Source organism: Parvimonas sp. oral taxon 393 str. F0440 (assembly GCA_000223315.2).
Lineage (GTDB): Bacteria > Bacillota > Clostridia > Tissierellales > Peptoniphilaceae > Parvimonas.
Genome location: AFUS01000004.1, coordinates 1 through 57,671, shown reverse-complemented (window position 1 = coordinate 57,671; position 57,671 = coordinate 1). Strand labels below are relative to the sequence as shown.

Sequence of the window (57,671 nt, the reverse complement as noted above, 5' to 3'; positions counted from 1 at the left end):
GCCATTATTATTCTCCCATTTTAAAATCCGAAGAAACTAATTTTTGTAAGTATTCCTTTATAGATTCTTGATTTGCTTCATCTTTCAAGCCATATTCAATACTTGCAATCAAAACTCCAAGTTTATTTCCAACGTCATAAGTTTTTCCGTCAAATTTATAACCTAATAATTCTCCCTTTAAAGTCAATTCATTTAAGGAGTCTGTAAATTGTATTTCTCCGTTTTTCCCCGCTTTTTGATTTTCAAGAATTTCAAATATTTCATTTTTAACAATATATCTTCCAACCATTGCTAAATTTGAATTCGTTTCATCAATATTCGGTTTTTCTATAAGTCTTGTAGAGTCAAAAACATTTTTTTCTATTTCTTCCCCTTCCAAAATGCCGTAATTATGTCTTTTTTCATCAGGTATAATCTCAACTCCTACCACTGTTTTTTCATATTTGTTATAAATATCAACCAGCTCTTTTGTGCAAGAACTATTTTTACAGTCAATTATAACATCACCCAAAACAACGCAGAAATCTTCGCCATTTACAGCTTCCTTTGCACAAAGAATCGCATGCCCCAATCCTTTTTGTTCTTTTTGGATAATAAAACTTATCTTACATTTTAATATTTTTTCCAAAATTTCAATGTCTTTTTTCAAAATATTATTAGAATTTTTAACTCTTGAGTCAATTTCAGAGTTAAAATGTTTATCAATTGTAAAATAATCCTCATTTACAATCAAAATTACCTCATCAATTCCAGCTTCTACAACCTCTTCAATAACATATTGCAAAGTCGGTTTATCAAAAATCGGCAACATCGCCTTTGGAACTCCCTTTGTTGCAGGGAACATCCTAGTTGCAAGTCCCGCAGTTGGAATAACTACTTTTTTTATCTTCATAATTACACCAATGCCCTTAAATTCTCGATTATATAATCAACTTGTTCATCTGTCAATAATGTATGAAGTGGCAAAGTAATTTGTGACTTATAATTATTATAAGCATTTGGATAATTTTTAATATCAAAGCCTAAATTTTTATAAGCTGTATGCATAGGTAATGGCTTGTAGTGAACATTTGTTGCAATTCCTTTTTCAGCCATTTTTACAATTATTTCATTTCTCTCTTCTTCACCGGCACCTTCAATATTTACAATATAAAGATGACAGCAAGATTTTCTATCTTCTTCAAAATGAATAAAAGGTTTAACTTTTGTTCCTTCAAATCCCCTATTATATCTTTCTACAATTTCAAAACGTCTTTTCAAAAGATTTGGATATCTCTTTAACTGAGCTAGACCAATTCCTGAAGCAATGTCAGTTAAATTGCATTTGTAATTAGGAGCAACAATATCATATTCCCACGCTCCAAGTTTCATCTTTGAAAGAGCGTCCTTTGACTGACCGTGCAAAGATAAAAGTTGAAATTCTCTATAAATTTCATCGTCATCTAAACCTAAAGCTCTATTCCAAGTAACAGAGCCACCTTCACCAACAGTAAAGTTTTTAACGGCGTGGAAAGAAAAACATGTAAAGTCCGCAACACTTCCACTTGGTTTACCCTTATATTCAGCTCCAAGTGAATGAGCACCGTCAGCCATAACTACCACTCTACCTATTTTTTCTTGTAATTTATTATTTGGTCTAAATAAAGCTTTTTTTCTCTCTACAATTTCAAAAATTTCATCATATTTACAAGGCTTTCCGGCTAAATCAACAGGAATAATCACCTTTGTCTTTTCTGTAATGGCATCTTCCAAAGCCTTTAAGTCCATAAATTTATCTTCTTTATTAGTATCAACCAAAACAATTTTTGCTCCTACATGATGAATAACACTTGCAGATGCAGTATAAGTATATGCACAAGTTATAACTTCATCTCCCTCTCCCACTCCAAGAACTCTTAAAGTAAGCTCCATAGCAGCAGTTGCAGAATTTAAACAAACAGTTTTATCTGTATTTGTAAACACTGAAAGCTCTTGTTCCAATCTTTTTGTCTTTGGACCGGTTGTTATCCAACCTGATTTTAAAGTATCGACAACTTCATCAATCTCTAATTGGGTAATATCCGGTGGAGAAAATTCTATTCTCATATAATCACTATCCTATCTATTATTGTTATTACTGTCATTGTTATTTTTATTAGCGTCGTTAGTTACATCGGCACTTTCTTCAGTTTTTTCCAAACTTGATTTTTTCTTTCTATCAACAACAGCACCTTTTCCTGATTTAATATTTCTAATCAAAGATTCCTTATCTTCTTCATCAACTACCAAATATTCAACATTTTGAACCTTTTCCCCTGATTTTTGGTTATCAATAACAACTTTTCCTGTATGGAAACTTTGACAACCCGCAAAAGAAAGACAAAGTAAACAAACTGGCAATAAATTTCTCTTTTTCATAACGAACTCCTATTCACTATCCTTTTCAACCATAGGCTTCATTGTAGGGAAAAGTAGTACATCTCTTATAGATTCTTGATTAGTTAAGTACATAATAAGTCTGTCAATACCTATTCCCATACCACCTGTTGGTGGAAGACCTACTTCAAGCGCATTGATGAAATCATAATCCATCATTTGTGCTTCTTCATCTCCATTTTCTCTAGCTTCAACTTGCTTTAAAAATCTTTGTTTTTGATCTATAGCATCATTTAACTCACTAAAAGCATTAGCGATTTCTCCACAATTTACAAAAGCCTCAAATCTTTGAGTATATCTCTTGTCCTTAGGATCTCTCTTTGCAAGTGGACTGATTTCAACCGGATGCTTTGTAACAAAAGTAGGTTGAACCATATATTCTTCACAGAATTCTTCAAAGAATAGAGAAATAATTTCTCCTCTTGTAGTATGTTCTGTTACTTCAATTCTCTTTTCAATAGCAATCTTTCTTGCTTCTTCATCAGTTAAAATAGTTTCAAAGTCAACTCCCGCATATTCTTTAACAGCGTCAACCATTGAAATTCTTCTCCAAGGCGGTTTAAAGTCGATAATCTTACCTTGTAACTCAACTTCAGACTTTCCGACAACTTCCATACAAATAGTATAAACCATTTCTTCACAAAGTGTCATCATTTCTTCATAGCCAACATAGGCTTGATACAATTCAATTGCAGTATATTCAGGATTATGAAGTTTATCCATACCTTCATTTCTGAACATTCTTCCCATTTCATAAACCTTATCGAAACCACCTACAATCAATCTCTTTAAATATAATTCATTCGCAATTCTTAAATACATATCAATATCTAAAGTATTGTGATGAGTTATAAAAGGTCTTGCATTTGCTCCACCTGCAATTGTATTTAAAATTGGAGTTTCAACTTCTAAAAATCCTCTACTGTCAAGATATTTTCTGATAGAAGAAATAATTTTACTTCTCATAATAAAAACATCTTTAATTTCAGGATTTACAATTAAATCTACATATCTTTGTCTATATCTTAAATCAACATCCTTTAAACCGTGGAATTTTTCCGGTAAAAGTTGTAAGGATTTTGTAAGTAAAACAACTTTAGAACTTCTTATTGAAATTTCTCCTGCATGAGTTGTAAAAACTTCTCCCTCAACCCCTACAATATCTCCAATATCCAAAGTCTTAACTTCTTCATAACTTTCGCCTAAAACATCAAGTTTATTGAAAAGTTGAATCTTTCCGCTAAAGTCTTGTAAGTCCATAAAACAAACTTTACCATGACCTCTTTTAGTTCTGATACGACCGGCAAGTCTTACAACTTTTCCTTCATAATTATCATAATTATCTTTAATTTCTTTTGAATAAATTATATCTTCAAACTTTTCGATTTCGTGTGGATCTTTTCCGGCTTCTACCAATTCTTTTAATTTTTCTCTTCTAACCAAGAGCATCTCATTCAAATTTTGTTCTTCCACAATATCACCCCTTAATTTCTCTTAATATTATCTATTTTATATTCTACAACATTTCCATTTGGTAATTGTACTTGAACTTTATTTCCCTTTTTCTTTCCTAAAATCGCTCTTCCTACAGGTGATTCATTTGAAATTTTTCCTTCAAGTGGATTACTTTCAGCAGAACCTACAATTGTATATTCAAGCTTTTTCTTAGTTGCAATTTGAAGCAAAGTAACAGTAGCTCCAACATTAACAGTATTTGTATCTATCTCAACTTCATCAATAATCTTTGCATTCGCAATCATATTATCAAGTTTTACAATTTTTTCTTCAATTTGAGCTTGTTCATTCTTAGCTTCATCATATTCAGAGTTTTCAGAAAGGTCTCCAAAATCTCTTGCTATCTTTATCTTCTCTGCTATTTCTTTTCTCTTAACAGTTTTTAATTCTTCTAATTCCAATTCTAATTTTTTTAAGCCTTCGGCAGTTAAAAATATTTCTTTTTCGTCCATAATATTTCTCCTTAAAAATTTTAACTCTATTCAAGTAATTATACTAAATTCATCAAAAAAAGTCAATCAAACAAAGGCAATTACATAAACAAGCCAATAAAAATATTCTTACTAATTATTTAAAAAAACGCTTGACTAAAGTGTAAAAAGGTGCTATGATGTATTTGAAATTATATTAAAGTTTCAATCTGTTTAGAAGCTAAAGTGTTATAATTTCAAAAAAATTATTTTGCTAGGGGGGATTTTATGGCTAAGCTAAAAAAACTGGTTAGTTTGTTGTTAGTTTCTTTGATGCTATGTTCTTGTGCATCTTCAAGTATGTTAAAAAATATTGAGAACAGAGTTTATGATGGAGAAAAAGGAGCTCAGTTAGTAGTAATGAAGGAGAATTTCAAATCTCCTAAACTTAGATTTCAAGGTCCAAGTCCTATTACACCAAATACAAATCCGGAAGACATTGAAAAGAATAGAGATAAATATGAAAAAAGTATAACAAAAGAATATTCCGGTGTAAAAATTGAAGAAAGAGATGGCAAAAAATACATTGTTGCTAAAGATTTAAAATACAAATTAGTTGTTATAGATGAAAATACTATCCTAGATGAAGAAGACAATGTAACTTATAGACGTCTACCGGATTTATATAAAAAAGATAAAAAGTAAAAGTTGATTAAACTCCACACAAGTGGAGTTTTTTGTTTTATATATCGTAGATACATATAGAAATTTTATTTTTAATTTCTTTCAGAAATACTATTGCTTACTGGCAAGCAATAGTTGAGATTTCCAGAGCAAAAAATATTTTGATATTTATTTACTTTTAACGTCTAGCTGTTAAACGAAGTTTTTTCCTTATACGTCATCTCGACCGAAACGAAGCATAGCTGAGTGAAGTGAATCTAGCCCTAACTTTGCTTGTTTACAAGCAATAGTAGGTCTGACGCAAAGATTGTTCAAATCTTTGATTTGAGTACAATCGACTGCGGAGATCTCATACTTATTCTTGTTTACAAGAATAAGTAAATGTATCGTAGATACATTATATGAAAATTTTATTTTTTATTTCTTTCAGAAATACTATTGCTTACTGGCAAGCAATAGTTGAGATCTTCAATACAATTGTATCTAAAGATACAATTGACTCGTCAGACCTACTTTTGTTTACAAGTAAACAAAGTTAGGGCTAGATTGACTTCGTTACACTACGCTCAAGATGACGTGTAAGGGGCTTTTCTTTGCAAAGACTTTGACGTGAATTATTTTGTTTTTTATTCTATATTTAAATAAAATTATATGCTTTTTTATTATATTTTCTATTATATTTTTTCTACTATATGTATAAAGATATTTTAAAGTTTATCTACCCTTAACGTCTAGCTGTTAAACGAAGATATTTACCTTATACGTCATCTCGACTGTAGCAGAGCGGAGTGGAGAGATCTCATACTTATTCTTGTTTACAAGAATAAGTAAATGTATCGCAGATACATTATATGAAAATTTTATTTTTATTTCTTTCAGAAATACTATTGCTTGCTGGCAAGCAATAGTTGAGATTTCCACAGTCGATTGTACCCAAATCAAAGATTTGAACAATCTTTGCGTCAGACCTACTTTTATTTACTAGCAAACAAAGTTAGGACTAGATTGACTATGCTCGAGATGCTGTTGTAGCTTTTATACATAAAGTAATATGTGGTGAACTTTTTCTTTCTATATTATACTTAAATAAAATCTTATAAATTTTAGTTTCATCCTATCTGTTATCAAAATTTATTGTTATATTATAATCTTTTGTTAAAAAATATCAAATTTATTATAGTTTGAAAAATAGTTACTAAATTATCTCACAAATAAATTTTTTAAACTACTTTTTTATGTTTTAAAATTGTATTTCTAGGTATATATATATTGTGTGGTAGTATTTAAAGATAATAAACTCCTCCCATAAGTTTTCCTTTTCTTTTCTACCACACTACATATTACCAGCAAGTTTTTGTTCTTTATAATCCTCCCATGATAAGTACAAATTCAACTGCTGTAATATTTTTTTCTAAACTAAAAAGATGGATGCGAAAGCAACCATCTTTTTTTATAAATTTATTTAATCTACATCTTAATCTAAATCAGTAAAATTCATAATAATTTGACTAAAAATTCTATGCTTTTTCTTTTATTAAATTTTAATAATGTCAGTCTAATATTTATAGGCTAACTTAGAAATATAACCTCCATATTTAGCAATCCCTTGTCTATTAGACAATCCCATATATTGTAAATATCCATGATATCCACCTTCACTATAATAAATATATCGTGGCGGAGTAGAATCACTATAACTTAATTTTAATATTATCCATCTTCTTCTATGTCGAGGAGTAATTGGTTTATGTGAATTTGCTTTAATTATATCTCTTAAGCAATCAGATAAAATAAATCCTAACATTCCTGCTATTACAAATTTACTTACTTTTTTCATAACTAATCCCCCTTGTAATTTTGTACAGTTTCTAAATAAACTATTAAAGTATATTCATTATATCATATAAAATAGTGTTTGTAAACATCTTTTTATACTTTTGTATAATAAATAATCAAGTGTCTTTTTCTTAGCAAATAGAAAATACAAATTTATTGCACAAAAAAGCGTAGATTTCTCTACGCTTAATTTTTATAAATATTAAATTATTTCTAACCTAATCTTTGTTTTGCATCTGATGCTCTTCTTACTGCTTGTCCTGCATAGTTTATTGAAAGCATTAGAACAAGTACTAACATTGATGCAGGGAACCAAATATACATTCTATCTCTTAAGATTGTAGGGTCTAACGCCTTGTTGATAAGAGTTCCAAGTGAAGGTACTCCCGGTGGTAAACCGAATCCAAGGAATGTAAGTCCGATTTCAATTCCCATATTTCCTGCTAAGTCCAAAATAGCACTTATTATAAGAATTGAGCTGATATTTGGTAAAATTCCACCGAACATTATCTTCCAAGCAGGTGTTCCCATTGTCTTAGAAGCACTTATATAATCACGTCTTCCTTCTGAAAGAGCCTTTGATCTTACAAGTCTTGCAATACCTACCCAATAGAACACACTCATGATGAATACGAATGTAACCATATTGTATGAAGGAACTAATGTTACGAATACGATAATAAGCATAAGAATTGGTAATACTTGGATAAAGTCTATAATTCTCATAATGATATTATCTACAATACCGCCGTAGTATCCGATAATCAAACCAACAATAATACCAATTACATTAGTTAAAACTGTTACTGATGCACCAATTATTATTGAATTTCTAGTTCCGATGAAAAGTTGTCCTAAAAGAGATCTACCGGCTTGGTCAGTTCCTAGAAAATATCCACCTTCTCCTGGTCTTAGGAATGAATCCATAAGATTAACTTTCATTACTTCTTCTACATCGAAGAACATACTTCCTATAAATACTGTTAAAATTATAAAAGTTAACAATGCAAGTGAAAATGTTGCTAATTTATCTTTTTTAAATTCCCTAACAATTACTTTAAAAGCACTTGGTGTAATTTCTTGCTTATTTAGGGAAGCATCTTTTTTTATTTCTTTTTCTTTACTCATTTTCTCACTCCCCCTATTATTCTATTCTTATTCTTGGGTCAACTATACTCATAATTATGTCTGATAACAAACTTCCAAGTAAAGTCATAAATCCAAAAATCATAATTAATGTAGTCAATACTGAATAATCTCTTGATTGAATAGCTTCAATGAATAATTTACCCATTCCAGGATATCCAAATATTGTTTCCATAAATACTGAACCTGAGATAAGTCCTGTCAATGTGAAACCGAAGAATGCAGCTATTGGTAAAAGAGAATTTCTAAAGATATGATGAGTATAAACTTTATCAATAGGTACTCCCTTACTTCTTGCAGTTCTTACATAGTCTGAACCCTTAGCATCTATAATTTCATTTCTTAAATATTGAACTGTTCCTGTTGTAGCTATCATTGCATAACAAATTGCAGGTAATATCATATGTCTTAATCTACTTATAACATATCCAAATCCTGAAACACCGGGATCCACAGAATCTGATGCAGGGAACCAATGCAATGTGTAAGCAAATAATAAAATCATAAGCAAGTAGAAAATAAAGCCCGGAATCGCATAAGTTACGAAGTTATACAATGTAACAGCTTTGTCAAACTTACCTCCATTATATCTACCGGAGAAAATACCAAGCGGTAATGCCAATGCATATAAGAAAGTTACGCAAAGTAGTGATAACCAGAAAGTATTTCCAATTCTTTGTCCTAAAAGTGTAGATACAGGTAATTTGAATGAATAACTTGTACCGAAATCTCCATGGAACATATTTGTAATCCATCTCCAATATTGTTGATACCATGGATCATAGAAACCATATTTTATTCTTAATGCTTCTATTTGCTTTGGATCAGTTGTCGGAGTGATTTGTCCTGTGAAAGGATCCCCCGGCATCATCTTAGCTAAAATAAATACTATAATACTTAATATTATTAATTGAGGTATCATTAGAAGGAATCTTCTTAACACGGTTTTCCACATACTATTTTACCTCCTTTTTTGCTACATAATGACTATCTGTAAGTTTAATCAAATCAAATACTTTACCATTTTCATCATAGTAGTCTTTTTCTAATTCTTTATATTCTTGTTCTACTTTAATTCTGTTTTCAATTAATTGTTCTTTCAATCTTGGATCCGTTTCCGGAATAGCTGCAATTAATCTCTTTGTGTAGATATGTTGTGGATTTTTATAAATATCTTCCTTTGTTCCTCTTTCAACAAGTCTTCCTCTGTACATAATGTTTATGTAGTCGCACATATGTTTTACAACACCAAGGTCATGAGAAATGAAAAGGTAAGACAATCCCATATCTTTTTGAATTTTTTTCATAAAGTTCAAAACTTGTGCTTGAACTGAAAGGTCAAGTGCTGAAACAGGTTCGTCGGCAATTATAAGTCTAGGATTTAAACTTATTGCTCTGGCAACCCCAATTCTTTGTCTTTGACCACCGGAAAATTCGAATGAATATTTATATAATGCATCTTCCGGCATACCAACTATATCCAAAAGTTCTAAAACTTTTTTTCTTTCTTCTGTTACAGTCATTTTTTCGAAGTTTCTTAAAGGCTCTGCAATGATGTCTATAACTCTCTTTTTAGGGTCTAAACTCGCCATATTATCTTGGAAAATCATTTGAACATCTCTTGTAAATTCTTTATCTTTTCTTACCATTTTTTTAGTAAGAGGTTTCCCGTCAAAAATAACTTGTCCACTTGTAATTTTTTCAAGACCGATTATAGCTTTACCTATAGTACTCTTACCACTACCACTTTCTCCAATAAGTCCATAAGTTTTTCCTTTTTCGATAACCATATCTACACCGTCAACAGCTAGTACATGGTCTATTATCTTATTGAAAAAACCTCCTCTTATAGGATAGTGAACCTTAAGGTCTTTAATTTCTAAAAAGCTCATTAATTACCCCCCTTTTCATCAAAATGAAAATTCTTATAGCAAGTACATCTTACAAAATGTCCGGGTTCAACTTCATGCATTGTAGGATTTTCTTCATGTTCTTCATCACTAATCCAAGGAATTCTGGCTTTAAATCTACAACCTTGTCTTGGTAAGTTCTTTAATGAAGGAACCATACCTTGAATTACATATAAATCTTCATCGTCTGCATCCATTTGTGGAATACTGTTCAACAAACTTCTAGTATAAGGATGTTTTGCATTTGTAAATAAATCCAAAACAGGTGCTTCTTCAACTATTTGTCCCGCATACATTACACAAACTCTATCAGCAAGTTGAGCAACAACTCCTAAATCGTGAGTGATTAAGATAATTCCTGCATTAATTTCCTTTTGAATTTCAACCAAAAGGTCCAAAATTTGTGCTTGAATTGTTACGTCAAGTGCAGTTGTCGGTTCATCCGCAATAATAATCTTAGGTTTACAAGCAAGAGCGATTGCGATGATAACTCTTTGTCTCATACCACCTGATAATTCATGTGGATATTGTCTTGCAACACGAGGTGGGTTAGGAATACCTACTTGTTCAATCAATTCCAAAACTCTGGCTTTTCTTTCTTCAGCATTCATTTTTGTATGATAAATCAAGCCTTCCTCGATTTGTTTTCCTATTCTTTGTAAAGGATTTAGTGATGAAAGCGGATCTTGGAAAATCATTCCAATGCCTTCTCCTCTAATTTCATTAAATTCTTTTTCTGACAAACCTACTAAATTCTTTCCTTCAAACAGTATTTCTCCTGTTGAACGAGTATAGTTCGGATTATGTAAACCCATAATAGTAGTAGCTAAAGTCGATTTACCACAACCACTTTCCCCTACTATAGCTAGTATTTCATCAGAGAATAATTTCATATTAACGCCATCTACTGCGTCAAAATAATCATCACGGATTCTAAAACTTGTGTGTAGATCTTTAATTTCCAAAAGTAATTCTTTTTGATCCATAGATTCTCTCCCCCTAACTTTGTGTTTTGGTATTATTCTCTATAATTTCATAAATACATTTTGTTTTCTATATTTATATTAAAAACTAAAGTAAAAAGGAATAAAAAACATTTTAAATAATTCCCTATAAAATAAAAATCAATTGAAAATAAATCAATTTTTATCAATAAATGTACCTATGTTATAAATTCATCTATAATTATACAATATTTAAAATGAATAATCAAGTACCCTGAAAACATTTTTAAAGTTTGTTATTCCTAATGCCAGGACATTTTAATAATGCATAATTATTCATTTTTATAATTATTTTATTAAAAATTAAATTTGTATGTACATTAATACTGTTTTTATTCTACTTTGAACTTGTAATCTTCTATATTATATGTTAATAAGTCAGTATCAATATAATATATTAATCTAAAAAACATTTTTGAATAATCTTACAAGTTGTAAAAACTTAATTAATGAATTTTTAATGAATTTTTTAAACCATAAAAAATTTTAATGAAATTAATTTCTTATATTTTCATAAAAATTTTATAAGAACCCCACCCTTCCACGATGCTTTGCATCGGCTGGGTACCCGGGAACCTTGTTGCTTCGCAATAAAAAAGACATCTAAATTTTAGATGTCTTAAATATAATCTATTTTTCTACGATTTCAATTTTATCGTCTGCTTTTATCTTTCCGCCTTTTATTACTTTTGTGAAGATTCCTTCTCTTGGCATTACACAATCTCCAACAATATGTCTTATTTCACAGCCTAGATGACATTCTTTACCAATTTGTGTAACTTCAAGAATACAGTCTCCTACTTTTAAGATTGTCCCAATCGGCAATTTGTAAAGGACAATTCCTTCAGTTAAGATATTTTCTGCAAAATCTCCTGCTGAAAGTGTAGGAAGTTTTTCTTTCATCGCTTCCATACTTTCAACTCCAAGCAAACTTACTTGTCTATGCCATTTTCCTGCATGAGCATCGCCGTCTATTCCGTAATCTTCAATTAATTCTATGTACTCTACGGGATGTTTTTTTATTCCCTTTCTTTCACTTATACTTACTGCTAAAACTTTCATTACTTACCCCTCACAAAATCTCCGCTTTTTCCGCCTGATTTTTCTAATAATTTAATATCCGTTATTTCAATATCCCTTTGAATTGCCTTGCACATATCATATATTGTTAGAGCTGCTATTGAAACTGCTGATAGTGCTTCCATTTCAACTCCGGTTTCTCCAACACATTTAGTTGTGGCAATTATTTCTATTTCAAAGTTTTCATAATCCATATTAAATTCAATGTCAACACCAACTAAATTTATCGGGTGGCACATTGGAATTATATCAGAAGTCTTTTTTGCTCCCATAATTCCTGCAACTTGAGAAATAGCTAGAACATCACCTTTTTTTGCTTTGCCCTTTACAACTATATTAAAAGTTTCTTCATTTAATTTAACTTTTGCAAAAGCCTTGGCAATTCTTTTAGTTTTTCTTTTTCTCCAACATCGACCATTTTCGCTCGGCCTTGATCATTAATATGAGTTAAAACTTTTTCTTCCATTTTAACCTCCGATTTTATTCATATCTCTTGCACTTTCACTCTTTCCGTCTTCAAGATGATGTTTTTCAGGTTTTTCATAAATTCCTCTCTTGAAAACTTCTTCAAGCTCTTCTCCACTTAAGCCCTTAAGATTTATTTCATCTCTTGAATGTAGGCAAGGTTTCAGTTTTCCGTCGCTTGTTAATCTTATACGATTACAATCTTCACAGAATGAACAACTTATAGGGCTTATAAGTCCTATTCTACCCCTTTGTCCTTTTATCTTGTAGATTTTTGCAACTCCGGAAACTCCGTCGAACTCCAATTCAGGAACTTTTTCCAAAACAATTTTATTTGAAATAAATTTATCCTTAGACCAATTTGCCGTTTCTCCAATTTGCATTAGCTCGATAAAACGAACTTCCAACTCGTATTCATTTGCTAAATTTACAAAGTCCTGTATTTCATCATCATTAAAGCCCCCGATTAGAACTACATTTATCTTGACCTTAAAGCCCTTTTTTATTGCATAAAAAAGACTTTCCATAGTCTTATCAAAATCATTTCTCCTTGTTATATCATTGTACTTTTCTTTTATCAAAGTGTCAAGGCTGAAATTTATTCTTCTAACTTTATTTTCAAAAAGTTCATCTGCCATATCTTTTAGATAAACTCCATTTGTCGTTATTGCAATATCTTCAATTTCATCAATCTTAGAAATCTGTTTACACAAATTAATAAAACCGCGACGAACCAAAGGTTCCCCACCTGTCAACCTAATTTTTTTTATTCCATTTTTAGATGCGACTTTAACTATCTCAACAATTTCTTCAATGGATAGAATATCACTATGACAAAGACTTTTAACCCCACTTTCGGGCATACAGTATTTGCACCTTAAATTACATAAATCAGTAACTGAAATTCTAAGGTAGGTGATATTTCTTCCAAATCTATCTTTCATATAATCTCCTATCTAGATTTTTAATTATTTTCCGATTCCAACAAAATTAAATCTTCTTTTCTTAAAGTAATAAAAAGATTATTTTCGTTTTCAACCTTTTTCCAAACATCCTTAGTTACTTCAACCCTTATGGATTTTCTTGCACCTTTTTTTCGAACTAATATTATATAAGTAAAAACATCTTCAATGACCTTGTCGATTTCAACTTCAAATGAATTTTCATCTGATTTTACAAATTCAATAAAATGTGCACGCACTCCCAAAACCTTATGATTTTCTAAAATCATATCGCTAGTTTCAAGCTCAACATCCCAGTCCTTTGCTCTAAGTCTATTTTCTGAAATTTTTTCAATTTCAGAAAAGTTTTTACAACCGGAAATCAGACAGGACGAAAAAGTTTTAGGATTTTTAAAAAGCTCTTTCTTTTGCATAAGCTCTTCACTTTTACCTTTAGACATTACACAGATTTCCTTACAAAGTCTATAGACTTCTTCTCTACTATGTGAAACCAAAATTGTAGGAATTTTGTATTTTCTTAAAACTTCCCCAACTTCCAATTCTATTTTCCATTTTAAATAGTCGTCCAATGCAGAAAAAGGCTCATCTAAAAGGATAATTTCCGGCTTATTTATAAGTAATCTCGCAAGAGCAACTCTTTGCTTTTCTCCACCGGAAATTTCATATATTTTCTTATCTTTTAAATGAGAAATTCTCATCTCTTCAAGTTTTTCCATAATTAATTTATCAAAATTTTCTCCTTCTCTTATACCCACTTTAATATTTTCATATACATTCATATTGGGAAAAAGGGCATAATCTTGAAATAAATAACCTATTTTTCTGTCTTTTGGTGAAATATTTATCTTTTTTTCAGAGTCGAATAGAACTCTATCATTTAATACAATTCTTCCTTTATCGGGTTTTTCAATTCCTGCAATACATTTTAAAGTAAGACTTTTTCCGCTTCCTGATGCTCCTAAAAGCCCCATTATTTCATTGTCAAATTCAAATTTCGTTCTTAAATTAAATTTTCCAAAATTCTTTTCAATATCAACATAAATCATAAATTACTCCAATTTTTTATTCTTTAATCGCTTTATTTTCCAACATATTTATAATGATAAGAACTGTAAATGAAATTACAATATTTACAAGCACCCATCTATAAGCCAAAGCATCATTTCCCGTTCTCCAAAGTTGATAAACGGTAGTAGAAATTGTTGCCGTATCATTTGGAGTGTAACCTGAAACCATACTTGTCGCTCCATATTCGCCCAAGGCTCTTGCAAAACTTAAAACAAGTCCTGCTAAAATTCCCTGTTTGCAATTAGGTAAAGTTATTCTCCAAAAAATCCAAGTATTACTCTTTCCAAGTGTTTGAGCAACATATTTTAAATTCATATCGAAATTTTGAAAAGAACTTCTGGCTATTCTATACATTAGTGGAAAAGTTACGACTACAGTTGCAAAGATTGCAGAATACCAATTCATAACAAGTCTTATTGAAAATTTTTCCAAGAAAAAACTTCCGATTGCACTTTTCGGAGATAATAATCTCAAAATGAAAAAGCCGATAACCGTAGGTGGTAATACTAAAGGAAGTGTTAGAATAACATCCAAAATTCCCCTTACAAATCTATTAAGTTTTGAAATATAATATGCTAAGAATATCCCGATAAAAAAAGTTATCACAGAAGAAATTAATGCAATTCTCAGCGAATTCAAAAGAGGATAAAAATCCATAAACACTTCCCTTTCTTATTACTATTTTGTATTTTTATTTAAATTATTTCGCCATTGTAAAGCCAACTTTTTCAAAAATTGCCTTACATTCATCACCTTTTAAGAATTCTAAAAATTCTTTGGCTTCTTTTGCGTTTTTTGAATTTTTCATAATTGCAGCTGGATATAAAACGGGAGTCTTAATCATTCCTTCTTTTGCAGTTGCAACAACTTCAAGTCCAGCTGAATAAGCATCAGTTGCATAGATGATACCACAGTTTGCAACCCCTTCTTTAATCCAAGTTGTAACTTCTTTAACATTGCTTCCTAAAGTAACTTTCTTTTGAATTTCATCCCAGATTTTTAAGTTTTTCAAAAGTTCTTCTGAATATTGCCCAACAGGAACGTCAGAGTTTCCAAGAGCGATTTTAGAAATTTCAGTCTTTGTTAAATCTGTAAAATCTTTAAGTCCTAAAGAATTTCCCTTTGAAACCGCAAGAACAACTTTATTTTCTAAAAGATTAAATCTAGTTGCTTCGTCAATAACTACAGTAGCTTCAGGAGTCTTTGACTTATCCAAAGCATTCATTTGTTTTTGAGCTGCTGAAATGAAAATATCCGCTTCAGCTCCTTGTTCGATTTGTTTCTTTAAAGTTCCTGAAGAATCAAAAGTATAAACCAATTCAATATCCTTATGTTTTTCTTCATATACTTTTTTAATTTGTTCCATAGTTTCAGTCATTGAAGCCGCACAAAAAACAGTTAGCTTCTTCTTTTCTGTCTTTTCAACTTTAGTTTCTTTCTTATCTGCAGGTTTTGAAGAACAAGCAGTAAATCCAAGAATCATAGTTAAAACTAAAAATACTCTTAATAATTTTTTCATAAAATACTCCTTATACTATATTTGACTTTTAGTCAAATAAATTTTAACATTTAAAAAGAAACAAGTCAATAACTATGGTTAAGTTGTTTCTAAAATAGTCGAACGATATTAGTAAAAATAACCGATGCGGATGTGGGGTTTTTAATAATTATATAAATTTTTATTTTTACTATATTTTTTCTACTATATTTATAAAGATATTTTGATATTTATCTACTTTTAACGTCTAGCTACTAAACGAAGATTTTTCCTATATACGTCATCTTGAGCGAAGTGTAACGAAGTCAATCTAGCCCTAACTTAGATTATTTACTTGTAAATAATCTATAGTAGGTCTGACGCAAAGATTGTTCAAATCTATGATTTGAGTACAATCGACTGTGGAAATCTCATACTTATTCTTGTTTACAAGAATAAGTGAATGTATCGTAGATACATATAGAATTTTAATTTTTATTTTTGACGCAAAGATTGTCCAAATCTTTGATTTGAGTACAATCGACTGTGGAAATCTCATACTTATTCTTGTTTACAAGAATAAGTGAATGTATCGTAGATACATATAGATATTTTAATTTTTATTTCTTTCAGAAATACTATTGCTTGCTAGCAAGCAATAGTTGAGATCTTTCGACTACGCTCAAGATGACGTGTTGGGGGCTTTTCTTTGCAAAGTATTATGACGTGAACTATTTTGTTTTATATGATATGTTAAAATACAATGGGTATTAATTTTTTTCTACTATTTTTTACTATATTTTTTCTACTATATTTATAAAGATATTTTGAAGTTTATTTACTTTTAACGTCTAGCTATTAAACGAAGTTATCTCCCTTATACGTCATTTCGACTGTAGCGTTAGCGAAATGGAGAAATCTCATACTTTTGCTTTAGCAAAAGTAAATGTATCGTAGATACATATAAAAATTTTGTTTTTTATTTCTTTCAGAAATACAAACAAGCAAAAGAAAAGCAGACTCATTTGTCTGCTTTTCATAATATCTAATTATTTACTTTTCGAATAAGAACATACCTGTTACAAATTGATTATCATCAGGAACATCATCTTTTTTCAAAGGTACTTCTTTTACTTTCTTTAGTTCCGTCCCATTTATTTCATACTTTGCTAAAACCTCTTTATTATCTTCAAATATATGGAATACATAGAGATAATTATCAACTTTGAACATTCTAGTTGCTCCCGACTCCAATTTGTGAAATATTTCTTCTCCGGTCTTTATGTTTTTAAAAGTAATTCCTCCATCATAAGGAGGTAAAAAATTAGCACTTCCTAGAATATAATAATCTCCTGAAATTTCAACATCAACAACATTCTTTGTTTGCAAATCGACTTTTTCAATTTCTAATGTATTCTCATCAAAAATATACATCATATATTTATTATCATTATTCTCGTCATTTGCAAAATAATATTTATTTCCTATTTTGCTCAATCTATCAAATTTATATTGTTCCAGTTCAATGCTCTTTACAAGTTCCAAGTCATTATTATATACATATAAAAGAGTTTCTCCTATTTTGCTTTCTTTAGTAAGATCATCTTTAGCAGAAATTACAAATAAATGTTCGTCATTTGCAAAACTTAAAGAGATGTACTCAGCTTTTAGTTCTATTGTCTTTTTATTTCCACTTTCTTTATTTGTGACAGTAATATAAGATATTCCATTTGAATTTGTAGTTCCAAAAACATTTGTCTTATTTTCAGCAATAGTATAAAGCCCAAAAGGCTCTACCTCATAAGTCTTATATGAAAAGTCTTTTAGATTTACTTCTAAAATTTCTTTTCCATCATGTTTATACTCATGACCAATAACCTGTCCAAAATAAGAATCTTTATTAAAAGTAGTAGGATTGGCAAAATGACCTACATTTGTAAAAGGAAAATCTACATCTACAACTAAATTCAAGTCCTTATCATAACCTAATATTGTTGTCTTTTTGGTAAAATTTGTTGTCTTTACAATTCCAAATACAAGTTTACTTCTATCTTCTTCTGTTATTTTTGGAGTATTTAAACTTTGATTTGATGTTTTATATTTCCAAAACAAAAATACTCCAGCAAAAACCACTAAAACTACCACTAAAATGGAGATAATTTTTCTTTTCTTTGTCATAAGCTCCTCGCTTTCTACCTAACGGTTAAAAATTAGCCCTTTAAGTTTACAATTAATTTGTAAACTAAAACAGCTTATGCTAAATATATCATAAATATATTATTTTGTCAATTATTTTAACAATATTGTTTGATGTTTTATTTTACGTTTGTTTTAAAATATTAAAACCGAAATATCGTCATATTTTTAAGCAAAAAATGTTTTTTATTTGTTGTATATATTTTAAGATAATAAAAATTGAGAATTTGTTTTTATTTCTTTCAAAAATACTATTGCTTGCCAGCAAGCAATAGTTGAGATCTTTCGACTTCGTTACACTTCGCTCAAGATGACGTGTTGGGGGCTTTTCTTTGCAAGGCATTGTGACGTTAAACATTTTAGTTTATATATTATGTTTAAATAAAAATATATGGTTTTTGTTTTTATATTATATTTTTCTTATATATTTATAAAGATAATTTGAAGTTTATTTGCCTTTAACGTCTAGCTACTAACCGAATCTACTTCCTATATACGTCATCTCGACCGAAATGAGTGAAACGAATGAAGTGAATCTAGCCCTAACTTAGATTATTTACTTGTAAATAATCTATAGTAGGTCTGACACAAAGATTGTTCAAATCTTTGATTTGAGTACAATCGACTGTGGAGATCTCATACTTCTGCTTTAGCAAAAGTAAATGTATCGTAGATATATATAGAATCTTATCCTTTTTTTCACAAAAAAAGAGATAATCTTCCATTATCTCTATCCTATAATATTTTTTAAATAGTCTACATCTTTTATTAGTATTTTTTTCGTTTCGATTAACTCTATAACTCCTTTTGCATTTAGTTCTGCAAGTTTTCGAGTTACGGTTTCTCTTGTAAGTCCTGCGAATGAGCCCATATTTTCACGGCTTATATTTAATTCAAGTAAAATTCCGTCAATTTTTTTGACTCCAAAGTTTCTAGCCAGACTCAAAAGAAGTGATGCAACTTTTACATCTGCACTGTTCTCTATAAGTCTTGTTACCAAATCTTCTGCATGTCTTATTCTTAAAAAGGATTCTTCTAAAATCTTTATGGTAACTTTGGGATATTTATTTATAATTTTATCAAAACAGTCTTTAGAAAGAGAGATTACCATTGTATCTTCAATGGCTTGACCATAGTAAATATAACCAGTCTTTTTTATAAGATTAAGCCCACCGATAAAGTCATCTTTTTGATAGATATAGAGCATTTGTTCAATTCCGGAACTGCTTATCGTGTAAACTTTTATTTTACCGCTGGCTATTATATACATAGTATCGGCTTTATCTCCGGGTTTAAATAAAAATGTATTCTTTTTGTATTTCATTATATTTAATTCATCTCTGAAAGTATCAATATTTTCTATAGACAAATCAGAAAAAATCTTTAAATCTTCTAAATTAATATCTTTCTTTTTCATTTAAACCTCCTTAAAAACATTTAGTAAACTTAATTCTATCATTAATTGTAAATAAAATCAACAAATGTATATATTTTTTAGCTTTAAAATAAACAAATATTTTATCGATACAACATTTTAAAGTTTTTGATAAAAAAATTAAAAATATATTGACAAATATTTTTTAAGTGGTAAAATAATGGTCATAGATAATAAATTTGAAAGAAAGAGTAGAAAATTGAAAGTTTAAGAGAGTTAGTGGTTGGTGTGAACTAATACGGAAAATTTTTGAAAATCATCTTTTACAAAGGATTCGTGAAATGAGTAAGGAATCCCGCAGTGGTTTGCGTTACAAAAACCCGACATTGTTAGATGTTTGAGTGTTTCATTTTTTGAAAAATTAAGGTGGTACCGCGGAAATTATTTCGTCCTTTGTTCTGTTTAGAACAAAGGACTTTTTTTTGAAATAATTTACCACCATTTATATAATGAGATTATTTAAACCTAATGTCCAATATTTAAAATTTTAGGAGGTTTTTATGAAAAACAATTTATCAAGAGAACAATTTTTCAGTGTAGCAATAATGCTATTCGGTTTATTTTTTGGAGCAGGAAATTTAATTTTCCCTCCACTATTAGGAAAACAAGCAGGTGGTGTAACTTTCCAAAGTTTACTTGCTTTTGGTGTAACAGCAGTTGTATTCCCTATCTTAGGTGTAGTTTGTGTTGCAAAGACAAAAGGTCTTTCAAATCTGGCAGGTAAAGTAGATAAGTGTTTTGCATTAGTATTTACAACAATGATATATATGGCAATAGGACCCGGACTTGGAATACCAAGAGCAGGAAGTCTTCCTTTTGAAATGGCAGTTGCTCCATTTTTACCGGAAAATGTTTCAGTAAATCTTTCAAGACTTGTTTATACTTTTGTATTCTTCTTTGTAGCTTATTTAGTTTGCTTAAAGCCAAATAAATTGGTTTCCAGAATGGGTAAATTTTTAACTCCGGCTCTTTTAGTTTTAATAACAGTTATGTTTGTTGGAGTACTATTTAAAAATCCAAATGCTGTAACAAGCCCTGTTGGAGATTATGCAAATTCTTCAACTGTTAAAGGATTCTTAGAAGGATATAATACAATGGATACAATAGCCGCTTTAAACTTCGGCCTTGTAATCTCACTTGCAATAAAATCTTTCCAAGTTGAAAACGAAGAAAAAGTAATAGGTTATACTGTAAAAGTTGGTTTAGTTGCCGGTACTTTCCTTTTTGTAATATATGCAATGCTTGCTTATATAGGAATGACAACTTCAGGCTTAACTGAAAATGTTAAAAACGGTGCTGAAATATTAACAACTGTTTCACAATATGTATTTGGAAAATTCGGTATAGTTTTGCTTGCAAGTATATTTACTCTTGCTTGTCTAACAACTTGTATAGGACTTATAACAAGTATAAGTAAATTCTTTGAAACTATGACAAAAGAAAAAGTGTCTTACCATACTTGGATAGTATTTTGGACTTTCCTTTCTTTCCTAGTTGCAAACTTTGGACTTAACACAATATTAAAAGTTTCTGTTCCTGTTTTAATAGCTATATATCCTGTTTCAATAGTTTTAATAGTTCTAGGACTTACAGAAAAATATTTCGGATACAATAAATTTACTTACAGGCTTGTTTGCTACACTGTAACTTTCATATCATTAGTTGAAGCATTACAAAGTGTTAAATTAAATTTACCATTTGTATCAGAATTAGTTTCAAGTCTTCCTTTCTACAGCTTAAGTCTTGGCTGGGTTTTACCAATGGCAGTTGTTTGGTTTGTGGGAATGAGTTCAAAACTTCTTGAAAATAACAAAGCTACTGTAACAAACACAGCTTTTGATGAATAATATTGATATTAAAACCTCTTTATGCTAAAATAATTAAAAAAAGCTTTATAAGGAGGTTTTTTTATGGAAAATATTTTAAAAGTAAAGAATCTTACTAAAATGTTCGGACAAAATTATGCAGTAGATAATGTTGATATGAATATTAATCGCGGAGATATTTACGGATTTATCGGAAGAAATGGCGCAGGTAAGACAACTTTAATTAGAATTTTACTGGGTCTTTGTGAGAAAAATAGTGGTGAAGTAGAACTTTTCGGTTCAACTAATCTGCTTGAAGGAAGAGATAAAATAGGTTGTATTATCGAAAATCCTGCAATATTTCCAAAGATGACTGCTAAAGATAATATAATTGCTCAATCAAAAGTTGTAGGAATAAAGCTTAGTAATACAGAAATTGATGATTTACTTAAAACTGTTGGGCTTGATTCATCAATGAAAAAGAAAACTAAAGATTTTTCACTCGGTATGAAGCAAAGACTTTCAATTGCTATTGCACTAGTTGGAAACCCTGAATTTTTAGTTCTCGATGAACCTACTAACGGACTTGATCCGGAAGGAATCAGAGATATTAGAAATTTGATTTTAAAATTGAATAGAGAAAAAATATTACGGTTTTAATTTCAAGTCATATTTTAGGAGAACTTCATAAATTGGCAACAAGATATGGAGTTATAGATAACGGAAAACTTATCAAAGAATTTACCGCTAAAGAGCTTTATGAGAAAACCGAAGCAGGCTTTGAAATAAAAGTTAAAGAAGCTGATATTGAAAATGTTGAAACATTCTTTAACGAAAGTAATATAAATTATTCATTAGATAGAGAAAAATCTAAATTTACTATCTCCGGCGAAGAAAATTCCGATGAAATTCTAAAACAAATAACTGCAAGGGGTGTAATCCCTGCTTCTTATGGATTTAAGAATATTGATTTGGAAGATTATTTTATGGAACTTATAGGAGGTAAACATGAATAGAGTTTTAAATTATGATAAATATAAATTACAAAAAACTAAATTTTGGTGGATTTGTATATTAGTTGCAATAGCTATGAATACTATCGGTTTATATATAATGATAAAATTTTCATCTGGTTACGGCATATCAAATCTTCAATTTGAACAATATAGATCTATTGCTAATCCTGTAACTTTAGTATTTTTAATAATTCCTTGTATATTTGTTGGAAATGACTTTAAAACCGGAACTATTAAAAATATTGCTTCTAAAGGAATTAAAAGAGAAGAAATAGTGCTTTCAAAATTGATTTGGAATTTCGTTTTGGCTATTCTCTTTATGGTTTGTTCAGTAATTGCGGGATTAATAGTATTAATATTATTCTCAAAAACTTCAATAAAGTCAAAAGATTTTATAGAACTAATGAAATTAACAGGAATTGCAATTATTGCGCTTTGTGCCTTTGCCTCAATTACTACTTTAATTAGCTTTATAGTAAAGAGCTCAGGAGCTGCCATTGCAATTTCAATAGTTTTAATATTAGTATCAGAAATATTGATTAACTTAGCAGAAGTACTTTTCAAATTTAAAAATTTTTCAAAATTTTCTCCTAATTTTATTGCAAATATTGTATCATCAGGAGCATCATCAAAATCAACGACAACTTTTATAATTTCAATGTTTGTATGGATTGTAGTTTGCTCACTTTTAAGCATCTATATCTTCAAACAACAAGATATAAAATAGTAATTAATTTAAAAAGGAGTTTGAACTCCTTTTTTATTTACTAATTTTATACAAGTCCTTTGTAGAATATACAATCAAAAGTAAAATATATCATAAATACATTTTGTGGATTTTTTCATAATAAGGGAGCTTTAAATTTGCATAGTAATTTTATTTAACTATTTTTTAGTCCTTTGCAGGACTCACTATTATTTGTAAACAAATAATAGTATGAGATCTCCAGAGTCATTGTATCAAAGATACAATTACTCCGTCAGACCTACTTTTATTTACACATAAACAGAATAATGGGATTTCTCCACTTCATTCACTTCGTTCATTTCGGTCGAAATGACGTGTTGGGGGCTTTTCTTTATAAAATATTTTGACGTGAACTATTTTGTTTCATATAATATATTAAAATACAATGGGTATTAATTTTTTATACTATTTTTTACTATATTTTTCTACTATATTTATAAAGATAATTTGAAGTTTATTTACTTTTAACGTCTAGCTACTAAACGAAGTTTTTTCCTTACACGTCATCTCGACTGTAGCAGAGCGGAATGAATCTAGCCCTAACTTTATTTACAAGTAAACAAAGTTATGAGATTTCTCCACTCCGTTCCGCTTTGCTACACTACGGTCGAAATGACGTTTTGGGATAGTTTCTATTCAAAGTATCGTGACGTGAATTATTTTGTTTTATATAATATATTTAAATATGATTATATAATTTTTAACTTTTTATATTATAATTTTCCTACTATATTTATAAAGATAATTTGAAGTTTATTTGCCTTTAACGTCTAGTTACAAAACGAAGTTATTTCCATTATACGTCATTTCGACTGTAGCAGAGCGGAATGGAGAAATCTCATACTTTTGCTTTAGCAAAAGTAAATGTATCGTAGATACATCAAATATAACTTTACAAACAAAAAAGCAGACTCACTAATCTGCTTTTTAATTCATCATTTTCCCATTTATATTACAATACTCCAGCCGTTTCCTAAAATTAAATTTGATATTAGAAAAGCTAGTAAATTAGACAGTATTACCATTGGAAATAGTATAAGTATTATCTCAACAAATCCAAAAATAAGGTAATGGCTTCCTTTTTCTCCAAAAAAGAGACTGTAAAGATGATATTTAAAGTAGTATAATGGATTTTTCCTTTACTATAATCTCCATATTTTTTAAAAACCATATCCAAGCTATCTCTCTAATATAAACCATAAGTCGATATGCCATAGTTACTGATATGATTATTCCAATAACAAATGTATATGAAAGAAAACTGTATTCAAAATATAATCGCATTAATGTTACATAAACAATTAAGATGATTTCTATAAGAAAAATCCATTTTATATATTTTTTCATTGTAAATTTATTTTCAACTGTAGATTCTTTTGCCAAAAACATCAAAATAACTACTAAAATAACTAAAACTATAGCTTTTATAATGCCCTCTGCTATTTCCATAATTTTCACTCCTTAAATGTCCAATCGTTAATTATAAGATAGTTCATCTTCTATAAATTTTCCGTCTTTAGCCTCTTCTGGTATTATTATTTCTTCAACTTCATTGATTTCAGAATATTTTACTGTAATTTCTTCATCCAAAGATACCGAATCAACCCTTTTTCCATCTTTAAAATATGCAAATTTAGCTTTTATTTTACATTCTATCGGTAAAAATGTCTTTTTGTCAATTATATATTTTACTTCAATTTTTTCAGGCAATAGCTGTTTTATTAATCTATCTATATCCGGTTGAATCAAGGTTGTAATTTTTGCCAAGACTTCTTTGACAGAAAGATCACTTCCTGAATAATTAACTTCATAAAAAAAGTCCTGTTCAGACACTTTCATTTTATTTTTAATAGAGTTTAAAAATTCTGTTACACTTTCAAAGTTTGTAAGGCTTATTCTACGATTATACGATTGTCTAAACTTTTCGTTTATAGCCTTCTTCCAAGTGTTAGTTTCTACATCTTCTATATAAACCGTATCGTCTGTAATATAAAATATATTCTCTACCTTTTGTCCATTTCTTTCTTCATTACGACTAATTTTTACAATTGACGGATTTGTAGTTATGGAGCTGTTTAAAGTTATAATTGCATTTACATTTTGATCCGGATTTGTGAAATTTAGTTTAGTTTCTATTTTTGCATTTGTACTTTTTATTGATTTTGTGGCTTCTGTAACTTTCTTAACTAATTCTTCATTTCCAGCTTTGTCAATATCAGATGAACAACTTACTGCTATAATAAAAACGAAAAATAGTTAAAAATACTAGAATTTTTTGTATTATCTTCATATCACACCTCCAAAACAAATGCTAATTACATTTTAATATATCTTTAATAAAATGTAAATATAAGTTTTGAAGCAAAAATGCAGACATTCAGTCTGCATTAAATTATTTTTCTCTATTTTCTTCAATTATTTTGCATTTTTTACTTCATCAGGAATTGCTATTTCTTTAACTTGATTGATGTCGAAATAATTTGCTTTTATATCCATATTAAAGGATATTTCTTTGGTTCCTTGCGAAACCTTAACTGTTGACTTTATTTCACAGTCTGTTGGATAAAATGTCTTTTTATCAATTAGATATTTTATTTCAAGTTTTTCAATTTCCATATTTTTAAGAATTTTTTCTGAGTTTTGTTGAGTTGAAATTATAGCTTTTTTCAAGGCTTCTTTAGCAGAAGCATCCGTTCCTGAATAAGTAATTTCATAATTTGAACCCTTTTCTTCTACCTTGAAATTCTTTTCAACAGATTTTAAAAGCTCTACCATATTGTCAAATTTAGCAATATTTTTTCTATCTTCAAATATCTTTCTTAAATTTGCATCTTTAGCAAGTACCCATTTTTTGTAAATATTTTTTATATATATCTTTTCTCCCAGCATATACATATTAATATCTCTGCTTTTCCCGCCTGTTTCCACTTTTCCATCTACTTTTACGACAAATGGATCTTCAGTAGCTTCTGCGTCCATTGTAACAGTTGTGACTATACTTTTACCTGAAAGATTAACACTTAATTTACTTTCCACTTTTGACTTCGAACTCTTTACCGATTTCGAAGATTCGTCAATCTTCTTGATAATTTCTTCATTACTCATCTTACTATTTGATGAACAGCCTACTGCTCCAATAGAAAGAGAACAAAGAGCAAGAGCCATTAATATTCTTTGTAATTTTTTCATAATTAACCTCCTTAGTCAATGTGTAACTATATAGTAATATATTTTTAATTACCTTTTTATTTCATTTCCGGAGCATTTTTAACTTCATCCGGTATTTTTATCGGTTCAACTTTATTTATATCAGAATAAGTTAATTTCATTTCTGAATCAAATGATACAGAACCTTGCTCTTGTTTAACAGTAGCTTTTATCTTTATCTCACAATCTAGCGGATAAAAGGTAGTTTTATCAATTATATATTTTACTTCATAATTTTCAAGAGTCATATTTTCAAATGACTTTGCCAAAGTAGGTTGAATTGAAAGTGATGCTTTTTCAAGTACTTGTTTAGCTGTTTCGTCCTTTCCGGAATAAGTAACTACATAGTTTGAACCCTCTTCAACTATTGAAATATTTTTTTCTACAGCTTTAATTAATTCAGGAATAGTCGCTAAATTTCCAACATCTTTTTGTTTTCCGAAAACATTTTTGAAATTTCCATCTTTAATTTTATACCATTTTTTATCAAATGATGATTGAAAATACATATCTTCTTCATTAAAATACATATTGTATCCACTGGATTTTTGTCCAACTATAGTAGTCTTTCCTTCTAATTTAACTACAAGTGGTTCTAATGAAATTGTTGATTCAATTTCTGAATTACAAGTTGCTCCTTTTCCAAAAATATCACTTTTTACTTTGCTTTGAACTTTAACTTTTGTGCTTTTTACTGCTTTTGAAGCTTCTAAAATTTTATTTGAAAGTTCTTCAGCTGATATTGTATTTTCTTTTTTTGATTATTATTTGTATTATTATTATTGTTATTATTATTGTTATTATTGTCATTATCACTTTTTGATGAACAGCCTACTGCTATAAAAGAAACTAAGCAAATAGCAAGAGCCATTAATATTTTTTTATTTTTTCATAATAACCCCCTAAATCAATGTGTAAGTATATATTAATATATTTTTTTAAAAAAGTAAAGACTTAAAATATTCAAAAAAATGCAGATAAACTTTCATTTATCTGCATTAAATTTTCTTTAATTAGATTTATAGTCTTTTGCATTTTTAACTTCATCAGGAATTACTATTTCCTTAACTTGATTTATATCAGAATACTTGATTTTCATTTCCATATCAAATGACATAGTCTGACCGGCTTCTGAAACTTTCATTCCTGTTTTAATTTCACATTCTGTTGGATAAAATGTCTTTTTATCTATAACATATTTGATATCCAGTTTTTCTATTTCCATATTCTTTAGCGCTTTTACCGCATCCGGTTGACTTGAAACCATCATTTTCTTCAAGACTTCTTTAGCTGAATCGTCAATTCCTGAATAAGTAGCTTCGTAATTTGAACCCTTTTCTTCTACTTTTATATTTTTTTGCATTGCATTTAAAAGTGCTAATGAATCATTGAAATTAGCTGAATTTTTACGTCCTTCCAATGTTTTTTTAAGATTTTCATCTTTAACATGCATCCACTCTTTAGTTAACATATTTTGAATATACATATTTTCTTCAGTAATGTACATATTCATATCAAAACTTTGTCCAAGAGTTTCTGTTTTTCCGGTAATTTTTACTGTCAACGGTTCTGAAATTGCCTCTGCTTCCATTGTTACAGATGTAACATAATCTTTTCCACCAAGATTAAAACTTACTTTACTTTCAACATTTGCTTTTGAGCTCTTTACTGATTTTGAAGCTTCATCAATTTTCTTAATTATTTCTTCATTAGTTAGTTTTCCACCACCATTTGATGAACAGCCTACTGATGTAATAGAAAGTGAAAAAAGAGCAAGAGCCATTAAAAATCTTTTTATTCTTTTCATATAAACCCTCCAAATAAATATCTAACTATATTTTAATACTTTTATAATAAAAAGTAAAGCTGTAACAACAAATTTAAACTTTAAAAGCTGAAAAATCTCTTTGTATTATTGTTCATTTATTTCATACACTTTTTTATTAGCCAATGCTTCATCAATAAGTCTATCCACATCTAAAAGAGATAAACTGTTATTTATATCTTCAATCTTCGGTTTTGTTACCGGATGTTTTGGTAAAAACACGGTACAACAATCCTCAAAAGGTAAGATACTAGTTTCATAAGTGTCAATCATTCTTGCAATGTCAATGATTTCAGTTTTATCCATTGCAATTAAAGGTCTTAAAATTGAAATTTCAGTAGATTTATCCACAACTGTAATTCCTTGAATAGTTTGACTTGCAACCTGTCCAAGACTTTCTCCTGTGATTAGTGCGTGATAATTTTGTTTAATCGCAAGTTTTTCTGCAATTTTCATCATAAAAATTCTGCCTAGAATAGTAATTTCTTTTTCAGGGCATTTGCTTGCAATTTCCTTTTGAATCGGTAAAAGATTTATGCTTGTCATTGTAAATTTTCCAACATAATTTGAAAGTATTTTTGCAAGGTCTTTAACTTTTTCCTCTCCTCTTTCACTTGTAAAAGGATAGGAATGAAAATGTATTGCTCCAATTTCCATACCTCTTTTACCCATGACAAAACCAGCAACGGGGCTGTCAATTCCCCCTGAAAGAAGCAAAAGTCCTCTCCCGCTTGAGCCAATTGGAAGTCCACCAAAGCCCTTATATCTCTTTACATAGACATAAACATATTCTTTAACATCTACATAAATTGGCATTTGTGGATTATGAACGTCAACCTTTAAAAGATTTCCGAAATTTTTAAGTACAACTCCTCCAAGATCCCTTGAAAGTTCAGGAGATTTTGGAGTAAATTTCTTATCAACTCTATTTACAAAGACTTTAAAAGTCTTTTCTTCATTTATTCCTAAATCACTTACTAAAACTCTTGTCGCCTCTCTTATATTTTCAAGCTTTTTTTCAGTTCTTAAAACTTCACAGATATAAAAAATTCCAAAAACTTTTTTAATTTGTTCAATCATTTCATCAAAAAGCTCTCTATCAGCCTTTATATAGACTTTTCCCTGCTCCTTATAAAATTCTTCAACTTCAAAATCTGCTATCGCTTTTTTTATCTTTTTTATAATTCTATTTTCAAAATCTTTTCTATTATCTCCCTTTAAAGTCAGCTCTCCGAAACTTACGCTAATTAAATAATCCATTATCTTCCTCTTTTCATAATCATTCTAATTTCATTTACATACTTTTCTAAATTTTCAATAAAAACTTTAATTTCTTCTTCTGTATTAAACTCGGAAAGAGAAATCCTTACAACTCCGTCATTATATTTGTTGTCAAGACCTATCCCGTCAAAAGTTCTGCTCTTTTTACCCTTACTACAAGCAGAGCCTGTTGAAATATAAATCTTTTCACTCTCCAAGAAATGTAAAAGCACCTCACTTCTGATATTTTCAAAAGCGACAGTTACAATATTCGGAACTCCGTCTTTAGTAGTTAAAAATTTGTGATTTTCTATTTTTGAAATGCCTGAAATCAGTAAATCTCTTAAGTTTTCCAAATGTTTTTTCTATTATCTAAATTTTCATACATAAATTCGGTAGCGACCTTTAAACCCATTATTCCAGCCACATTTTCCGTTCCGGATCTAAAGTCTTTTTCCTGACCTCCACCCAAAACAAAAGGTCTTAAATTTATATTTTTATTTACATATATTGCACCAATTCCCTTTTGAGCGTGAATTTTATGTCCACTCAAAGTTAAAATATCAATCTTGGATTTTTTTACATCAATATTTACTTTCCCGAAAGCCTGAGCAGAGTCAACATGAAAAATACATTTCTTATTCTTTTCCTTAATCGCTTTTCCAATGCTTTCAACATCTTGAATAATGCCAAGCTCATTATGAACATAGGCTATTGAAACTATTTCAGTATTTTCATCTACGAGATTTTTTACACTCTCAATGTCGATATAGCCTAATTCATCCAATTTTAAAAATCTAATCTCTTTTTTCTCTTTTAAAAATTTATAGACATTAAAAACGGAGGAGTGTTCAATCTCTGTTGAAACAATATTTTTTCCCTTTGCACTTGAAATCGCTCCAAAAATTGCAGTATTATTTCCCTCTGTCGCACAGGAGTTAAAAAACACCTCTTCAGCCTTGCAATTTATATATTTTGCTATAACTTCTCTACAAGAATTTATATCTTTAGAAACGGAATATCCAAAATCATAAAGAGATGACGGATTTCCGTAATTTTCTTTTAAATATTTTACCATAATATCTATAACTTCATCGCGAACTTTCGTAGTCGCGGCATTATCTAAATAAATCATAAAAACTCCTTAAAAAACTCATTTTACTATCAATATTTTAATATAAATTCAAGAAATAAGCAATAAAATAATTATAAAGTTATAATATTGAAGAAAAACTGTTTGAATTTAATAAATTAAACTATTGCTTTTTGAGAGATTTGTGTTATGATATAAATATAGGATAATAGTTTGATGATTATTTACTTTTAACGTCTAGCTGTAGAACAAAGATTATTCCTTTATGCGTCATTTCGACCGAAACGGAACGTAGTGAAGTGAAGTGGAGAAATCTCATACTTTTGATTGTAAACAATCAAAAGTAAATGTATCGTAGATACATTTAATATGCAAATTTCGTACTAAATTAGTCTTTAGGTGATTTACAAATTTTATCTAATTGTTTTATTTCTAAGTCCTTTACAGGACTTACTATTATTTGTAAACAAATAATAGTGTGAGATCTCTCCACTCCGTTACACTACGGTCGAGATGACGTGTTAGGAAATATCTCTTTACAAACTGCTATAACGTGAATTATTTTTATTTAAACTCACAAAAACCTTAGATAAATACTTAAAGGAAAATAAAAACGAATAAATTTATTAATTGAAAATTAGAGGAATAAAAAATGAAAAGAATGAGTACAGGAGATTTATACAAATCATTTTTAGTTGTATTGTTTTCCGGTTTTATAATTGGATTTTTAAATTTACTAAATGTGAATAAATTTTATATTACTATTATAGCTGTAACTTGTATTTGTATAAGTTCCTACTTAGTATTTTTTACCAAAATAGGAAAATTTAAAATATTTAGAAATAAATATTTTGAAAAATACTATGAAAATTATATTATATCCGGAAGGCTCTTGATTTTAGGGATTATATTTTTCGTTGTATATATCAAAAATACAAATGGATTTTCTCTATTAGGAGTAATTTTTATACTGATAGGTTTAATCTTTCCTTATTTTTCAAGAAAAAATTGGGATAATAATCGGAAGTAAATAATTTAATAAGTGCCCAAAAGATCACTTTTTTATAAAAGACTATATAAAAAGCGACTACTTTTTGTAATCGCTTAAATACTATTTATTAAAAAGGATGATAAAATACAGCACTATCCTCCAAATGAATAGCTCCTTGAGATTTATAAAAATCATATGCCGAAGAATTTGTTAAAGTTGTAAAAAACGCTCCGGAAACTCCCAATTTTTTCAATTCTCTTATAGCATCACCATATAATGCTTTTGCTATTCCCTGTTTTTGAAAAATCGGATCAACGAACAGTTCATCAATATAGTATGTTTTCCCATCATTAAAAGTTTGTACATGTCCTAATATGGCTCCAACCGGAACACCTTCTTTTATGGCAATAAGCCCATAAAAATGTGGAAAATCAAAAATATTGGTTAAAGAAATTCTAACACTTTCATCTGTCCATCTTTGATTCCACTCACTCTCATTAAATGCTTTTTTAAAACTCGGAATAAGTTTCTCTAAATCTTCTTTTAAAACTTTTTTATTTCCATATGCTACCTCTTTTTATTGATATTCTATATCGTTTTTATAATTATAACATTTCTTTTTAAGTTTTTCAATAAAATTTTAATTATAAAATAAAACCGTCTTCTCAATAAAAACTACTATTTACCTGCTTTAATAAATCATAAAATTCTAAAAAACTCATTACATAAAAAAAGTGGCTACATCGTAACCACTTTTTAAATTATCTTTTCTTATTTATTTTTTCTCTTTTTACCAACAACTACTGCCATTCCTAAAGAAGCAACTGCTATTGCAACAAGTCCTAAAACATTTGAATCAAGATTTGTCTTTACAAGTCCTTTTCTCTTCTTAGGAGGTTGTTGTCCCGGTTGTCCCGGTTCTTCATTTTTAGCATATTCAACCGCGTAAACTGAGAAGTGTGTTGCCTTAAACATTACTTTAGTATCATCTTGAGTAAATTCAATATTTTCAAGATTTCCTTCGTTATTTACATAGTGAACGGCTTTTGCTGTCTTTCCTGTAGCTTTTACTATTGAAACATTGTATTCGCCTTCAGGAACATCAACCTTATTACCGTCTTTATCAACAAAGTAAATGTCGTATAAATCAGAGTCAGAATCTTTTAACTTTTCAACTGAATTTTTATCTTTAACTTCAGCTTTTAGAGTCCAATCTTCTTGTAAACCGTAACCTGAAACTGTAACTTTATTATCTTTATCAGTTAATGTTACTAATTTTTTGATATTTACAACTTCTTTAACTTTGTCATTTGCAACTGTAATTTCAAAAGTTTCTCTATCTACTTTATATCCTTCAGGAACTTCTATAGTAACTTTATATTTACCATTTGGAATATCTCCGTGGAATACTTTTTTATTAAATTTACTTTGTGTTAATTCAGTTTTTTCCTTTGAATCAACATTTTCAAGAGTTACTTTTATTCCTTCAGGAAGCTCATCCAAACCTTCAAAAGAAACATTTACAACATCTTTTATAGTTTCTTTTGTCTTAAAGATTACCTTCTTTGGTTTGTTTTCTTCAACTGTAAATTTAATTGTTTTTGTTTCAAATGTTAAAGAATCATCACTTGTAGTAATTTCAGCAGTATACTCTCCAACAGGTAAAACAGTCATTTTAGCTCTGTGGAAATTAACTCCTGTAAGTTTTCCGTCTTCATCCTTTATTGGAGATTCGTAAACTTTAGTATAAGTTTTGAAATTATCTATATTAATTACATTTCCATCTTTATCTTTGATTACATAAGTTGCACCAGGACCCATATAATCCTCAGCATAGTCTTCTATTTGTAATCTGATATTAACTTCTCCATGTCCTGCCGGAATTTTTTCTTCTTTTTGTTTTGTTTCCAAAACAAGATCTTTAGTTTTATCTTTTTCAGCAGTTATGCTGTTCATTTGTGAAGTCAAAGGTTCATATATATCAGGAATTTGAGCAATGTAGAATGTATATGCTCCCGGAGCAACATTTACTAATCCGTTAGAATAGTTATAATTTCTCATTGGATTCCAGTTTGTTCCGTCATTAACCCAAACATCTTGTTTCCAATTGATTTCAATTGGGAACATATTTAAGTTTTCAGAACCTTCAATATGTTTTCCTTCAAAGTCTTTATAGTTTGTTACTTTGAATATAGGTCTTATGTTAGCTCCTAAATCTTGTGGTTTTTGTTCTTGTTCAACATAAGTTGATCCATCTAAATTAAGTGAAGAAATATTTCCTGCATGGTCAAAAGTATGAATAGAAATATTCTTATGTTCTACTCCATCAGGAATTTCAAAAGTACCGTCATCTTTTGGAAGTATCCATTTAGTATCTCCATTTGAATCAATATATTTTAAGAATGTTTCTTCAACACCACTTAAATTATCTGTAATTTCAGGTTTGTAAATTTTTCCTTCAACCTTAGGTTTAGCAATTACAGGAGCAGTAACGTCGATTTTTACGTCGAATTCCAATTTTTGTTCGTTTTCAACAGCAGCGCCCGGAACTTCAGAGTTTGCTGTTATTACATATTTGTATTTTCCTTCTGGAAGAGCAGTACCATCATTCTTTACTCCATTCCAGAAAGTTTGATCTATAATATTGGATCTTTCAGTACCGTCACTGTAGTTATTGCTGTTTTTATAAGCATAACCTGAACCATTTTCATAAACAAGATTTCCATTTTCATCATAAACTTTAGCTTTAATATATTGTGTATTTCTATAGAATACACCTTTGAATGCAACAAAGTCTTTATTATTATCTCCATTTGGAGAAATTGCTAAATTATCCTTTGAGAATGAAACATTTCCTGCATTGAAACCTAGAGGAATTTCACCTTTACTCCCAACAAAATTATATTGTTTTCCATTATCTCCTGTCCATTGTTTACCTCTTGCATAAGGGTTGTTTTCAACTGTTACAAGAGATGTAACATCTCCTGTGTAAGTATTTCCTTGTAGCATATACATAGGAAGTGTTTTGCTTAAATCAAATTCATAAACAGGTTTTTCCCAAAGAGGTACATTAGCCCATTTTCCTTTAAATCCACTAAATGCTATACTAACTTCTTTTGTATTATCTTTTGCATCTTCAAAGAATACAAAACCTTCTAAGAAGTAACCATTAGGCATTTGTTCACTTAATTTTTTATTATGTTTACTTGCATCAACTGTTATTTTAACATCTACTGAACCATTAGCAGGAACAGTGATTTCTTTTCCTTGAATTGTCTCTAAAGTATTTGTCTTTAAAGTAAATTTTCCGTCAGCAACTGCATCAGTACCTAAAACAGTCTTGTATTTTAAAGTTCTTGGCTTATTTCCAATATTAACAACTTTTAAATTAATATCGAATTTGCTATCAACATCATTTAATCTAACTTTTGGATTATTGTTGCTATCAACTACATAAAGTTCGCTGGATGTAGCTTTTTCAACATTTACAGCACCCGCACCTTGTTTTCTAGGAGAAACATAATTTTCAGTTCCTTTTTCCTTAACAGGATCTGCTGTACTCATCATTAGAGCTTTAATAATGTCATATTCTTTATCTCCCTTAATTTCAGGATGTCTTTTATTTAAACTTTCTCTTACAAGAGCTACAGCACCTGCAATATGAGGAGTTGCCATTGAAGTACCGCTCATAGTTGCATATTTATTATTATTTATTGAAGAATAAATAAGTCCGCCCGGAGCTGTTATATCAGGTTTAAAAGATCCGTCAGATGCCCAACCGTAAGATGAGAAATCAGTTAATTGTCCACCATCAGCATAAGGGATTGCACTTAATTGTCTTGTAAATTTAACTTCTTTATTAATATTTTCAATAATTTTCTTACCTGCAGAATTTCCTATAAATACAGATGGAATCTTTACGTCTGTTATTTGATCTCCAAATGCCATACTTATAAGGTCATCTCCACCATCTTCATGGTTGTAGATTATTACCCCTTTAGCACCTTTTTCTCCGGCTAATTTAATCTTATCTGCAAAAGTAGCTCCACCTCTTTTTACTAAAACAACTTTATCTTTAACATCCTTGCCATCATAGTCGGAATCTTCATTTCCAAGACCTGCTTCAACTACATTGTATTTTGCAAAATCTTGACCGTCAGGTATAAAGTTCTTTTCAGGAACAGGATCTCCCTGATAATCATAACCCGGGAAATAATCTCCTGATTTTAATACTCCTTGAACTCCTTCGATGCTGATAGTTCTAACTCTTTCAACATCAGTATACATAGCCGCAACAGTTAAAGCGTCCTTTGCAACCCCAGGTTGTCCAACTGTACCATAGTCAGGATTTGTTGCAGGAGGATTAGCACTAAATGCACCGAAATGTCCGTCATTACCGGCAGCGATAGCTACAATAACACCCATCTTTCTCGCATAAGCTATAGCTTTATCCATAGCTTTTCCAACAGATGCAACAGAACCGTTGGGAGCACCTAAACTCAAGTTTATACTGTCTGCTCCAAGTTTTACAGAGTCTTCAAGAGCTTTTGCATAAATATGAGTATAAGTTGATTGTCCTTGGAAAACTCCCATAAAAATAAGTTGTGCTTCCGGAGCAGTTCCTATTATTTTTTCTTTTTTAGTTGTTCCGTCTTCTTGAGTAAATTCAGATTCTTTTTCCGGATTACCTACTGAAATACCGGAAACGTGCATTCCGTGAGATTCTTCTCTCATTTCTTCTTTTACATTTTCGCCATTTGTGCTGTAGTTATGAGCATAAACAACTTTGTCAGTTCTCCAACTACCATAATTAATTCCGGCTTCCTTCATCTTTTGATCCATAGAAGCTTTAGTTGGATATTTTCCTTTAGCAACTTCAGAAACTCTTAAGATGTCGTGATTTACATCAACACCTGTATCTAATACGGATACAACTCTACCTTGTCCGTTGTATTTCTTTCTAAGTTCGTCTGTAACCTTCATTAGATTGTTTGAATCTAAACTTCTTTTCTTTCTCTTGGAATTAAATTCTTTTTCAGATTTTTTAACTGTAGGTTTTAAAAATTCATTTGAAACTTCAACTGACTCAACAGAAGCCATTTTTGAAATTTTTTTGATATTTTTAACCTTAGTTTTTAAAGCAATTCCGGCAAATAATAAGTCATATTCATAATATGTTTCATAACTTATATCAGCCTTATCAAGTTCAGCTTTAAAAGCATTGATTAAAGCTTTACTTTTAGCTTCTCTGGCTTTTTTTCCTTCTGCAGTTTTTAAACTGGCAAAATCCACTTCGGAATTTTCTTTTAAAACTACAATATAAGTTTTTTCTTCATTTTCATTTTCTTTAAACTTATCTGTAGTTTTTGTAATTTTTGGAAATTTATTAACTTTTTCATTAGCAAAAACAGCACTCGTGCTACTTAATAATAATGAAAACGTTAATAGTAGGGTTAAAAACCTTTTCTTCATCGAAAAACCTCCTTAAAAATATAATAAATAAATATAATATAAAGAATATTACTTTAACAGTATAACATATTTATATACTTTTGTACATACTGTTTAAAGTAATATTTTCAAAAAAACATTGAAATTTAATGGATTTTTATATAAACTAAAAATATTTTAAAAAAAGTAATAAAAAATTAGGGAGCATTTTTAAAAATTTACTCCCCATCCTTAGTTACTGAACCTAATTTTTTAATAAGACATTGATATCTACAAATATACAATATAATCAGCTATTGAATTTAAAAATTTTTGATTTTTAATTTTTCCATTTCCATAATGTCCTACTATAAGTTTTTACTGAATATTTGCTTTTTCAAGCATTGCCTTATAAAATTTCGAGCTTTTACAAAGTTCGCTATCTGTACCTACCGCTTCTATTTTCCCGGCATTTAACAAAACAATTTTATCTGCATTTCTTATTGTTCTAAGTCTATGAGCAATTACTATAACTGTTTTTTCTTTTATAAGTTCAGAAAGAGCTTCCTGAATAAGACTTTCATTTTCGACATCGAGAGATGCTGTAGCTTCATCAAGCAGTATAATCGGTGCATCTTTCAAAATAGCCCTTGCTATTGATATTCTTTGTCTTTCTCCACCGGAGAGTCTTTGTCCATTTTCTCCTATTATAGTATCTATTCCTTCCGGCATTTTATTTATAAAATCATCACATCTTGCTATTTTAGCCGCCCTTGTTATTTCCTCATCTGTAGCATCTTTTTTCCCGATTTTAATATTATCTTTTATACTTGTATTAAAGAGGATAACATCTTGAAATACTATGGAAAAATTTTTAAGTAAAGTTTCCGGATCAACCTCACTTATATCCTTTCCACCTATCAAAATTTTTCCTCTATCTACATCCCAAAATCTTGCAGTAAGCTTTGCAACTGTTGTTTTTCCACTTCCGCTTGAACCGATTAAGGCTGTAATTTCACCTTGCTTTGCGATAAAACTAATACCATTTATTACAGAATAATTATCATATCCAAAATGAACATCTTTAAATTCAATATCATAATTTGTAATTTCCATTTGCTTTTTGCCCTCTTGAATAGGCATAGTTTTTATTTCCCTTATTCTTCCAACCACAGCATCAAGCATAACTATCATGGACATAAAAGTAATTATTCCCTCTATTGGTAGATAAATACTTGTTGTCAGCATTAAAAATGCGATATAAACCAGTATATTTACCTCACCCGCAATAAGCATATTTACACCAACAACAGCAACACTTATAATACCAAGTTTTAATATTGCAGTCGCTATTCCTGTAAGTGTCCCTGCAACAATTTCACCCTTAGTTTTTTGTTTTGTAGACATATTTAATTTTTTAAAAAAATCTTTTAGCATTTGTTCTTCTAAATTATAAGATTTTATTTGCTCTATCTGCTCAATCTTTTCCTGCAAATCATCAAAAACCTTACGATTATCATCTATCCAGTTTTGCACTACTTTTTTCTGACTTTTCCTTGATAAAAATATTATTAGAAGTGAAATTGGAATCACCCACAATGCTGCAAAAGCCAATTTTGGATTATAGATAATAAGCATTAAAGAAATAATGCCTGTAGAAATAGCAGTTGAATATATATGAGGAACGGCATGTGAAAATATAGTTTCATATAAATTCATATCATTCATCATTGTTTCTGCAAGATCTGCCAAATCTCTTTTTCCAAAATAAGAAAGAGGCAGTTTTTTTAATCTTTCTGCTAAATCAATCCTTGAATTTGCACTCTCATTATACACATTGGTATAGAGTCTTACATAATCCCACCTTGCAACTAAAAACATTAATATCATCATTACTATAATTAATATAAGATAATGAAATAGAGTAAAATTATAACTTTCAATACCCTTCAAAACGCCTATATACTGAAACAAAAACATAAAGGCAATCATTGGTGCAAATAATTTTGTTAAATTAACAAAGGTATGTGAGATGATTGCTTTTTTTAAATTAATCGCTCCTTTTTCAGACATAGCATATCGTTTCATAAAATAAGAAACCATATCTTAACCTCCTATCTTCCAATTTACAGATTTTTGATATTCATCCCAAAGCTTTTTATAATGCCCATTCATATTTATCAAATCTGAGTGCTTACCTTCTTCTACAATTCTACCTTTTTCTATAACAAGTATCTTGTCTGCATCTACCACAGTAGATAATCTATGGGCAATCATTAGCATTGTCTTGTTTTTTGATAATTTTTTAAAAGACTCCTGAATTAGATGTTCATTTTCAGGATCCGCAAAAGCTGTAGCTTCATCTAAAATAATAATATCCGCATCCTTAAGAAAAGCTCTTGCTATAGAAAGTCTTTGAGCTTCACCACCTGAAAAATATGTGCCCCTCGTTCCGTAAACAGTATCAAGTCCATTTTTCAAACCTTTAATTATCTCTTTACAGCCTGAATTAATCAAAGCATTATCTATTTCTTCATCTGTTGCGTCGGGTTTTGCAATTAGAAGATTCTCTCTTAAACTCATCTTAAACAGTTTGGAATTTTGAAAAACAAAGGCTATTTTTTTCATCAAAGCTTCTTTTTCAAAATCTTTTATATTAATCCCGCCAATTAAAATTTCACCTGATTTAATATCATAAAATCTGGTAGCAAGCCTTGCTATAGTTGTTTTACCACTGCCCGACATTCCAACTAAAGCAACTTGTTCTCCTCTTTTTACTTTAAAGGAAATATTATCCAAGACATTTTCTTCACCATAAGAAAAACTTACATTTTTAAACTCAATTCCCGCATCAGAGCTTGTTTTATCTCCATAAATAAAATCATCATATTCAAGTATATTTTCAATTTTATCCAGAGCAAGCTCCGCAAAATAACTAAATTGTGTAATTGTCGCCGTTCTCATAATAAAAATGGCAAATGTCGGTCCTATCAGAAAGTAAATAACAGAATCTGCAACTACATTAGCTAAATTTCCATTAAATTTTATTAATAATAAAGCTACAGGCACTAAGAAAAATGCTGTCGATGTAGAAATAGTCTCAAACCATGACATTTTATTCGTGTAACTCATAGTAAGATTAAGCACAAGATCTTTTATTTTGATAATTAATGAATATAACTTATCAAAACTTTCAACACTTTGTGCGAATGTTTTTACCACAGGAATTCCCCTGACATATTCCACAGTCTGAGAAGATAAATTGGAAAGGTCTGCATAATACTCATCTTTCATTTCCTTCGTTTCAGAGGTCATCATTGATGACATTAATATCATTCCAATAATCATTGGCACCATACTTACAAGCCCCAATTTCCAATCAAACATAAAGAAAAATACAAGCAGAACTATCGGCGATATAACTGTCATCGCCATATCAGGAAGTTGATGTGCTAAAAAAGAATGTGTTTCAGAAGCACCGGATACAATTACATTTCTTATTCTCCCACTTTCTTTATCATCAAAATATCCAAGCGGTTTATTCATTAGTTTTTTTACCGAACTCTTAATAATATTATCTTCTACCTCAAATGCAAAAATATGGGATAAAACAAGACCTATAAGGTATATAAATAAGCCTACCCCTGCAAATGTGGCTGCATAAATCGAATTTTCCCTCACATAGACAAAATCTACCATTTCATTTAAAATTAAACTATTTACAATCCTATGAATAAAAACCATAGGCATCAAAACCATAATACCTGAAATAGCAGACATAATCATAGCGACATAAAGCAAAATACTTTTCTTACCGGCATAAGGCATTAGCCTTTTTAGTATTGATTTTTTCTTATTCTTCAATGAATAACTCCTCCTTTTCTTTAAATTAAACAAGCTTTATAAATATCCTGTTTAGACTAAATATAAAAATTGGTGTTTTAAAATTTTTAACAGTATATAACTCTTAGCTTGTTTTTATCTTCTATTTATTATATAATAAATGAGAAATTCAATCAATTAGACATAGCTAACTATGTCTATTTGGAGCAATGTCTATTAGGGATAAAAATTACAATGGAGGTATATATGAGTGATTTTTACAACTTTGTTAAAAACTTTTTTTCTACAAATGAATGTACTGATAATACAAAATACTCCTCTGCAGGACATACATTTTGTTTTAATACAGAAGATGCGGAAGGCATATATTGGTTTTATGAAGGTAAAAATTTTACAATTGATATTCACGATGTTTTCATAAAAAAAGAAATTATCCACACAAGTTTTGCCGGTTTGGATAATTTCTATTCCTTTTACTCATCTTATTTAGTTACAGCAAATGGAGAAAGTTTTAATCCTTATCAAAATCTTTCTTCAAACTCACTCTATATTATAAATACAAAAAATTCTAAAAACTATAGATTTATACTACATAAAAACTCTCCCTATCTAGGAATAGGTATAAATTTCAACCAATCTATGATAGAAGATTGTCTATCCTCATACAAAAACAAAATTTGTAACTATGAAAATTTATTTTTCAACACCAATACAATTATAAACAAATCTTTGGAAAGAATTGCAAAAGATATACTAAATTGTAAGATGATATCTCCTGCTGTTGAAATCTTTTTTGAATCAAAGGCAAAAGAATGGCTTAGTATAACTATAGACGCATTTTTAAATAAGTACAACAATCCAATATCTATCGCCGATGATGAAGCTTTGGAAATTGTTGCTAATTATATAGATGATCATTATGCAACCTCAATTTCACAAAAAACTTTAGAAAAAATATCCACTATGAGCGGTACAAAACTTAAAAAATTATTTAAACAAAAATATCAATGTACAATTACCGAATACACTCAAAGACGCCGAATGAACATGGCAGAAGTTCTTCTATTAAACTCCTCCCTTAAAATTCAGGATATTGCTGAAGCAGTGGGGTATTCTTCTCATAGTAAATTCAGTACTTGTTTCAAAAAATATAAAGGAATGTATCCAAAGGATATAAAAAAATATAATTCTAAAAAAACTTCCCTTTGATTATGTATGTACCAAAAAAATTATAATTTCATTGGGTGGATACTTGGGAACCTTGTTGCTTTGCAATAATTATATCAAATGATACGAATACCCCGTCAGACCTACTTTTGTTTACAAGTAAACAAAGTTAGGGCTAGATTGACTACACTTCGCTAGCTACATTTCGAGCGAAATGACGTGTTGGGGGAATTTCTATGCAAAGTACTATGACGTGAATTATTTTATTTTTTATGCAATTTTAAAATTAATTTTTTAATAATATTTAATACTTAGTTACTTTTAACGTCTAGCTGTCAAACAAAGATATTTACCCTTATACGTCATCTCGACCGGAGTGGAGAGATCTCATACTTTTGCGTTAGCAAAAGTAAATGTATCGTAGATACATAAAATTATTTTTACCCCAAAAAAATCAACGGATTTCCGTTGATTTTATTTTTTATAATCCTTATTTGTTTTTAAAAACATTTTATCCCTTAAAAAATAATTTATAATAAGGGATAAATTGAATTTGTAGTTAAAATATACCATTTTTTAAAGTATATTTAATAAATGAAGTTTATATTTATAAATCCAATAAATATACAGTCTCCGGACTTATTACACCATTTTCAGTATGAATCATCCAATCACTCACATAATCTATAGAATATATCCCCTCATCGCCTTCGTGTAAATTAGGAATATTATAAGGCTCTTGAGTCAATCTTGCCTTAAAACCATCTTCTTCCATAGAAAGAGCTTCAAACCAAATATGCTCACGATTTTTCTTATCCAAATTACCATCTTCGTCTATTGTTTCAAGACCTAGCTTTATTATAATAGCAATATCATCTTTTCCTTCTTGTTTTTCCTTAAGCATTCTTTCAACATAAGAAAATCTTTCTCTCGCCAAAGAACTCATTCTAGCAGTTTCTTCAGTGCTTATATAATACAGAGGATTATTCTCCAGTTTTTTTGTGAACTCTGAAGGCTTTCTTAAATAATTTTTATTAAACTCTTCTTCGCTTCCATAAAGGAAAAGTATATTTGTTTTGGAGTTATGAGAGTCTTCTCTATCTTCAATACCTCCAAGAATATCCTTAGGATAATATTTCAAGGCATTTATCCATTTTTTTGATGTAGCAACAATTGGTTCGTCATCATAAAAAACTCCCAAATGTATTGTTTCTTCTCCATTTTGATTTCCATCATCCTCTTCAACAGGATTGTTTTCATCTAACAATCTACATGCATAACTTGAAATTAAATCATAATGTGTTCTGGAGTCATCCTTATTTGAACCCAAAATCTCAATTTCATGTAAATTACATCTACATAATCCATGTGTATGTAACCACACTTCATTTTCATCATAAACTGCTTGAACAGTATATAAACTTGTAGGAGAAGGAAGTACATTTGATTTTACTGCTAACTCAACCCATTTTTTATTTAATAATCTCTCAGCACTTTCATCACAAAGGGCCACCATTTCAGGAATCATAGCATAGATAAGCTTAAGCTGTAAATGATAACATTTTTTAGGATTTCCTTCAAACTTCATATAAACATTTAGGGCATTCTTTATTTTTAAAATCTGTTCTTTTTCCTCTTCTGTAAAATATTGTAGTTGCCACTCTACAATCTCATCTGTATAAAAATCTCCAACATAAAATCCTACTTCATATTCTACTCCATCATATAATAGAACAAGTTTTCCTGGTAAATCTTCACTTGGCATAATTTTTTCTTTAATTTCAACACCATCTATGGCTTTAATATTAGCAAAAGTATCTTCAGTAATTGTGTAATTTTCAGGTGCTAAAGCCAACATATATGAAAATTCTTCCCAATAAGTAAGATGTGCTTCTTTAATTAAAGTAGGAGAATACTCGTCATTAGAATACTCTTCTTTCTTTTCCTTTGAATCATTAAATAATCCGTTAATAACTTTTTTAAAAAAACTCATTATTTTTCTCCTTTTATACTAATATAATCAATGTCAGTATATCATAATAATTGAGTAGATTCAATGTTTTTTACACTAAAAAATTATAATTTATTTTATTAAAATAGACTATATTCATAATTATAGGGCTTTATGAGATCTTTCGACTTCGTTTCACTTCGCTCAAGATGACGTGTTGGGGGCTTTCCTTTTCTAACTTATATGACGTGAATTATTTTACGTTATAAAATTACTTATTATTTTTCGAAAGTTTATTTACTTTTAACGTCTAGCTATCAAATAGAAGTTCTTCCCTTATACGTCATCTCGACTGTAACGAAGCGAAGCTGAGTGCAATGGAGAGATCTCATACTTATTCTTGTTTACAAGAATAAGTGAATGTATCGTAGATACATAAATTAAAAAAACTATTCAAAATTTCTTTCAAAAATACTATTAATTCTAAACAAGCAATAGTTGAGATCTTCATAACAATTGTAATCATAAGGCTGTTATTAAATTTTAACCACCTTGTGATTCATATTTATTTACTCCAATTTTGAAAGCAAAATTTGCAATGCTAAATAAAACTGCTATCCAAATAATTTGCATTAAAAATACATATAAAATATCTCCGGACTTTCCTTGTAAAATCATTACCGGATAATAATATATGTAACTTATTGGTAAATAATTTAAAAATTGAAATTTCTCAGTTAATAAAAATAACGGAATCATCTCACCACTAAAAATCTGTATTACTATCCATACTATATCCCTAAGACTTAAAGTATTCTCAAACCAAAAGGATAGAATTCCAACTATTTCAAATATGAAAAATAAAATTGTAAATCCTAGCAATGCGGAGATAAAAAAGTAAATTATGTTTAAAAATATTAATTTTTCACCTGTTTGCAAGAATAAATTTGCTATCATTATTATTAAAAATCCAAGTGGAAATGAAATAATAAAATTTGCAAAATTCTCAAAATATTTTTTCTTAATATATGAAATGGGAAGTAATAAGTATCTATCCAAATCACCACTTCTTATATCTTCATACACATAATAACATACTGTTCCGGCAGGCATCATAATTGATTTTAATATCAAAATTGAAATGTAATACATTATAAAAAACGAAAACTTAAATTCTCCCAATTTTTGATATTCATTTAGCCAATAAATCATAAAAATATAAATCATTATTTGAACGGGAAGCGTTGAAATCATCATAATTACATTTAGAAAATATTCTTTCATCTTCTTTAATTCTAAACTTATCAAAACCAAATATTTTTTCATTTTAGCCTCCATTTGATGTATATTTTAATATAGCTTTCTTATGTATAAATTCGTATAACAAGGCAAAAATTATTAAAATAACAATTTCAAAAACCAAAAATTTAAAATTATCTGTCCTTCCAAAGAAACACATTGTAGGATAATAAGAAATTAAAGACATTGGTATAACATAAGTTAAAATTATTTGAACAAATTTTGGAAAAATTGTCAAAGGATAATTTTTTGTAATATTTAAACTGAAAATCAACTCACGAAATCCCTCAAATCTATCAATTAAGAAAGATAACATTGTAAGACTTCCATAAAATAAATTAAGTATCAAAACTCCAATGGCTAAAAAAATAATGGCCATTAAAAATTAAATATACTAAAACTTATTTCATAAGCAAAAATTACAACACAAAAGCCAATAACAAACATAAAAAATTGTTGTATCATATATACTATTGGAGTATTTTCAATTAAAAACAAAAAAATATCTCTTCTTGGAAGTATAAGATATTTATCATAGCTTCCATCATTTATACAATATGGTAAATCTCTATACCCAAAGAAAAATCCACCTAATGAATCTGCAAGTAAAGCAAACATATTTAAAACCATAATTTCTTTTATTCCATAAAGACCTATTTCTCCAAAGTTACTGCTTAAAACCAACCAAAAGACTAAATTTAAAACAATATTAAGTAGAGCATATATAAAAGTCATAACAGTATGAATTGGATAGATAGTAACCAATTTTAGAGAGTTTTTAAGTGAAATTAAAATTAATTTTCTCATCTTTTATTCTCCCCATAAAATTTAATCAACAAATCTTCTAAAGACTCATCAAAAATATTTATATCTGAAACTGAGTTTTTAACCAAAAATGATACAATTTCATTTACTCTATCTGCAAGAACAACAAGCTCAATTTCATCTCCATAAATCACTTTTTTTGAAATACTTTCCAAATACTCTACTGAAATATTATTCTCATTTTTAAATCTAATAATTTTATCAGATTTAACATTATTAAATAATCTTTTATCTCCGTCAAATACGATTTGTCCTTTATCTACAATTATCAATCTACTACATAATTTTTCAATTTCATCAATATTATGTGTTGTTAAACAAATTGTAGTATTTGAATTTTTATTAAGATAATCTAAAAATGATAGTATTTCATTCTTAACAACTATATCCAGACCTATTGTAGGCTCATCCAAAAATATAACTTTGGGATTATGTAATAGTGATGCACAAAGTTCACATCTCATTCTTTGTCCAAATGACAATTTACGAACAGGAGTTTCGTATAATTCCTTTAAATTTAAAATTTCATCATAATAACTAAGTCTTTCTTTAAAAGTTTTATCATCAATTCCATAGACTTCCTTATAATATTTTAAAGAATCTTTAACAGGTATATCATAAAGCAAAATTGATTTTTGCCCCATAACAACTCCTATACTTTTCAAAAAATTATTCTCTCTTTTATATGGTATAAACCCATTAACCCTTATTCTTCCACTTGTAGGCTTTAATACTCCGGACATCATTTTCATTAATGTACTCTTTCCTGCACCGTTTAATCCGATAAGTCCTATTTTTTCTCCCTGATTAATAGAAAAGGAAACTCCTTTTACTGCATTCACAATATTAAAAGGTTTAAACAATCCCTTTCTAATATGATAATCTTTCGTTAAATCTTTTACTTCTATCATAACATTCCCCACTAAAATATTTTTAAAGTAACTTTTGAATTTTCTTATAATAAAATAACTTCCTATTAAATTTGATAATAACATAGTAATTATTTAATTTCAAGTAATTATACTATAATCATTTGTTAAAAATAAAAAATTAGAACACTAACAATAGACTAATCATAATAAATTCTAAGAAAATAATTATTTTCTTGACAATAACAAATTCTTAAAATAATATTAAATCAAAAAAACCAATATAAATAACTCATTATCCCTTAAAATATGTTAATTTCTAAGCTATAATTTTATATTTAATAAAAAATAGATTTATCATTATATTTTTTTAATAGAATCAATGATTCAAATCATATTTCTATCAGAAATACTATTGCTTGTTTACAAGCAATAGTAGGTCTGACGCAAAGATTGTTCAAATCTTTGATTTGAGTACAATCGACTGTAGAGATCTCATACTTATTCTTGTTTACAAGAATAAGTGAATGTATCGTAGATACATCATAATTAAATTTATATATCCTCTTCACACAAAAAAATCAACGGATTTCCGTTGATTTTTCTCCTAAATTTACATATTTAATTCTTCTCTAAATTTTGCAAGGGCTTTTTTTTCGAGACGACTTACTGTCATCTGTGAAATGTTTAGCTCTTTTGCAAGGGCAACTTGTGTTTTTTGTTCAAAATATCTTCCAAGTATTATCTGTTTTTCAACTTCGGTTAATTTGTCTAAAGTTTTTCTGATAAAGTCTTGATTGTCGATAAAGTCAAATTCTTTATCATCTTCTCCAACAATATCAATTAAGTTTGTGTCTTTGTCTTCACTATCAGAATTTTCAAAACTTTGATCTAAGGATTGAGGTGTGTAAACTTTACTAGCTTCCATAATTTCCAACACTTCTTCTTCTGAAAGTTCTACATAGTCGGCAATATCTTTAATTGTTGGAGTTCTTCCAAGCTCTTGTGTTAAATGATATTTTGCATTATTAACTTTTTTAGAGTTCTCCTGTATTCTTCTTGGAACTCGAATTACCCAACCTTTATCTCTGAAATATCTCTTTATTTCTCCAACGATAGTCGGCATAGCGAAACTTGAAAATTCAAAGCCTTTTGAGATATCATATCTATCTATAGCATAGATTAAGCCAAGACTTGCAACTTGGAATAAATCGTCGTAATCTATTCCACGATTTACATATTTTTTAGCTAAAATTTCAGCCATATATAGATTTTTTCAATTAATTTATCTCGAAGTTCCGGTGTGGGTTTTTCAAAATATTCTCTAAACAGAGCCTTTATCTGTTCTGAGTCCGGTTTGCTATATGCCTTTTTCATTTTTTTATCCTTTGTTTTTAATTAAAAGTACACTTTTTTCCTTAAATTCTATTTTATCGACTAAATTTTCCAAAATTAATAAAGCAAATTTATTTTCTTCTTTTTCTTGAATTCCCAAAAGAGAAATATCAGGGATGACTTCAATTTCAATTTTATCTTCAAAAACATCCATACTGATTTCAAAAATTCACTTTCATCCACAAATAAATTCAAAACTTCAGAAATTGAAACCTTTAAATCTTCGATATTTTCAATATCCATAGAGATTGTATTCGCTATGGAAGAGATTGAAAGTCTTACTGTTGAAATATATTTTTTTTCTGAAGGAAATTTAACAAATATTTTATCCATAATTACCCCTCTATTTCAAAAACTTTATCCAAATCGGTTATGAGAAAAATTTTCTTGATATGAGGTTTTAAGCCTGTTATAACAAGTTTTTCTCCCTTTTCTTTTATATTTTTATAGATACTTATAAAAGCACCAAGTCCTGTTGAATCAATATATGAAAGATTTTCACAATTTACTGTTATGTTTTTTACTCCTTTAACGGAATTAACTTTTTCTTTAAATTCTTTATTGGAATTTATATCCAAATCGCCTTGTAAATCGACAAAAAGTTTATCCCCCTCTTGTCTTAAATCAACTTTTAATTCCATAGCATCTCCTTATTCAACATCATTTACATATTTTGCAACTGCAACGATTTTATCCTCTTCTTTATTTACGTCCTTGATTATAACACCTTGTGTATCTCTACCTTTTACAGGTATGTCCTTAACAAGAAGTCTTATGATTCCTCCACTTTGTGAAAGAACGATAATTTCATCATTTGGATTTACTATTTTTGATGAAACTACAAAACCGGTTTTATCAGTTACTTTATAAGTTTTAACACCTTTTCCACCTCTGTTTTGTACTTTGTAGTTTGAAGTTAGAGTTCTCTTTCCAAAACCGAATTCGGAAACTACAAGAAGGTGTTTTCCTTCAGAGTCAAGATTCATTGAAACCACTTCATCGTCTTTATCAAGTTTAATTCCTCTTACACCTTGACCAGTTCTTCCGATTTCTCTAATATCTGAAAGTGCAAATTTAATTGCAAGTCCTTTTCTTGTAACCAGAATAGCAGAGTCTTCAACAGTTGCAACTCTAACTTGGATTAGTTCGTCATCTTCAACTAAATTGATTGCTTTCATTCCAACTTTTCTAATTGCTTTGAAAAGTTCAACAGATGTTCTCTTGATTGTTCCTTTCTTTGTAGCCATAATCAAGTATTCATCAGCTTCAGCATCTTTTACAGGAATTACTGCATTTACTTTTTCTCCATGCATTAATTCTAAAAGATTTATAATATTTTGTCCTTTGGCTTGTCTTTTTCCTTCAGGAATTTCATAAGCCTTTAATTTATAAACTCTTCCCTTATTAGTAAAGAATAAAATTAAGCTATGAGTTGAAGTGATGAAAAGACTGTCAACATAGTCGTCTTCCTTTGTAGTAAGGGCGACAACACCTTTTCCTCCTCTGTTTTGTACTTTGTAAGTATCAGAAGGAATTCTCTTGATGTAACCTTGTTTTGTAAGAGTTATTACAACATCTTCTTCTTTGATTAACTCTTCAATTTCAATTTCATCAAAATTAGGTTTTATTTCTGTTCTTCTGTCATCGCCAAATTTTTCTTTAATTTCTATTAATTCTTCTTTGATTATATTTAAGATTAATCTTTCATTTCCTAAAATTTCTTTAAGTCTTGCTATTTCTTTAATCAAAGAGTTATATTCATCTTGTAATTTTTCTCTTTCAAGACCTTGAAGTCTTCTTAAACGCATTTCAAGGATACTTTCAGCTTGAATTTTAGTAAAGCCGAAACGTTCCATAAGTTTTTCTTGTGCATCTGAGTAAGAAGCTCTGATTATCTTAATTATTTCGTCGATATGATCAATCGCTTTTAAAAGTCCTTCAACGATATGTGCTCTGTCTTCAGCTTTTTTAAGTTCAAATCTACAACGTCTTGTAATTACTTCTCTTTGATGTTCAACATAATGTCCGATTAATTCTTTTAAGTTTAAAACTTTAGGCTCACCATTTACAAGTGCAAGGTTTATTACCCCAAAAGTAGTTTGCATTTGTGTATGTTTATAAAGATTATTTAAAATGATATTCGGATTAGCATCTCTCTTTAATTCGATTACAATTCTAATCCCTTTCATATTACTTTCATCTCTTAAGTCTGAAATTCCTTCAATTCTCTTATCTTTGATAAGCTCAACAATCTTCATAATCAAATTAGTTTTATTAACTTGATATGGAATTTCTGTAACTATAATTCTATTTTTATTATTATGTTCTTCAATATTCGCAACTGCTCTTACAGTAATTTTTCCACGTCCTGTATGATAAGCCTGCTTTATTCCTTCAAGTCCCATAATATTTGCTCCAGTCGGGAAGTCAGGACCTTTTACAAATTTCATAAGTTCATCAACGGAAATATCGAAATTGTCGATATATTCGCAAGTTGCATCAATTACTTCGTTTAAATTATGTGGTGGCATATTTGTAGCCATACCAACTGCAATACCAGCAGCACCATTTACCAAAAGATTTGGAAATTTACTTGGTAAAACAACCGGTTCTTTTTCGTTTTCATCATAGTTTGGAGCGAAGTCAACTGTATCTTTATTTATATCTCTTAACATTTCAAGAGCAAGTTTTTGCATTCTAACTTCTGTATAACGAGGAGCGGCAGCACCGTCTCCGTCAATAGTACCGAAGTTACCTTGACCGTCAACAAGAGGATAACGCAAGTTGAAATCTTGTGCAAGTCTAACTGTCGCATCATAAATTGCAGAATCACCATGAGGGTGATACTTACCCATTACTTCCCCGACAAGTCTTGAAGATTTTTTATAAGGCTTGTCCGGTAAAAGTCCAAGACCTTGCATTGCATAAATAATTCTTCTATGAACAGGCTTTAAACCGTCTCTAACATCAGGTAAAGCTCTTGCAACAATAACACTCATGGCATATTCAAGGTATGACTTTTTCATTTCCTTTTCGATATCTACATCGACAACATTTATTTTATTTTCTATATCAGCCATCTATTCCTCCTATGCGTCAATATTTTCAACATATTTCGCATTTTGTTCTATAAATTCACGTCTCGGTTCAACCTTATCTCCCATAAGAGTTGAGAAAGTTTCATCTATTGACACAAGTTCTTCATCATCAATATTCACTTGTAGGAAAAGTCTGTTTTCAGGATTCATTGTTGTTTCCCAAAGTTGTGCAGGATTCATTTCCCCAAGACCTTTATATCTTTGAATTCTATGTGAATCACGACCAAGTTCGTCTAAACTAGCTTGTAATTCTTCATCAGTCCAACAATATTTTACAACCTTAACACCTTTAATAATTCCGTATAGTGGCGGTTGTGCAATATAAACATGACCTTGTTCTATTAATTCTCTCATATAACGATAGAAAAATGTTAAAATTAAAGTTCTAATATGTGCACCGTCAACGTCGGCATCTGTCATTATAACTATTTTTCCATATCTTAAATTATCTAATTTAAAATCTTTTCCAATTCCCGTTCCGAAAGCAGTAATCATTGACTTAATTTCTTCATAGCCTAAAATCTTGTCAATTCTTGCCTTTTCAACATTCATAATCTTACCTTTAAGCGGTAAAACTGCTTGGAATTTACTATCTCTACCTTGTTTTGCAGAACCACCCGCAGAGTCCCCTTCGACAAGATATATTTCATTTACAGAAATATCACTTTCTTGGCAGTCGGATAATTTTCCGGGTAAAGTAGTATTATCCAGAATGGATTTTTTACGAGTTAAATCTCTCGCCTTTCTTGCAGCTTCTCTCGCTCTAGCACTACTTTGTGCCTTTTCTATAACAATTTTACCAACTTTTGGATTTTCTTCTAAGAAAGTCATTAAATTATCATATAGGAAAGTTTCAACAATACCACGGCTTTCACTATTTCCCAGTTTAGCCTTAGTTTGCCCTTCAAATTGAGGATTTGGAAGTTTTATAGAAACAATTCCTGTAAGTCCCTCTCTTGTATCATCTCCTTGAAGATTTGCTTCCTTATCCTTAATTAAATTGTATTTTCTTCCATAGTCATTTAAAGTACGAGTAAGAGCAGTCTTAAATCCTACTAAATGGCTTCCCCCTTCAGGAGTATGGATATTATTTGCAAAAGTTAAGACATTTTCAGAGTATCCGTCAGTATATTGCATAGAAATTTCAACTTGTGAATCTCCTCTTTGTCCTTGAAAATAGATTACTTCATTATGAAGATTATTTTTATTTCTATTCATATACTCAACAAAAGATTTTATCCCACCTTCATAGTGGAAAGTTTCAGTATAATCTTCTCTTTCATCTGTAAAAACAATTTTAACACCCTTATTTAAAAATGCCATTTCTCTAAATCTATTTCTTAAAATTTCTTTTTCAAAAATAGTTGTATCAAAAATTTCAGAATCAGGTTTAAAAGTTATTATTGTTCCGGTTTCTTTTGAAGTACCTACAACTTCAAGTTTAGAAGTAGCATTACCTCTTGAAAATTGTTGTTCATAAAGTTTTCCATCTCTTTTTACATTTGCAATAAGCCACTCTGAAAGAGCATTTACTACAGAAACCCCAACTCCATGAAGTCCCCCTGAAACTTGATATGCATTGTTATTAAATTTTCCACCTGCATGTAGAATAGTTAAAACTGTTTCAAGAGTTGATTTTCCTGTTTGTGGATGCACTTCAACCGGAATACCGCTACCATTGTCCTCAACTCTTACAGAATTATCATCAAAAATTGTAACTGTAATTGTATCACAAACTCCTGCCAAAGCCTCATCTATACTATTATCAACAACTTCATAAACTAAATGATGAAGTCCCTTTACTCCTGTCGAACCTATGTACATACCAGGTCTAAGTCTAACAGGTTCAAGACCTGTTAAAACCTTAATGTCTTTCGCACCGTAATTTCTAATTTTTTCTTTACTCATTTTTTCCCTTTCTCGCTTTTTCCATTTCTATAACATTAATATTCTTAAAATTATTTACAAAAGATTTATCTGTAGTCGTTATAAAGACTTGATTATCCGTTAAATATTCCAAAATTTCATATCTTCTGTCTTCATCCAACTCACTGAACAGGTCATCAAGTAGAATAATCGGTTTTACTCCCTTAAATTCTTCAAAAATATTTTTTTGACACATTTTAATCGTAATTATAATATTTCTCTTTTGACCTTGTGAAGAAAAGCTCTTCGCATCATTTCCATTTAAAATAAATTTATAATTTTCCTTATGAATACCGAAGTTTGTAGTCTTATTTTCACAATCCAATTTATAGGATTTTGAAAAATTCTCCAAAATTTCCTTTAAACATTCATTTTCAGACCTTCTATGATTTGATAAAATTGACTCATACTCTATAAAAAGAGTTTCTCCAGACAATTTTTGATGAATTGAATTTATTTCCATATTTATCAAGTCAATCAGCTTTTTTCTCTCCATACTTATTTCATAAGATAGAAGAGCAAGTTTTTTTGTCAGAGCATTCATCTCCTGCTTATAAAAGCTGGATAAATTCACACCCTTTAAAAGTAAATTTCTTCTAAAAATGACATTTCTATATAAATTTAATTTCTGTTTATAGCCCTTTGTCATCTTCATAATGAAGCTGTCAAAAAAATTTCTTCTAAAATTCGGACTTTCTGTGATGATTTTAAGTTCATCAGGAAAAAATCCGATAATATTTGAAAAGTCGTAAAGTTCATTTACACTTTTAATCTTAATATCATCAATTTTAAAAACTTTTTCTTATCTTCGGTATATAAAAAGGAAATTTTATTTTCAAATCCTCTTTCCTTTACAAAAGTATCAACCTTTGTAAAACTCTCTCCAAAACTTATAAAATCTTCCTGTTTTGCCTGTCTAAAACTTGACGCAACAAGAGAAATGTAAATTGCCTCCAAAACATTCGTCTTTCCGATTCCATTTTTTCCGACAAAAACATTTATATTCTCTTTAAACTCAAAAGAAATATCTTTTAAATTTCGAAAGTTGGTCAAATGTACTTTTTCAACTATCAACTCTACCTCTTTTTAATAATTAAACTTATTTCTTCATTGTCAGCTAATAATTTAACAGTCATTCCATCATAAATCTTTCTTCCGCGTCTTGTTTCAACTTCTCCGTCAACTAAAACTAAACCTTCAGAGATAAATAATTTGGCTTCAGCTCCCGTTTGAACAACTGATGCATATTTCAACAATGAATCCAATTTTATAAATTCAGTATCAATAATAATTTCTTCCATTTTTAACTCCTAGTATTGAGAATCTTGCAATAAAACAGGTAAAACTAAATAAGTATAATCTATATTTTCATCTTCCGGTCTTATTATACAAGCACCTGCTCTACCGTTAAATGTAATTTCAACAAAATCCTGTTCTATTGTCTTTAATCCATCTAATACATATTTTGAATTAAAGGCAATTTTAAGATTATCTCCCTCTTTTTTGATGTCGATAATATCTTTTAAATCTCCAATTTCAGATGAGCCCTCAACTAAAATACTGGTATCATCTATTGTAAAAGTAACTAAATCTCCCTTTTCCGCCTTATAGATAATATTCGCTCTTTCAATCGCATTTATTAAATCACGTCTTGAAACAATAATCTTTGTCTTGTGTTCATAAGAAAATAGAGCCTTGTAATTCAAATATTCTCCATCAATTACTCTAGTTGAAAAGATAGTATTTTCAAAAGTAAAAATTGCACTACCTCTTACAAGTGAAATTCCCACAACTGCTCCTTCAGGAACAATTTTTGAAATTTCATTTAAAGCTCTTGGTGGAATTATAACTTTCTTTTCAATATCTTCTTCTATCTTAAAACTTCTCTTTGCAATTCTATGACCGTCAAGTGCGACAAAATCTACATTTTTATCTTCAATTTCAACGTCAACACCATTTAAAACTATTCTATAATCATCTATTGCAGTTGCAAAAATAGTTTGTTTAGTCGCAACTTTAAGCAAATTTTCTTGAACATAAAAATCGACTTTATTTTCAAAAGTTGGAAATTCAGGATATGAATAAATATCCATTGCAATAATATTGAATTTTGCATTTTCACTTTGAATAAAGACTTTTTCTCTATCGACTTTTATATAAACTTCATCATTAGGTAATTTTCTTACTATATTGGAAATCATTGAAGCATTAAGTAAAACTTCTCCCTCTTTTTCAACCTTACATTCAGTTGAAGTTTCAATTGCAAGTTCCAAATCGGTTGACTTCAAAGTTAATCTATTATCTTTTGCGATAAATAAAATTCCTTCTAATATTGAAGTATTATTTTTAAACTTATCGCTCTTAAAGATATATTTATCAAACTCAAAAGTTCATTTTGCATTATCTTTATTTCCATTATTTTCTCCTTTTTTTCACATATAAAAAATATATAATTTAGTAGTAATAGTAGTAGGGGCTGTGGATATCTCAAATAACCCTTTTTAATGTTCAAACTTCAACATTTACTCAACTGTATAACTACTGTATAAATCACAAAATAATCATAGACTTATAAACATATTAACAATAAAAAATTCTAAAAAGTTATCAACAACTTATCAACAGGCTTATAAACAGTATAAATTGAATAACTAAAAATTTCTTTAAAAATAATATTACATTTTTGTAATACTAATCTTCCAACATTTTCTTTATGTTTTCTATATCCTGCTTTACGGATTCCGTTGTTCTTATCTTTTCGTCAATCTTTTTAACTCCATGCATTATAGTAGTATGATCCTTTTCAAAAGCTGAACCTATATTTCCCAAAGCACAGTCTAACATATTTCTGCAAAGATACATTGCAACCTGTCTAGGATAAGCAATTGAATTGGCTCTATTCTTTGAGCTTAAATCGGAAACCTCTATTTTAAAATACTTACTTACAGTTTCCTTTATCAAATCTATATCCAATTCTCTTCTATTCAGTTCATTAAGTTTTTGGGCTAAAATTCCCTTTACATAATCAACTGTCATCGGAGCATCCTGTTTTAATTTATAATGAGCCAAAACATTAATTAAAGCTCCTTCGAGCTCCCTAATATTTGTCTTTATATTCATTGCAATAAATTCCAAAACTTCATTTGAAAGAGTTATCGGCTCAAACTTTACCTTGTCTTGTAAAATAGCCATTCTAGTTTCAAAATCAGGTGGTTGAATATCAACAGTCAAACCCATATTAAATCTGCTCTTAAGTCTGTCCTCAAGATTTTTAATCTCCTTTGGCGGTCTATCTGATGAAATGATAATTTGTTTATTTCTGCTGTATAATTCATTAAAAGTATGGAAAAATTCCTCTTGAGTTGCAGTCTTTCCAGCAATAAATTGAATATCATCTATAAGCAGAACATCTACATTTCTATATTTTTTCTAAATTCGGATTCAGAATTTTGACTTTTATCCCTGATTGAGTCAATCAAATCAATTGTAAATTTCTCACTACTCAAATACAACACCTTACAATCAAAATTCTTATGAATTTCATAACCTATTGCCTTCATAAGATGTGTCTTTCCAAGTCCTGAATTTCCATAAATGAAAAGAGGATTGTAAGTACCTGCAGGATTTTTGGCAACAGCTTCGGCAGCAGCCATAGCAAATTCATTATTCTTACCCTTTATAAAATTATCAAAAGTAAATTTTTCTGTAAAATCCAAAGAATTACTTGAAGATGAAATTTTCTTTAATTTTCCTTTTTTGTAGCCTTTTCACCGGATTTTGAAAAGAAAGAAGTTTGACCTCCTGAATTTTTAATCGCTTCCAAATAAATCTCATCAGTAGCGACAACCGGTAAAAGCTCCGTTCTCTCCTGAATTAGAGGAAAAAGCTGATTATTTATAGCTTCTTCAATATAATCTTTAAAATGTCCATTTATAAAAGTTTTAATATAATTTGACTGGCAAAGAACCATTAACTTATGATTCTCATAACAAATCGGCTTTAAAACTTCAATCCATGTTGCGAAACGGCTCTCCCCAAGTTTTGCTTTCAACTCATGACAAACTTCAAGCCATAAACTGTCAACCATTATTTCATTCTCAAACATAAACTACTCCCCATACAAAGTTATCAACATATTTATCCACAGTGAATAAAATTTTAGAAATATTGAAATTTAAACATTTATATAGTATTTTCTAAAAAATATTTAAACAATTTAAAAAGTTATCCACATTTTTAAAAAAGTTATCCTGTTTATAAAATAAATTGTATTTTTACAAATTTTTGAAAAATTTAAAAAAATTATCAAAAGATAATAAA

54 protein-coding genes, 2 pseudogenes and 1 other annotated feature (1 of these 57 running past the window's edge) are annotated in these 57,671 nt (G+C 29.2%); of the genes and pseudogenes, 8 read left to right on the top strand and 48 right to left on the bottom strand.

All coding sequences use genetic code 11. The features are described 5' to 3' along the window. The 6 genes in view from HMPREF9127_RS08635 to greA are tightly spaced (at most 35 nt apart) and all read right to left on the bottom strand, a layout consistent with a single transcriptional unit that may run on beyond the window. Nucleotides 1–5 carry the beginning of a nucleoside-diphosphate sugar epimerase/dehydratase gene (locus tag HMPREF9127_RS08635; protein WP_009448399.1) on the bottom strand. It extends 568 nt beyond the left edge of the window, so 5 of the gene's 573 nt are visible here — the first part of the coding sequence; it begins with the start codon at nt 3–5; its stop codon lies beyond the left edge, outside the window. A gap of 2 nt (nt 6–7) precedes the next feature. Beyond that, complete coding sequence (locus tag HMPREF9127_RS01090; protein WP_009448278.1) at nt 8–892, bottom strand: UTP--glucose-1-phosphate uridylyltransferase; 885 nt, start codon at nt 890–892, stop codon at nt 8–10. A 2-nt stretch (nt 893–894) separates the two neighbouring features. After that, nucleotides 895–2,085, bottom strand: a complete 1,191-nt coding sequence (locus HMPREF9127_RS01085; protein WP_009447767.1) for a DegT/DnrJ/EryC1/StrS family aminotransferase — start codon at nt 2,083–2,085, stop codon at nt 895–897. Nucleotides 2,086–2,097: 12 nt separating this feature from the next. Beyond that, a complete protein-coding gene (locus HMPREF9127_RS01080) occupies nt 2,098–2,397 on the bottom strand; it encodes a hypothetical protein (protein ID WP_009448433.1) in 300 nt (99 codons plus the stop codon). Between the two features lie 9 nt (nt 2,398–2,406). Beyond that, a complete protein-coding gene (gene lysS, locus HMPREF9127_RS01075) occupies nt 2,407–3,864 on the bottom strand; it encodes a lysine--tRNA ligase (protein WP_255261689.1) in 1,458 nt (485 codons plus the stop codon). Nucleotides 3,865–3,899: 35 nt separating this feature from the next. Next, entirely contained in the window at nt 3,900–4,382 is a 483-nt protein-coding gene (gene greA, locus HMPREF9127_RS01070) for a transcription elongation factor GreA (protein WP_009448080.1), read from the bottom strand. 246 nt (nt 4,383–4,628) lie between these two features. Here greA and HMPREF9127_RS01065 point away from each other — a divergent pair, with 246 nt between their 5' ends. Beyond that, nucleotides 4,629–5,045, top strand: coding sequence for a hypothetical protein (locus HMPREF9127_RS01065; protein ID WP_009448359.1), 417 nt, complete (start codon nt 4,629–4,631; stop codon nt 5,043–5,045). A 1,534-nt stretch (nt 5,046–6,579) separates the two neighbouring features. On the opposite strand, the gene HMPREF9127_RS01060 is transcribed toward HMPREF9127_RS01065, so the two are convergent. The 13 genes from HMPREF9127_RS01060 to HMPREF9127_RS01000 form a co-directional block, all read right to left on the bottom strand. Beyond that, on the bottom strand, nt 6,580–6,861 hold the full coding sequence (locus HMPREF9127_RS01060) for a hypothetical protein (protein ID WP_009447917.1): 282 nt from the start codon (nt 6,859–6,861) through the stop codon (nt 6,580–6,582). 212 nt (nt 6,862–7,073) lie between these two features. Further along, on the bottom strand, nt 7,074–7,988 hold the full coding sequence (locus HMPREF9127_RS01055; RefSeq protein ID WP_009448101.1) for an ABC transporter permease: 915 nt from the start codon (nt 7,986–7,988) through the stop codon (nt 7,074–7,076). Nucleotides 7,989–8,004: 16 nt separating this feature from the next. After that, nucleotides 8,005–8,961, bottom strand: coding sequence for an oligopeptide ABC transporter permease (opp4B, locus tag HMPREF9127_RS01050; protein WP_009448395.1), 957 nt, complete (start codon nt 8,959–8,961; stop codon nt 8,005–8,007). Nucleotide 8,962: 1 nt separating this feature from the next. Further along, nucleotides 8,963–9,898, bottom strand: a complete 936-nt coding sequence (locus HMPREF9127_RS01045; RefSeq protein ID WP_009448458.1) for an ATP-binding cassette domain-containing protein — start codon at nt 9,896–9,898, stop codon at nt 8,963–8,965. Next, on the bottom strand, nt 9,898–10,902 hold the full coding sequence (locus tag HMPREF9127_RS01040; RefSeq protein WP_009448038.1) for an ABC transporter ATP-binding protein: 1,005 nt from the start codon (nt 10,900–10,902) through the stop codon (nt 9,898–9,900). Before HMPREF9127_RS01040 ends, HMPREF9127_RS01045 begins: the two co-directional genes overlap by 1 nt. Nucleotides 10,903–11,550: 648 nt before the next feature. Further along, nucleotides 11,551–11,982, bottom strand: coding sequence for an MOSC domain-containing protein (locus HMPREF9127_RS01035; protein WP_009447901.1), 432 nt, complete (start codon nt 11,980–11,982; stop codon nt 11,551–11,553). Further along, a complete protein-coding gene (gene moaC, locus HMPREF9127_RS01030) occupies nt 11,982–12,383 on the bottom strand; it encodes a cyclic pyranopterin monophosphate synthase MoaC (RefSeq protein ID WP_083814264.1) in 402 nt (133 codons plus the stop codon). Before moaC ends, HMPREF9127_RS01035 begins: the two co-directional genes overlap by 1 nt. Before the next feature lie 84 nt (nt 12,384–12,467). Then, a complete protein-coding gene (gene moaA, locus HMPREF9127_RS01025) occupies nt 12,468–13,409 on the bottom strand; it encodes a GTP 3',8-cyclase MoaA (protein ID WP_009447912.1) in 942 nt (313 codons plus the stop codon). A gap of 20 nt (nt 13,410–13,429) precedes the next feature. Next, entirely contained in the window at nt 13,430–14,473 is a 1,044-nt protein-coding gene (locus HMPREF9127_RS01020) for a sulfate/molybdate ABC transporter ATP-binding protein (protein WP_009448196.1), read from the bottom strand. A gap of 16 nt (nt 14,474–14,489) precedes the next feature. Continuing rightward, nucleotides 14,490–15,152 (bottom strand): molybdate ABC transporter permease subunit, encoded by a 663-nt coding sequence (gene modB / locus HMPREF9127_RS01015; RefSeq protein ID WP_009448367.1) that lies wholly within the window; start codon nt 15,150–15,152, stop codon nt 14,490–14,492. 43 nt (nt 15,153–15,195) lie between these two features. Continuing rightward, a complete protein-coding gene (gene modA, locus HMPREF9127_RS01010; protein WP_009448404.1) occupies nt 15,196–16,014 on the bottom strand; it encodes a molybdate ABC transporter substrate-binding protein in 819 nt (272 codons plus the stop codon). Nucleotides 16,015–17,025: 1,011 nt separating this feature from the next. Next, complete coding sequence (locus HMPREF9127_RS01005; protein ID WP_009448230.1) at nt 17,026–18,150, bottom strand: hypothetical protein; 1,125 nt, start codon at nt 18,148–18,150, stop codon at nt 17,026–17,028. Between the two features lie 748 nt (nt 18,151–18,898). Continuing rightward, complete coding sequence (locus tag HMPREF9127_RS01000; RefSeq protein ID WP_009448090.1) at nt 18,899–19,585, bottom strand: Crp/Fnr family transcriptional regulator; 687 nt, start codon at nt 19,583–19,585, stop codon at nt 18,899–18,901. Nucleotides 19,586–19,773: 188 nt separating this feature from the next. Next, nucleotides 19,774–20,000: a binding site (T-box leader), on the top strand. Between the two features lie 103 nt (nt 20,001–20,103). On the opposite strand from HMPREF9127_RS01000, the gene brnQ reads away from it, so the two are divergent. The 4 genes from brnQ to HMPREF9127_RS00985 all read left to right on the top strand — a co-directional run bounded on the left by brnQ (nt 20,104) and on the right by HMPREF9127_RS00985 (nt 23,151). Beyond that, a complete protein-coding gene (gene brnQ / locus HMPREF9127_RS00995) occupies nt 20,104–21,450 on the top strand; it encodes a branched-chain amino acid transport system II carrier protein (RefSeq protein ID WP_009447795.1) in 1,347 nt (448 codons plus the stop codon). 63 nt (nt 21,451–21,513) lie between these two features. Further along, a complete protein-coding gene (locus tag HMPREF9127_RS08630) occupies nt 21,514–22,068 on the top strand; it encodes an ATP-binding cassette domain-containing protein (protein WP_009447857.1) in 555 nt (184 codons plus the stop codon). Between the two features lie 32 nt (nt 22,069–22,100). Continuing rightward, nucleotides 22,101–22,424, top strand: a complete 324-nt coding sequence (locus HMPREF9127_RS08625; protein WP_009447879.1) for a hypothetical protein — start codon at nt 22,101–22,103, stop codon at nt 22,422–22,424. Next, a complete protein-coding gene (locus HMPREF9127_RS00985; RefSeq protein WP_009447758.1) occupies nt 22,417–23,151 on the top strand; it encodes an ABC transporter permease in 735 nt (244 codons plus the stop codon). The genes HMPREF9127_RS08625 and HMPREF9127_RS00985 overlap by 8 nt, the downstream gene beginning before the upstream one ends. Nucleotides 23,152–24,285: 1,134 nt before the next feature. On the opposite strand, the gene HMPREF9127_RS00980 is transcribed toward HMPREF9127_RS00985, so the two are convergent. Next, complete coding sequence (locus HMPREF9127_RS00980) at nt 24,286–24,621, bottom strand: hypothetical protein (RefSeq protein WP_009448066.1); 336 nt, start codon at nt 24,619–24,621, stop codon at nt 24,286–24,288. Nucleotides 24,622–24,648: 27 nt separating this feature from the next. Further along, nucleotides 24,649–25,329 carry a DUF6612 family protein gene (locus HMPREF9127_RS09700; protein ID WP_482198131.1) on the bottom strand — a complete coding sequence of 227 codons (681 nt, stop codon included), beginning with the start codon at nt 25,327–25,329 and terminating at the stop codon, nt 24,649–24,651. Between HMPREF9127_RS09700 and HMPREF9127_RS08150 the strand changes: the two genes are divergently transcribed. After that, on the top strand, nt 25,286–25,432 hold the full coding sequence (locus HMPREF9127_RS08150; protein WP_176604723.1) for a hypothetical protein: 147 nt from the start codon (nt 25,286–25,288) through the stop codon (nt 25,430–25,432). The two genes, HMPREF9127_RS09700 and HMPREF9127_RS08150, sit on opposite strands and share 44 nt — an antisense overlap. A gap of 155 nt (nt 25,433–25,587) precedes the next feature. Here the strand turns inward: HMPREF9127_RS08150 and HMPREF9127_RS00970 are convergent, their stop codons facing one another. The 6 genes from HMPREF9127_RS00970 to HMPREF9127_RS00950 form a co-directional block, all read right to left on the bottom strand. Then, the gene (locus tag HMPREF9127_RS00970; RefSeq protein ID WP_009447797.1) at nt 25,588–26,361 is read right to left on the bottom strand and encodes a DUF6612 family protein; all 774 of its coding nucleotides are present in this window, start codon (nt 26,359–26,361) and stop codon (nt 25,588–25,590) included. Nucleotides 26,362–26,417: 56 nt separating this feature from the next. Next, the gene (locus tag HMPREF9127_RS00965; RefSeq protein WP_482198129.1) at nt 26,418–27,095 is read right to left on the bottom strand and encodes a DUF6612 family protein; all 678 of its coding nucleotides are present in this window, start codon (nt 27,093–27,095) and stop codon (nt 26,418–26,420) included. Between the two features lie 293 nt (nt 27,096–27,388). Continuing rightward, nucleotides 27,389–28,186 carry a DUF6612 family protein gene (locus HMPREF9127_RS00960; protein WP_009447809.1) on the bottom strand — a complete coding sequence of 266 codons (798 nt, stop codon included), beginning with the start codon at nt 28,184–28,186 and terminating at the stop codon, nt 27,389–27,391. A gap of 105 nt (nt 28,187–28,291) precedes the next feature. Continuing rightward, nucleotides 28,292–29,464, bottom strand: a complete 1,173-nt coding sequence (gene thiI, locus HMPREF9127_RS00955) for a tRNA uracil 4-sulfurtransferase ThiI (RefSeq protein WP_009448328.1) — start codon at nt 29,462–29,464, stop codon at nt 28,292–28,294. Further along, a complete protein-coding gene (locus tag HMPREF9127_RS08620) occupies nt 29,464–29,820 on the bottom strand; it encodes an aminotransferase class V-fold PLP-dependent enzyme (RefSeq protein WP_009448413.1) in 357 nt (118 codons plus the stop codon). Before HMPREF9127_RS08620 ends, thiI begins: the two co-directional genes overlap by 1 nt. Then, on the bottom strand, nt 29,808–30,599 hold the full coding sequence (locus tag HMPREF9127_RS00950) for a cysteine desulfurase family protein (protein ID WP_009448149.1): 792 nt from the start codon (nt 30,597–30,599) through the stop codon (nt 29,808–29,810). The genes HMPREF9127_RS08620 and HMPREF9127_RS00950 overlap by 13 nt, the downstream gene beginning before the upstream one ends. 610 nt (nt 30,600–31,209) lie before the next feature. Here HMPREF9127_RS00950 and HMPREF9127_RS00945 point away from each other — a divergent pair. Next, entirely contained in the window at nt 31,210–31,587 is a 378-nt protein-coding gene (locus tag HMPREF9127_RS00945; protein ID WP_009448134.1) for a hypothetical protein, read from the top strand. Between the two features lie 88 nt (nt 31,588–31,675). On the opposite strand, the gene HMPREF9127_RS00940 is transcribed toward HMPREF9127_RS00945, so the two are convergent. From HMPREF9127_RS00940 to HMPREF9127_RS00925, 4 genes are all read right to left on the bottom strand, one after another. Further along, on the bottom strand, nt 31,676–32,071 hold the full coding sequence (locus HMPREF9127_RS00940; protein WP_052635930.1) for a GNAT family N-acetyltransferase: 396 nt from the start codon (nt 32,069–32,071) through the stop codon (nt 31,676–31,678). Nucleotides 32,072–32,319: 248 nt separating this feature from the next. After that, the gene (locus HMPREF9127_RS00935; protein ID WP_009447942.1) at nt 32,320–37,020 is read right to left on the bottom strand and encodes a S8 family serine peptidase; all 4,701 of its coding nucleotides are present in this window, start codon (nt 37,018–37,020) and stop codon (nt 32,320–32,322) included. Nucleotides 37,021–37,356: 336 nt separating this feature from the next. After that, nucleotides 37,357–39,081, bottom strand: a complete 1,725-nt coding sequence (locus HMPREF9127_RS00930; protein WP_009448213.1) for an ABC transporter ATP-binding protein — start codon at nt 39,079–39,081, stop codon at nt 37,357–37,359. Between the two features lie 3 nt (nt 39,082–39,084). Next, entirely contained in the window at nt 39,085–40,842 is a 1,758-nt protein-coding gene (locus tag HMPREF9127_RS00925; RefSeq protein WP_009448131.1) for an ABC transporter ATP-binding protein, read from the bottom strand. Nucleotides 40,843–41,067: 225 nt separating this feature from the next. Here HMPREF9127_RS00925 and HMPREF9127_RS00920 point away from each other — a divergent pair, with 225 nt between their 5' ends. Then, nucleotides 41,068–42,030, top strand: coding sequence for a helix-turn-helix domain-containing protein (locus HMPREF9127_RS00920; protein ID WP_009448385.1), 963 nt, complete (start codon nt 41,068–41,070; stop codon nt 42,028–42,030). Nucleotides 42,031–42,595: 565 nt separating this feature from the next. Here HMPREF9127_RS00920 and HMPREF9127_RS00915 read toward each other — a convergent pair. From HMPREF9127_RS00915 to HMPREF9127_RS08605, 17 genes and pseudogenes are all read right to left on the bottom strand, one after another. After that, nucleotides 42,596–43,981: a DUF4026 domain-containing protein gene (locus tag HMPREF9127_RS00915; protein ID WP_009448429.1), complete on the bottom strand. Its 1,386-nt coding sequence runs from the start codon at nt 43,979–43,981 to the stop codon at nt 42,596–42,598. A gap of 501 nt (nt 43,982–44,482) precedes the next feature. Beyond that, nucleotides 44,483–45,265: an ABC transporter permease gene (locus HMPREF9127_RS00910; RefSeq protein ID WP_009447865.1), complete on the bottom strand. Its 783-nt coding sequence runs from the start codon at nt 45,263–45,265 to the stop codon at nt 44,483–44,485. Nucleotide 45,266: 1 nt separating this feature from the next. Continuing rightward, nucleotides 45,267–45,587, bottom strand: a complete 321-nt coding sequence (locus HMPREF9127_RS00905) for an ABC-2 family transporter protein (protein WP_176604722.1) — start codon at nt 45,585–45,587, stop codon at nt 45,267–45,269. 29 nt (nt 45,588–45,616) lie between these two features. Next, nucleotides 45,617–46,045 carry an ABC-2 family transporter protein gene (locus tag HMPREF9127_RS00900; protein ID WP_009447715.1) on the bottom strand — a complete coding sequence of 143 codons (429 nt, stop codon included), beginning with the start codon at nt 46,043–46,045 and terminating at the stop codon, nt 45,617–45,619. Next, nucleotides 46,042–46,974, bottom strand: a complete 933-nt coding sequence (locus tag HMPREF9127_RS00895) for an ABC transporter ATP-binding protein (RefSeq protein WP_009447944.1) — start codon at nt 46,972–46,974, stop codon at nt 46,042–46,044. The genes HMPREF9127_RS00900 and HMPREF9127_RS00895 overlap by 4 nt, the downstream gene beginning before the upstream one ends. A gap of 571 nt (nt 46,975–47,545) precedes the next feature. Next, nucleotides 47,546–48,309: pseudogene (locus tag HMPREF9127_RS00890) on the bottom strand (SigB/SigF/SigG family RNA polymerase sigma factor). 75 nt (nt 48,310–48,384) lie between these two features. Further along, entirely contained in the window at nt 48,385–48,660 is a 276-nt protein-coding gene (locus tag HMPREF9127_RS00885; RefSeq protein ID WP_255261658.1) for an ATP-binding protein, read from the bottom strand. Nucleotides 48,661–48,662: 2 nt separating this feature from the next. Further along, entirely contained in the window at nt 48,663–48,968 is a 306-nt protein-coding gene (locus tag HMPREF9127_RS00880) for an STAS domain-containing protein (RefSeq protein WP_009448325.1), read from the bottom strand. A 9-nt stretch (nt 48,969–48,977) separates the two neighbouring features. Further along, nucleotides 48,978–51,407, bottom strand: coding sequence for a DNA gyrase subunit A (gene gyrA, locus HMPREF9127_RS00875; protein WP_009447989.1), 2,430 nt, complete (start codon nt 51,405–51,407; stop codon nt 48,978–48,980). Between the two features lie 9 nt (nt 51,408–51,416). Beyond that, entirely contained in the window at nt 51,417–53,333 is a 1,917-nt protein-coding gene (gene gyrB / locus HMPREF9127_RS00870) for a DNA topoisomerase (ATP-hydrolyzing) subunit B (protein WP_009448250.1), read from the bottom strand. Next, nucleotides 53,326–54,087: a DNA replication/repair protein RecF gene (gene recF / locus HMPREF9127_RS00865; RefSeq protein WP_482198127.1), complete on the bottom strand. Its 762-nt coding sequence runs from the start codon at nt 54,085–54,087 to the stop codon at nt 53,326–53,328. Before recF ends, gyrB begins: the two co-directional genes overlap by 8 nt. A 23-nt stretch (nt 54,088–54,110) precedes the next feature. Continuing rightward, a complete protein-coding gene (locus HMPREF9127_RS00860) occupies nt 54,111–54,425 on the bottom strand; it encodes an AAA family ATPase (RefSeq protein ID WP_009448089.1) in 315 nt (104 codons plus the stop codon). A gap of 2 nt (nt 54,426–54,427) precedes the next feature. Further along, nucleotides 54,428–54,652, bottom strand: coding sequence for an RNA-binding S4 domain-containing protein (locus tag HMPREF9127_RS00855; protein WP_009448403.1), 225 nt, complete (start codon nt 54,650–54,652; stop codon nt 54,428–54,430). Nucleotides 54,653–54,661: 9 nt separating this feature from the next. After that, the gene (gene dnaN / locus HMPREF9127_RS00850; RefSeq protein WP_009448299.1) at nt 54,662–55,639 is read right to left on the bottom strand and encodes a DNA polymerase III subunit beta; all 978 of its coding nucleotides are present in this window, start codon (nt 55,637–55,639) and stop codon (nt 54,662–54,664) included. A 403-nt stretch (nt 55,640–56,042) separates the two neighbouring features. After that, complete coding sequence (locus tag HMPREF9127_RS09695) at nt 56,043–56,588, bottom strand: helix-turn-helix domain-containing protein (protein WP_009448204.1); 546 nt, start codon at nt 56,586–56,588, stop codon at nt 56,043–56,045. 42 nt (nt 56,589–56,630) lie between these two features. Beyond that, a pseudogene (locus HMPREF9127_RS08610) lies at nt 56,631–57,004 on the bottom strand (DnaA ATPase domain-containing protein); the annotation flags it as partial. A gap of 89 nt (nt 57,005–57,093) precedes the next feature. Then, nucleotides 57,094–57,456 (bottom strand): DnaA N-terminal domain-containing protein, encoded by a 363-nt coding sequence (locus HMPREF9127_RS08605; protein WP_009448058.1) that lies wholly within the window; start codon nt 57,454–57,456, stop codon nt 57,094–57,096. Between the last annotated feature and the right edge of the window lie 215 nt (nt 57,457–57,671).

What these genes read in the sequence shown, in the direction of transcription:
- HMPREF9127_RS00945 (WP_009448134.1), top strand. Translation starts at nt 31,210, where the DNA reads ATGAAAAGAATGAGTACAGGAGATTTATACAAATCATTTTTAGTTGTA.
- gyrA (WP_009447989.1), bottom strand. Translation starts at nt 51,407, where the DNA reads ATGGCTGATATAGAAAATAAAATAAATGTTGTCGATGTAGATATCGAA.
- HMPREF9127_RS00910 (WP_009447865.1), bottom strand. Translation starts at nt 45,265, where the DNA reads ATGAAAAAATATTTGGTTTTGATAAGTTTAGAATTAAAGAAGATGAAA.
- HMPREF9127_RS01045 (WP_009448458.1), bottom strand. Translation starts at nt 9,898, where the DNA reads ATGAGCTTTTTAGAAATTAAAGACCTTAAGGTTCACTATCCTATAAGA.
- moaA (WP_009447912.1), bottom strand. Translation starts at nt 13,409, where the DNA reads ATGAAAGATAGATTTGGAAGAAATATCACCTACCTTAGAATTTCAGTT.
- HMPREF9127_RS00985 (WP_009447758.1), top strand. Translation starts at nt 22,417, where the DNA reads ATGAATAGAGTTTTAAATTATGATAAATATAAATTACAAAAAACTAAA.
- HMPREF9127_RS08630 (WP_009447857.1), top strand. Translation starts at nt 21,514, where the DNA reads ATGGAAAATATTTTAAAAGTAAAGAATCTTACTAAAATGTTCGGACAA.
- HMPREF9127_RS00885 (WP_255261658.1), bottom strand. Translation starts at nt 48,660, where the DNA reads ATGGATAAAATATTTGTTAAATTTCCTTCAGAAAAAAAATATATTTCA.
- HMPREF9127_RS01040 (WP_009448038.1), bottom strand. Translation starts at nt 10,902, where the DNA reads ATGGATCAAAAAGAATTACTTTTGGAAATTAAAGATCTACACACAAGT.
- HMPREF9127_RS00895 (WP_009447944.1), bottom strand. Translation starts at nt 46,974, where the DNA reads ATGATAGAAGTAAAAGATTTAACGAAAGATTATCATATTAGAAAGGGA.
- HMPREF9127_RS01055 (WP_009448101.1), bottom strand. Translation starts at nt 7,988, where the DNA reads ATGAGTAAAGAAAAAGAAATAAAAAAAGATGCTTCCCTAAATAAGCAA.
- HMPREF9127_RS00930 (WP_009448213.1), bottom strand. Translation starts at nt 39,081, where the DNA reads ATGGTTTCTTATTTTATGAAACGATATGCTATGTCTGAAAAAGGAGCG.
- HMPREF9127_RS01090 (WP_009448278.1), bottom strand. Translation starts at nt 892, where the DNA reads ATGAAGATAAAAAAAGTAGTTATTCCAACTGCGGGACTTGCAACTAGG.
- thiI (WP_009448328.1), bottom strand. Translation starts at nt 29,464, where the DNA reads ATGGATTATTTAATTAGCGTAAGTTTCGGAGAGCTGACTTTAAAGGGA.
- HMPREF9127_RS01080 (WP_009448433.1), bottom strand. Translation starts at nt 2,397, where the DNA reads ATGAAAAAGAGAAATTTATTGCCAGTTTGTTTACTTTGTCTTTCTTTT.
- HMPREF9127_RS00980 (WP_009448066.1), bottom strand. Translation starts at nt 24,621, where the DNA reads ATGGAAATAGCAGAGGGCATTATAAAAGCTATAGTTTTAGTTATTTTA.
- HMPREF9127_RS00880 (WP_009448325.1), bottom strand. Translation starts at nt 48,968, where the DNA reads ATGGAATTAAAAGTTGATTTAAGACAAGAGGGGGATAAACTTTTTGTC.
- HMPREF9127_RS00960 (WP_009447809.1), bottom strand. Translation starts at nt 28,186, where the DNA reads ATGAAAAGAATAAAAAGATTTTTAATGGCTCTTGCTCTTTTTTCACTT.
- HMPREF9127_RS00970 (WP_009447797.1), bottom strand. Translation starts at nt 26,361, where the DNA reads ATGAAAAAATTACAAAGAATATTAATGGCTCTTGCTCTTTGTTCTCTT.
- lysS (WP_255261689.1), bottom strand. Translation starts at nt 3,864, where the DNA reads ATGCTCTTGGTTAGAAGAGAAAAATTAAAAGAATTGGTAGAAGCCGGA.
- HMPREF9127_RS09695 (WP_009448204.1), bottom strand. Translation starts at nt 56,588, where the DNA reads ATGGGTTTGACTGTTGATATTCAACCACCTGATTTTGAAACTAGAATG.
- HMPREF9127_RS00900 (WP_009447715.1), bottom strand. Translation starts at nt 46,045, where the DNA reads ATGAGAAAATTAATTTTAATTTCACTTAAAAACTCTCTAAAATTGGTT.
- HMPREF9127_RS01065 (WP_009448359.1), top strand. Translation starts at nt 4,629, where the DNA reads ATGGCTAAGCTAAAAAAACTGGTTAGTTTGTTGTTAGTTTCTTTGATG.
- HMPREF9127_RS00915 (WP_009448429.1), bottom strand. Translation starts at nt 43,981, where the DNA reads ATGAGTTTTTTTAAAAAAGTTATTAACGGATTATTTAATGATTCAAAG.
- HMPREF9127_RS00935 (WP_009447942.1), bottom strand. Translation starts at nt 37,020, where the DNA reads ATGAAGAAAAGGTTTTTAACCCTACTATTAACGTTTTCATTATTATTA.
- brnQ (WP_009447795.1), top strand. Translation starts at nt 20,104, where the DNA reads ATGAAAAACAATTTATCAAGAGAACAATTTTTCAGTGTAGCAATAATG.
- HMPREF9127_RS01020 (WP_009448196.1), bottom strand. Translation starts at nt 14,473, where the DNA reads ATGATTTATGTTGATATTGAAAAGAATTTTGGAAAATTTAATTTAAGA.
- greA (WP_009448080.1), bottom strand. Translation starts at nt 4,382, where the DNA reads ATGGACGAAAAAGAAATATTTTTAACTGCCGAAGGCTTAAAAAAATTA.
- modA (WP_009448404.1), bottom strand. Translation starts at nt 16,014, where the DNA reads ATGAAAAAATTATTAAGAGTATTTTTAGTTTTAACTATGATTCTTGGA.
- HMPREF9127_RS01000 (WP_009448090.1), bottom strand. Translation starts at nt 19,585, where the DNA reads ATGAAAAAGAAAGATATTAATTTAGAAGATTTAAAGATTTTTTCTGAT.
- opp4B (WP_009448395.1), bottom strand. Translation starts at nt 8,961, where the DNA reads ATGTGGAAAACCGTGTTAAGAAGATTCCTTCTAATGATACCTCAATTA.
- HMPREF9127_RS00855 (WP_009448403.1), bottom strand. Translation starts at nt 54,652, where the DNA reads ATGGAAGAAATTATTATTGATACTGAATTTATAAAATTGGATTCATTG.
- HMPREF9127_RS00950 (WP_009448149.1), bottom strand. Translation starts at nt 30,599, where the DNA reads ATGATTTATTTAGATAATGCCGCGACTACGAAAGTTCGCGATGAAGTT.
- HMPREF9127_RS00920 (WP_009448385.1), top strand. Translation starts at nt 41,068, where the DNA reads ATGAGTGATTTTTACAACTTTGTTAAAAACTTTTTTTCTACAAATGAA.
- gyrB (WP_009448250.1), bottom strand. Translation starts at nt 53,333, where the DNA reads ATGAGTAAAGAAAAAATTAGAAATTACGGTGCGAAAGACATTAAGGTT.
- HMPREF9127_RS01035 (WP_009447901.1), bottom strand. Translation starts at nt 11,982, where the DNA reads ATGAAAGTTTTAGCAGTAAGTATAAGTGAAAGAAAGGGAATAAAAAAA.
- modB (WP_009448367.1), bottom strand. Translation starts at nt 15,152, where the DNA reads ATGGATTTTTATCCTCTTTTGAATTCGCTGAGAATTGCATTAATTTCT.
- HMPREF9127_RS01005 (WP_009448230.1), bottom strand. Translation starts at nt 18,150, where the DNA reads ATGACAAAGAAAAGAAAAATTATCTCCATTTTAGTGGTAGTTTTAGTG.
- HMPREF9127_RS01060 (WP_009447917.1), bottom strand. Translation starts at nt 6,861, where the DNA reads ATGAAAAAAGTAAGTAAATTTGTAATAGCAGGAATGTTAGGATTTATT.
- HMPREF9127_RS08605 (WP_009448058.1), bottom strand. Translation starts at nt 57,456, where the DNA reads ATGTTTGAGAATGAAATAATGGTTGACAGTTTATGGCTTGAAGTTTGT.
- HMPREF9127_RS01085 (WP_009447767.1), bottom strand. Translation starts at nt 2,085, where the DNA reads ATGAGAATAGAATTTTCTCCACCGGATATTACCCAATTAGAGATTGAT.